A 54,162-nucleotide genomic window follows, 5' to 3' on the forward strand; every position below is an offset into this window, starting at 1 on the left:
AAATTGACCCCGATCTGTTGATCCCTGATGATGAACGCTCGCTGTGCGATGGAGCCATTGTGGCGTTGGAGTGGAATGGCCCGCGAGAACAGGGAGGTTACTACTGGCAGACCATCGAAGCGGTCGCTGAGAGGTATGGCATTGACCTGGATGCCCCGGTGAAAAGTATTCCGCCGGAAAAGCTGGAGAAGATCCTCTATGGGACGGCTGGCGAAGAGGTTGATGTGAGGATTGAGGGACGCAATGGACGCGAAACGAGCTTCAGGACTCCCTTTGAAGGGGTGATCCCGAACCTTATGCGGCGATACCGCGAGACCAACTCGGAATATATTCGCGGGAAGATCGCCGAGTTTATGACCGATAAACCCTGCCCAACCTGCGGTGGGGCTCGTTTGCGTAAGGAGGCTCTGGCTGTCACGGTAAACGGTGCGAATATCATCGAGGTGACGAGCTGGCCAGTGTTGAAAACCCTGGCATGGGTGAATGAGCTGGCAGAAGGGGGGGCCCTTTCTCCGCGTCAGCTTGCTATTGCAGATCGGATACTCAAAGAGATTCGTGCGCGGCTGGGGTTCCTTGTCAATGTTGGGCTGGACTATCTGACTCTGGGGCGTTCGGCGGGTTCGCTTTCGGGTGGAGAGGCTCAGCGTATTCGACTGGCTACGCAGATCGGCGCCCGTTTAATGGGGGTGCTGTATGTTCTGGATGAGCCATCCATCGGGTTGCACCCGCGAGATAACTCCCGGTTACTGGCTACCCTGAAAGAGTTGCGGGATCTGGGGAATACTGTGCTGGTGGTGGAGCACGATGAAGAGACCATCCATGCTGCGGATTGGGTGATCGACCTGGGGCCGGGGGCAGGTGAGCATGGTGGAAAGGTGATTGCTGAAGGGCCTGTGGAAAAAATCCTCGAGAATCCAGAATCCCTGACGGGGGCTTATCTTTCCAAACGGCTCAAGGTTCCTTTGCCACCTCAACGCCGAAGGGGAAACGGAAAGCACCTGACGATCATCGGAGCGCGTGCCAATAATCTGAAGAATCTGACGGTAGAAATCCCCCTGGGGAAACTGGTGTGCATTACAGGGGTTTCAGGATCGGGAAAATCGACCCTGCTCGTAGATGTTCTATACAATGCACTGGCAAGAGAGTTACACGGTGCTCATACTCAACCAGGTGATTATGACCGCATTGAAGGCCTGGAGTATATTGATAAGGTGATTAATATTGACCAGTCACCCATCGGGAGAACTCCGCGCTCGAATCCGGGAACGTATACCGGTGTGTTCGATGAGATCAGGGCGTTGTTCGCTGAAATGCCCGAAAGTAAAATGCGGGGGTACAAATCGGGGCGGTTTTCTTTCAATGTCCATGGTGGGCGGTGTGAGGCGTGTCAGGGACAGGGGCAGTTGCGAATTGAAATGCAGTTCCTGCCCGATATTTATGTTCCCTGTGATGTCTGTCATGGAGCGCGTTTCAACCGTGAAACGCTACAGGTGCGTTTTAAGGGGAAAAATATCGCTGAAGTACTGGATACGACTGTCGAAGAGGGGCTTGAACTCTTTTCGGCTTTCCCTTCCATTGTCAATAAATTGCGCACTCTCATGGATGTAGGCCTGGGGTATGTGCGGATTGGACAACCGGCTCCCACATTATCGGGAGGCGAAGCGCAACGTGTCAAACTGGCACGGGAGCTATCGCGCCGTGCAACCGGGAAGACCCTGTATGTGCTGGACGAGCCCTCGGTGGGATTACATGCTGCTGATGTGCATAAGCTAATTGAGGTGTTGCAACGGCTGGTAGATGCAGGAAACTCGGTCTTGATCATTGAGCATAATCTGGATATTATCAAAGTGGCTGATTACCTGATCGATCTGGGACCGGAGGGGGGCGATCGAGGCGGAGAACTTATCGCTGCCGGAACTCCTGAAGAAGTATGCCAGGTGTCGGATTCTTACACAGGTCAGTTCCTCAAGCGATATCTTGAAGAGGAGCAACAATTGGAGAGCCTATCGCGATCCAAAGTTCTTTAGTACAATGAAAAATGGCAGAAATTTGAACGCCTGCCATAACTTTTCAGGAGAATTTCAAAACAGGAACCCTTATGATTGGAAAAGACTCACCGCAAAGCGTGATTGATTCCTACCGAAAGCGCCAGCAGATGTTGCCCTTTATGATCTGGGGGTTGGTGGTTTTGCTTGTTGTGGTAGGGTTAATCATTCTCATCACCTGGTTTGTTGGCCCTGGCAAGGGCAGTATTGCGCTCTTTGCATCGCCCACTCCAACGGCGACGAGCACCAACACCCCGACTCCCACAGTGCCCAGCGCGACTCCGACTCTGACGCCAACCGAAACTTTAACGCCGACGGTTACCGAAACTCCTACCCCGAGCGGGCCGTTTGAATACACCGTGCAGGAGGGAGATACCTGCTGGGATATCGCTGTGAAATATGAGGTCTCTCTGGATGTGCTTCTGGCGTTGAACAGCTTCGGGAATGCATGCCCGATTAAACCGGGAGATAAGATCCTCGTGCCGGTTAAAGGACAGGAGTTGCCCACTGAAACCCCGTTACCCAGTGATTTCCCGCGGGGGCAGAAGATTGAATATACGGTGAAGACGGGTGAGCGGCTGGCTGATATTGCGGCCCGGTTCAACAGCACCGTGGATGCAATCCTGAAAGAAAATAAGCTTACCGACGCAAACAATATTTTTGCCGGGCAAAAACTGGTGATTCCGGTGAATATTGTCACGGCTACCCCCACGCGGGTTCCAACACGCACGGTTACACCCGGCGGGCCCACCTTTACGCCGGTTCCACCGACTGCTACTGGCACCCCTTCTCCAACGCCCTGATTACTCTCAGATTCTCTGTCTGATCTGACTTTTAACATTCCCGCCGTCCTCACCAGAGGACGGCGGGGGTACTCTTGATTAATGGCAATGAAATCTGGAACTGGCAGACGGTTGATTTTCTTCCTGGGCGGGGGGCTGTTCCTGCTTCTGGCTGTTTTTTGGTTTGGTGTGCATTTACTCCAGCCTGCAGGGATTGTGCCCGGGAATGGAGATGGGACGATCGGTGTTTTTGGACCATTCGTCGTCATATTCTCATCCACGGCGGATAAAGAGGCCGCTGAGGCATCGATTGGGTTTGAACCACCGCTGACAGGGGAGTTTCGATGGGATGGAAGTCGAGTTTCTTTCTGGCCTTCGCAACCGTTGAACGTGGGGGAAGAATATACAGTGAAAGTAGCGGGGAAAAGCCCCCTGGCAGGAGGACAACCTTTCGGTAAGGGGAGTACCAGAACTTTCCTTGTGCGTTCCCCCCAACTTCTTTACCTTTCACCAAGTGACCGTCCAGAAATATGGCGTCTTGTGCTGGATGGTACCCCGGCGGTTCAAATGACGCATACGCAGGGAAAAATATATGATTACGCCGTAGATCGAAGCGGCGAAAAGATTCTATATTCGGCGAAGAATGATCAGGGGGGAATCAGTTTATGGATTACGGACAGAGAAGGAGGTTCAGCTCGAAGCCTCTTACCCTGCGGCGAAGATATATGTATCCAACCGAGTTTTTCTCCGTTTGGAGATCAGCTGGCCTATGTGCGTCGGAATGCAAACGGGGTGCCGGGGAGTTCGCCGGGTTTACCACGGGTGTGGCTGATGAATCTTAACGATGGTTCAACACAACCCCTGCCGATGAGCCCGGAGCATTCTGGAAGCAACCCGGCATATTCTCCCGATGGTAAATGGTTGAGCTATTATGATGAGCTGGCGGCCCAGATTCATCTGGTGAAATTATCGACCGGAGAAGAGGTCGTGCTGGAAAGGGCGGCAAACATTCCGGCCACCTGGACTGCGGACAGTCAGTGGTTATATTTTGTTCAGGTTCAACAGGAAGAAACAGTTACTTTCAACATTCTGGTTCAATGGAATGCCGATACCCGTAAAATCAGCCGGGTGTTTCCGGGCGAAGGGGAGTCTGGGATTGATGAAGGGCCTGCTTTGTTTTCTCCGAATGGTCAGTGGCTGGCAGTACGGCGGGCTGAGATTGGTCACCCCGAATCGCGAATTTTTGAGGTCATGTCAAACCCAGGAGGAACCGCAACCACGATTGCGATTAACGCCCCCGATATTCTGGGGATGGCTTCCTGGAGCCCGGACAGTGCTCATCTGGCGTTTCAGGTTTTTCGATCGGGAGGCTCTTCTGCAACACCAGCAGTCAGGGTCTGGTCACAGGAGGAGCACCGTACGATAGAGGTTGCCAGCGACGCGATGCTACCCCAGTGGCTTCCGTGAGTTCGGTCAGCCGGACTGGGCAGATTGGATCGCAGCGCGAATTTCATCCAGCACTGCAGGGTCACGCTCCTGTTGCAGGGCTTCATGGAGACCCTTAAGAGCCAGGGGAGTGCCTATCTGTCCAAGAGCCCAGGCAACATGGGCGCGAACAAGGGGTTCTTCTTCATGATTCAGGCAGGTTAAAAGGGCAGGGATGCTTTGTGGGTCACGGGTATTTCCCAGGGCGACTGCCAGGTTACGTAAAAAGCCACGGCGTTTGGATCGCAACAAGGGGGTTGCTTGATATTTTTCTTTGAATTGTTGAGGGGTGAGGAGGAGTTCCGTGGGCAGGTGGGGAAATGGTTGTTCAGGGTGCGGTGCAAGGTGCGGGCTTCCATCTAATTTTCCAAAACACAGGTTCCATGGGCAAACCTGCTGACAGATGTCACAGCCAAAAACCTGGTTTCCAAGGGCGGGACGCAAATCAGCAGGGATAGAGCCTTTGTTTTCAATGGTCAGATACGAGATACAGCGTGATGAATCGATGGTGCGGTCGGGTAAGATACAGTGGGTGGGGCAGGCTTCAATACATCTCCGGCATTTGCCGCACTGGTCGGTCGTAAAAGGCGGATCTGGATCGATTTTGAGATCGACGAATAACACACCCAGCAGAAAGTAAGAGCCATGGCGGGGAGAAATGAGACAGGTGTTTTTCCCGATCCATCCCAGTCCGGCCTGCATGGTGATATCCCGTTCCAGAATGGGGCCGGTATCAGTATAGGCGCGGTAGGTGAGGGGGGCGCCATTCAGAGTTTTAATGCGGTGAGCTATCTGTTCGAGCCGCTCGAGGATAATTTCGTGGTAGTCCTTTCCCCACGCATAGGCAGCCACTTTGCCATGCAGGGGGGTGGGAGGGGTGGAGTGACGGGCAGGGTTAAAGTAACGCATTCCAACCACGAGGATCGACTGCACCCCTGGGAGAATGCGTGCCGGATCAGCCCTCAACTCCTGGGCGCGGGAAGTAGCCAGATAAGCCATTCCGGCATGCCTTCCCTGGGCTACCCAGTTAAGATAGGTTTCCAGGTGTGGAGGTGGAGATGGATGGGTAAAACCAACCAGCTCGAAACCGACTTCGTGAGCCAGCTGGCGAATAAGCTCTTTGAGGTTCATCTTCTGTGGTAAGTATAACAAAAAGGCCACAGGATGGCATTCCTGTGGCCTTTTCTGTGGACTGAACGGTTTATTTAACTACCAATTTGAGGTAAACCGAGAAGAAATTCACCCCATCAGCATTGGTGAGCACCCAGATGGTATTGGTCTCTCCGGCTTTATCCGGGGCGGTCAACTGGAACAAGATTTCAACCGTTTCATTGGGTTTGACCTCTTTGGTGAGGTTGAGGTCATTGGGGGAGCCCATTTTATCTCCCGCGTAATATCGGAAGGTATATTTGGGTGTCCAGGTGGTCTTTCCCACGTTCTTAAGGACGTACTTGACGGTAACGACGTCCTTTTTACCCACTTCGGTACCATCCACCGGGCTTTGAGAAACCCACTCGGCTTTATCTGCGACGCTGGGTTGGGCGACTGCCGGGGTATTTGTGGGAATGGGAGTAAGCACCACTGCCTGGGTAGCAGTCGGTGTTTCATTACCAGGGCCAGGTTGGTTAAGGGTGGCAGTCGGATTGACGATCATCGTGACGGTTGGGGTGGGAGGCAAGGGCGTGGGGGTTGGGGATGGCAAAGCCTGTTGAGTCTGTGCCAGCCCGGCCGCGACGGTAGCAGCAGCCTGGGTGTAGATCGCGTTGGCATCGATGGTGGGAGCCACCGGTGTGCTTTGCTGGCAGGCTGCCAGAATGATGGTTGCCGCCACAAGAAGAACCAGGCTGGCGGTGATTTTCGTTTTTGACATGCGAATTCCTCCTGACGTAATAGACGAGGTGTATTCTCTTTCGGGATGGCCGAATTGTCAAGGGTAAATGAAAAATTAAGGATTGAAAGGTCTCAACAGGTCATCCACCGGGGGAGGGGAGGGCATTCCAAGCTTAAAGCCATTCTTCCCGCGGAAGGTAAAGTAGGTGATGGCACCCGGGCGGATCTGGCAGTCGAGGGTGAATTCATCTTCCAGATACTGAAGCGTGATCTGATAATCTCCGGCGGGCAAATCACTCAGTACGAGGTTTTCACGGTAATAAGGGTCACTGTTGACGGCGGTTTTCCCATACGAACGCACCGTCCATTTCTGGTTCGTTTGGAGGTTGCGTACTATCACATCCTGTTCGGTGAGGAATGAGCCATTCGTGTTGCGTAGCTGCCCCACCAGAACCCCCCAGCCAACCGGCGGGGCGAGCCATAATTCGGGGTTGAGAGTGGTGAAGTAGCTGTTTCTGTCGGTTCGTACCTCAAAATGGAGGTGAGGTCCTGTGGTGAGACCTGTGGTACCTACCAGGCCAATTTGTTCTCCAGACTGTACGATCTGACCGGTCACCACGAGAATGCGCTCCAGATGGGCATATACGGTGTAAAGCCGTTGGCCGTGAAAACCAAAATCATGCCGGATAGTGACGGCGAGGCCGTACGGATCTTTCGGATCGTTGTTGCCGTAATACAGGCCATAACCGGCCCAGACCACACGCCCGGATGCCGCAGCAAGCACAGGGGTATTGCGCGGAACGGGGATGTCTACCCCGGTATGAACAATATCGGAGCTGAAGAAAATACCTCCGTATCGATAATCTGCCACAGGCCAGTTCACTTCATTGGCGGCGATGGGGCGAGAAAAGTAAAAATGATCAAACGGTCCCAGCGCCCAGGGCACCTCGTAGAGTGCGGGTCGCCAGAGAGATTTTGGCGGGGGAATGGGTGTTGGAAAGGTAAAGCGGAGAGGCGCAGAGTTGTTTTCCGGGGGTTGGCTGGTTTCAAGGGCTTCTTCAGTCTGAGCAACCTGGCTCTCAATGAGGATCATCGGGGGAAGTGTGGCAGAGGGTTCAAGATTGGCGGGCACTGGTTGAGGCCGACTGCAAGCCTGAAGGCTGATAAGTAACCAGGTCAGGGGCAGGGAAAACAGGAACAGACGACGCATTACCGGGTGAATCCAGAAGGAAGGGTCAGGGTTGGACGGAAGGTTGGGGTAGGAGTGGAAGTGAACGTGGGGGTTGGAGTGGAAAGTGCCACACGGGTTCGGGTCGGGGGGAGGGTGAAAGTTGGGGTATTCGTATAGGTTGGCATGGAGGTGGGGGTTGCAAGAGCTTCAGGGGGGTAAATTTCTGCCATTGCCTGGTTCCAGTCCAGTCCATTCCTGATGACGAATTGATTAAAGCGAATGCCGGGGAAGAATGCTCGCCAGTTTGGCCTGGCCGGGAGTCTTTCCCAGCCAAAGCGAGATGCCAGTTCGGTCAGATCAAGCCAGTATCCTTCGGGAACGCCGTCAGTCTCACCACCCTGCTCGTAAGCGTACGGGTTGCCGCTAAACCGGGCGTTGAGGTTCCACACTGGCTCCATGAGGGGGGCGCCTGAAGACCCATCCTGAAAGCGCGTTTTCAGATATAACCGCCAGTAGGTTTGCCCGTTGAAGTCTTCTCTAACCACGGCAAGCCAACCTGCGGAATAAATCACCGGATTTATGGCAAACGCCCGACCTGTATAAAGCCAGTCATCATATAGGGTTGGCTCAGGCGGAGAGGTAAGGGGAATGAAGGCGTTTTCCAGGCTGGAAAGCACATCCCAACCTGAGAGCCTGGCGGCTTCGAGCCTTAACGCCTGAAATGCTTCATCCATGGCATCGTGGAGCATTGGTTGGGGGGCTGAAACATCTTCCAGGGGCACCATGCTCAGGCGACCGGTTGGAGGGCCAGCCTGCTGGGTGAGGACAGGGTAGGTCAGGGGTGGGTGGGGAGCGGTGTCTGCACGATTGATTTGATCCAGAAGCCAGCCAGAGAGAGGGCCCCGCACCCAGACCAGCCCATAGACCTGACCCGGCAGGTTGAGTGGTGGCATGCGCTGCATGCCACTTCCTACCAGATAGGCCGCCAGGGTGTTCTGATTGGGTGCTGATACTGCTGAGAAGAGAATACGATCATCCGGGGTCCAGGCAGGCCGATCACCCGTTCCACCAGAGCTGTCAAACACCTTTTTTGTGCGATTATCCCATATACGCAGGAGATGATCCCCTGCCTGAGCTGAAGCCCAGGCAAGCTGTTGTCCGTCATGCGACCAGATGGGGAATAGATCTCGAGCAGTCGTTTTCTGGCTGATGTTCGTGAACCGCCCTTCTGTACGGTCAAGGTCGGCAACCCAAATTTCCGCATCGCCGGTGCGTGTGGATACAAAAGCGATCTTCCGTCCCTCGGGCGACCAGGATGGCTGGGTATCGGCAGCAGGGTCATCGGTGAGACGGATAGGGTTCAGCGATGAATCCGTTAAGGAACGAAGGTAAATGTCGAGGTTATTATTGATGTATGCGCTGTAGGCCAACCATTGCCCATCGGGCGACCAGGATGGTGTGCCTTCGTATTCAGGAGTATCGGTGATCCGGGTAACCTCACCGGAACGAAGGTCAAGGAGGTAGAGATCCCAGTAGCCGTTTTGACGTGAACTGAAGGCCAGCTGCGTGCCATCCGGGCTTAATGCGGGATCAATGGTATCCCATGGGGTGTTTGTCAGGCGGGTGAGTGGAAGGAGGTCTGGATGGTATGCAAAGAAATGCACCTGATTCCCATCTCGTAAGGCCAGTAAAAGCATCCCCTGTTCTTTAAGGCTGGCAGCAACCTGTGGATCACCAAGATGAAGGGGGAAGGGGGTGAAGGTGGGGGTAGCCGGGAGAGGAGTGGGAGAGGCTGTCTGAGTGGGTTCGGGCTGGTTGGTTGCCGGAAGGGGATGCGCCGGGCTACCTGGATCGGACTGCAGAGGTGCGGGCTGGTTGCTCTGAAAAACTGGCCATCCCAGCCAGGCCAGCGCAAGGCCGTTCAGAACGATGAGCAGGAGCAGAATGAGGACGACCAGTCCGGGGGTAAGACGCGCGGTTTGTTTCATCCGATTTGTCTGATTCTAGCATCTTTTAACAACAAGGGATGACCTTACAGTTTACAACTACCAGACAAATCAGGGGGATGGGAGCGAAAGGAGGAGCAAGGGATCAAAGGGTTGGAACTCTCCACTCAGACGCCAGAGACAATAGGTGAGCATTTCGTCTTCAGTTGCGGTGTTATCGTAGTGCGCCATGGAACGAAAAGATATTCCTGCTGGGCCGATTCGCGTCTCCAGATGAAGATGAGGGTTGACCGATTTTCCGCTGGTGCCCACCTTCCCGATCGTTTGGCCACATGACACAACCTCTCCCGTGGTCAGGGTGGGGGCTTCCTGAAGATGGGCATACAGGAGATAGAGAGAGGCGCTTCTGGCAGCAGGAGGGTCGGGGTATTTTGGGCAGGTGAGACTGATGGGAGGAATTAGCGGGGAATTGGAATGGAATGACGAAAAGGGAAGAGCCTGCTGCCAGGCAGGTGGAATAAGCTCCAGCGGGGTTTCGATCAAAATGGCATTCCCATAAGGCGGGCGGTTGTTGATGACGCCGGCAACAAAGCCATCAACAACTGACTGAACGGGTAAGCCGAGCATGGAAGAACCATCAGGGCGAGACCAGTAAGCCAGATCAATGCCGTGATGTCCTCCATCGTCACCAGGCCGGGGTGCCTGGAAAGGATTCTTAAGCAGATCAGGCCGGTTTAGAGTGGCAAGAGGTTCTCCTTCTAAAGGGGAGCAGAGGTTCGTGAATCCTGGGGGCGTGGGTGAGGCTGAAGGGGTCGGCAATATGGGAGTCGGGGTGAAGCCCGGCTTACGGGTAGCTATGGGGAGAGATGTTGAAATACCTGGAGTGGGAGAGTATTGGGGTGCATTTGAGGCGGGAGCCTGACCGGTCTGACAGGCAACCAGGAACCCGATAACCAGGATAATAAAAGGGAAGAAAAGCTTTTGCCGCATTCAGGCTGATCATATCACGCATTTATGGGTGCGGGTTGCGATATAATCGGGTGAACTTTGGTCAGGATTGAGGTAACGATGGGGATTCGAGCAGTCATTTTGGATATCGATGGGCTGATGATCGATTCGGAGAGAGTCTCACAGCGTTCATGGAGTGAGGTCATGCGCCGGGCCGGGTACGAGTTAACCGAAGAAGTCTATTTACAGATGATCGGGCGTACCGAGAAGGATGTGAAACAGATTCTGACCAGTGTGTATGGAGAGGCGTTCCCTTTCGAACGGATGTACCATGAGCGGGAAGAAACCTTCCTTCGAATCCTTGAAATGGAAGGCATTCCGGTAAAAGCCGGTTTGTTTGAACTGCTGGACTGGGTGGAATCCAGAAAATTAAAAATGGCCGTGGCTACGTCAACCTATGGCAAGCTGGCAGAACGTAAATTGATGGCTGCGGGTATCCGTGAACGTTTTCAGGTGATTGTGTCGGGTGATGAGGTGGACCACGGGAAACCTGCGCCAGATCTTTTCCTGGGTGCTGCCAGGCGGATTGGGGTTAACGCACCTGAATGTGTGGTGTTGGAAGATTCACAGGCCGGGATTCAGGCGGCTTACGCGGCAGGGATGAAGGCGATCCTGGTGCCGGATATGCAACCCTTGGATGAACAGATTGCCAGGCTGGCGTACCGGGTGGTGCCTTCTCTCAGGGAGGCCATTCCAATCCTGGAAGAATTGAGTTAGACAATGTAATTTGCGGCAAAAGCTCGAAAGCAGCCAACGGACTTCTCCCGTTGGCTGCCATTTTTATTCTCGGGAGCGGTGTAGAATTAACTTATGACCAGATTCTTCAACATTTTACAGGCATGGTGGAGAGCCCCACGAAGAGTGTGGCGTAGATCATTCCCCGGAAGACTGGTCAGCATTGAGGTGCAACAGGGAGGGGTTTTTCTGCTACTGGCGGGGTTGCTGGTCTGGTATCTGGCAGCCCCTTCAGAAACCATTGCATTTTTACTGGCGACGGTAGCTGGAATGGTGGGAGTGGCTTATATTTGGGCGAGGCGATTGGCTTCAGGGTTGCATTCCAGGCGGATACTTCAATCGGTGGCCATGCAGGTGGGGGATGAACTTGAGGAACAGGTATATCTTACGAACCAATCTGTCTTCCCGGCGTTATGGGTGGAGTTTATGGACAGGTCGAATTTACCCGGGTACACCCTCAGCGGTGTGCGGGGGGTTGGAGGGGGTGGCAGTCTTTCATGGAGAGCCCACACCATCTGCAGCAGGCGGGGAGTCTTTATCCTTGGGCCATGGGAGGTGCGGACGGGAGACCCTTTTGGCCTCTTTTTGGTGCGGCATCAAATGCTCGATAGGCAGGAAATCTTAGTGTATCCGCCTCTGGCTGTTTTACCGGAGACTCTGGTTCCCCGGCGTGGAAAGCTGGGAGATCACCGGCCCCTCCGTCTTCCTTTACAGGCTGACACTGTCGATGGAATAAGCGTAAGAGAATACACTTATGGCGATTCATTACGCCGTATTCACTGGCCGACCACGGCCAGGAAAGAGGCACCATACGTTAAGGTTTTCGAACCTGAGTCCGTTTCCCGAATATGGATACTGCCCGACCTTGACCCTGAAGCTCAACTTGGGGAAGGGGAGGACTCAACGGAAGAAACGATCATTCTTCTGGCGGCGTCCCTCGCTGCGCGTTTATTGAGAGATCGTTTCCACGTGGGAGTGTTTCTTGGGGGTGAGGAACCCGTGGCGGCTTTGCCTGATCGAGGACTCTCTACCCTGTGGAAACTGCTGGAGCTTCTCGCCCCATGTCACCCGGTAGCCGGGAATAACCTCAGCCGTCAACTGGCGCAACTCCGGCCGCTGCTTTCTCCGCGGGATATGGTGTTGATCGTCACGGCGGCGATGGACGAGGGATGGGTGCAGAGTCTGCAACGCCTGATTCCCTTTTATGATCGTGGCGGAGCCTGGGTTTTGTTGCTGGACCCTCATTCTTTTGGGGGGAAGCTCCAGGCGGAGGATTTTCGGATGGTTCTGGCCAATCTCGGGGTGGAATCTCAGATTGTCCGGCGGGGGGAGATTCGTTCGATGCCCGGGGTGTATGGCGAGCTTAGCCGCTGGGAGTTCATGACTCTGGGAACCGGGCGTGCCATTGCCCGCCAGACGCCCAGGCGGGCGGCGGCTCTCTTTGCCAGTCGGGATGGGTTACGATGAGCGCACTGGGAGAAAAACTCCGGGCGTGGATTGTTAGAACCTGGCCTGATCTGTGTCTTCTGGGCGGTCTGGCATTAAGCCTTTCGTTTTCGATCGAGAAGGCCGGCTGGGTGGCTAACGCCGGACCGATTCACGGAGGTATCTTTCTGGGAGCTTTGATGGGAGCACTTCTGGCAACCACTCGCTGGAAGGGTTGGCAGGCAGGTGCTTATGCGTGGGTGCTCTCTCTGGTTGCCGGTGCTCAATGGGTGGGGCAAATTCTGCCTTCTTCTTCAGAAGCGGCTGCATTGTCTCTCATGCAGTGGGCTGAGGGGGTTCGCCTGCGAGGACTGGTATTTGGCCTCAGATTGGCCGGTTGGGTGTCATCCATCCAGCAGGGGGAAAAAATCCAGGATACGGGGTTATTTTTGTTGTTATTTTCTATCGTTTGCTGGAACGGGATGGTTTTCCTGGTGTGGTGGGCCGTGCGACGCCGTCATCCTTTACCGGGGCTGATTCCAGTGGGTTTCTTAATGGCTGTCAATGTTCATCTTGCACGGTTGGAACGAGTTCACCTGTTCTATTTTCTGGTCCTGGCCGTCTGCCTGGTGGCGCGGGGTGGGTATATGGCTCAGAAAGCCGAATGGCGTCACCGGAAGGTGGATTACGCAGAAGATCTGGGGTTGGATTGGGGGACGAGCGGCGTTTTGACAGCTGTGATGATTGGAGTGGTAGCCCTGGTGTTTTCGCTGGTAGGATCCCCTGAAGGCTGGAGGGTTCTCAGTGAATGGGTCCAGCGCAGCCGGGCTGAGGTCTCTGAAACAGCAGAGCAGTGGTTTGGCGGAGTCAGGCCGCCTCCGCCTGCCGAAGATCATTTCTCTGGAAAGGAGCGAATCCGCCTGCCTGACTTGGGTGAAATTGGTGCGCCCTTGCCCCAGGGGAATGAAACGATTTTCACAGTAAAAATTTCTGACCCACCTCCTCTGCCGGATTCAATACGCGGTATGAGTCCAACCATGGATGTTCCCCGGCATTACTGGCGCAGTCAGATTTTTACAGCTTATACCGGGCGGGGGTGGGAGGCAGCCAGCGCCCGAGCCATTCAAACACCTGTTGAGCCGCAAGAGATACCAGCAGGACGGTATCGACTGCAACAGGACTATCGCTTCCTGGCGAGGCCCCAGGGAGATTTGTTTGCAGTCAACGAACCCGTTGGCGGTGAAGATGGGATCGCCTTTTGGGCCGTAGAACCGGAAGGCAGTTTACTGGTGAAAGGGGAGGTGGAAGGCTATACTGTTGTTTCGTGGGCTTCTCGGGTGACGATATCCCAGATGGAAAATGCACCCGTTGAGTATCCCCCGGCAGTGGTTGAGTATCTTCAGCTGCCGGAAAATATTCCCCAGCGGGTACGATGGTTAACTTCAGAAGTGGTCGGGGAGGGAACACCTTACCAGAAAGCCACGAAGATTCAGGAATATCTACGGCAGAATTATCGTTACGATCTTGCAGTTTCTGCTGCTCCGCCCGGATGGGATGTGGTGGATTATTTTCTCTTTGAAGCACGAGCTGGTTTTTGCAGCCACTTTGCCAGCGCTATGGCAGTAATGTTGCGCCTGGAGGGGATTCCGGCGAGGGTGGTTTCGGGGTATGCGATGGGATGGTATGATAGCCGGACGGGGGCTTATCAAGTTCCGGCGTCAGCATCTCATGCATGGGTAGAGGTGTTTTTCCCCGGGCTGGGGTGGGTCGAATTTGAGCCAACCCCGGCCTACGAACCGTTTCGATATTCCACGGGGCAAACGGAGGCCTTACCGCCATCGAGCGCCGTTGAGCAAACGGAGACAGGCGAGAGAAAAGAAGTTTCTCCGTTGATCTGGCTGGGAGGCGTTTTCTTGCTGCTCGCAGGGGCATGGGGGCTTTTTTTCTGGATGCATGTGCAAAATCTCCATGGGAAGAAGGGGGAAGCCCGTGCCGTCCAGTTGTACTGGCGGGTACGCAGGGAATTGAGCCGGGCAGGGCTGGCAGCAAGTGACCAGCTGACCCCTCTGGAATTCTTCTCCAATTCCAGGGGACGATTGGAGGCTTATCCCACTTTACAGAATGCTTTCCATCTGGTGACGATGCTCTATATCCGTGCTATTTACAGTGGTCATCCGCCATCCATTCAGGAGGTACGGATGGGCGCCTGGCACTGGAAAAATGCCCGGAGGGAGAGGGTGACCTTTCTCTTCCGGTCGTGGTTTAAAGTTGACTGAGTGTGTGATGAATATCGCGCAATGAGTGATAAAGAGGGGTGTAGACCTGATGATAAAGATGGTCGTACCATGCACTGCGGGTGGGGTCGGGTTCGAGGATCCTTCTCCGGCCCAGTACGGGCGCTAAGGCGTCTTCTGGAGTGCGAAAAAGGCCACATCCCAACCCGGCGAGTAGAGCGGCACCAGTTGCTGACGCTTCAGGGATTTCTGGAAGGAAAACTGGCCGATTGAGAACATCTGCCTTGAGCTGGCAGAAAAGGCCAAGTCGGGTAGTACCTCCAATGAGGACAACCTTTTCCACAGAAATTCCGGCAATCTCCTGCATTTTTTCCAGATTTTCACGCAGCCAGAAAGACAGCGATTCCAGTAAGCCGCGAAAAAAATCTCCGCGAGTATGCCCAAGGTGCGTGCCAACCAGCGCGGCACGGCTGAAGGGGTCGGCCTCTGGTGAGCCAGATTCCAGGAAATGAGGTAGCCAGAGTGGGCCGGGAGTTTTTCCGACACCTTGCCACGCTTCGGCTTCCAGGGCGGCATAATCCGGATCTTCTGACTCGGGCATGAGAATGCGCGCGAGCCACTCAATGGCACTTCCGGCAGCCTTCAGACCCCCTTTGAGGACATATTTGCCAGGGAGCACATGGGCGTAGCAGGCCAATCCGAGAGAGGCAGAAGCCGGATTGGGTAGAAAGCCCGGAATCACGAGGAGAACGGCCTCGGCGGTGCCGGTCGAGTCCACCACGGTACCCGGGAGGTGCCCGCCTGCAGCGAAGGAAGCGCATAAATGGTCGTGCCCGCCTAAAACACAAAGCACACCGTCAGGAAGCCCGGTTTCCCGAGCAGCTTTCGGGGTCAGGGTAGCCACAGGAGTTCCGGCATGAGCAAGGGTGGGAAGGTGGTTCTCGCTCAGTCCGGCCAGGTCGAGCAATGTGGATGACCAGGCGAGGGAATTTTGATCCAGAAGCAGAGCACGTGATGCAATACTATAATCCACTGCCTGGTGACCACAGAGACGGAAAAGAATGTAAGAGGGTAAAGGTAGCCATGTGGCAGTCTGGGGGACAGCACCGGGAAGATTTTCGCGTAGCCATAACCATTTGGTGAGGCCGAAAGAAGCGCTGGAACGTTGCCCGGTGATGGTATAAAGATTCTCTCTCCCAACCGCTCTTTCAACCTGCTCAGCCTGGGGAGATGAACGGCGATCATACCAGGTGATGATCGGATAAAGGGGATTTCCATGGGCATCGACCGGTAAACCGGCTTCGGCCATACTGGCAATGGCCAGTGCTTTTACCGGATGCCCTCCTGCGCATTCTCTCAGACATGAAACGCAGACCTGCCAGATGGCCTCGGGATCGTGTTCGCTCCAACCTGGACGAGGATGAAAGACCGGTGTGGGGCGGCTGGCAGAGGCCAGGATCTCTCCGCTCTCGCTCTCCAGGAGAATAGCTTTGATTGAGGTGGTGCCAAGATCAAGACCGACCAGAAGCGCCATGAGGTTTTTACTACTTACGGCGATCGTTCTGCAGGAAGGCAGTAATTTCTTCGCGCAGAGGAAGCGAAGGTTGCGCACCTGGGCGCATGACGGTGATGGCACCGGCAGCATTTCCCCATTCTACAGCCTCAAGCAGGTCTTTTCCTTCCGCAAGGGCGACAGCAAAAGCTCCAACAAACGCATCGCCTGCGGCTACCGTGTCAACCACTGGAACGGTATGTCCCTGTATGTGAACTTTTTGTTCTGGTGTAGAAACAAAGGCGCCGTTTCCTCCCAGAGTAACAATTACAGCTGGCGTTCCCAACCCGTGAAGCGCATCTGTTGCCAGGGATACTACCTCGATGCCGGTGGCCAGGGCAAGCTCATACTGGTTGGGGATTAAATAATCTACCTGTGCCAGCAGATTGGGTGGAAGCGGCTGTGCTGGAGCCGGGTTCAAGATAACCCTAACTCCGTATAGCTTGGCCAGGGCTATGGCACGCGCCACCGTAGCCAGGGGAATTTCCAGCTGGAGCAGGAGGATCGATGCCCCTTCGAATACAGGAGCGAAGTCACGTAAATCTTGAGGTGAGAGAAGCGCGTTGGCACCGGAAGCAACGACGATGGTGTTCTGGCCCTGTGCGTCCAGGGTAATGAGTGCAACACCACTGGAGGTATCTGGGGTTGTTAGGACACAGGTTGTATCGACCTGGTTTTCCTGTAAACCTTTTCGAAGAGTTTCTCCGAACGGGTCATTGCCAACCCGACCAATCATTTTTACCTTCCCGCCAGACCGGGCGGCAGCCACAGCCTGGTTGGCTCCCTTGCCGCCAGGAAAGGTCTGAAACTGAGTTCCCAGCACGGTTTCTCCGGGTTTTGGATGGCGTTCGGTACGTACAACGAGATCCATGTTGATACTGCCTACGACAAGAATATGCCCGCTCATACAGCTGTCTCCTGTCCAATGAACCTTGACCAGAGGGTTTGGGGATGCTTCAAGGATTGTAGAAGGTGGATGTCATGCCTTGGCCATCATACTTCTGGCCATTCCTGGAGGAACCCATTTCTTGAATTATAGCAGGGAGATGATGAAGACGTTATAATCCGGGGAAGGAGGAAGACAATCCATGCAAGAAGCTATCTTAAGGCAAATTCTGGAAAATGTTCAAAGCGGCGGCCTTCCCATCGAAGAAGCCTTACAGCGCATGCGCTCCCTGCCATTCGAAGAAGTGGGAGAGTTTGCCCGGGTAGACCATCATCGTGCGATACGGACAGGATTTCCGGAGGTGGTGTTTGGTCAGGGGAAGACATCTTCTCAGGTAATCCAGATTGTGCGGCGTTTAATGGCACAGAACGATCGAGTACTGGTCACCCGGGTGACCCCTGAAATGGCGGCAGAGGTATTGGCGAGCGTTCCCGAGCTGACCTATTATGAAACAGCCCGTCTGTTAATTCTGGATCATTCTGACCCTGAAAAGCGCGTGCCGGGTGTTGTGGTGGCGACGGGTGGTACTGCGGATATACCGGTGGCAGAAGAAGCCGCCCTGACTGCGGAATTAATGGGGAACCAGGTGGAGCGAGTTTATGATGTGGGTGTAGCCGGATTGCACCGCCTGTTAAACCAGCTGGATAAAATTCAAAAGGCGCATGTTATTGTAGTGGCTGCGGGCATGGAAGGCGCTCTGGCCAGCGTGGTGGGCGGCCTGGCGTCGGCCCCGGTAATTGCAGTCCCTACCAGTGTGGGATATGGGGCCAGTTTTGGCGGGTTGGCTGCCCTGCTCACCATGTTGAACAGCTGTGCGACCGGGGTGGCTGTGGTCAACATCGATAATGGGTTCGGGGCTGGTTATCTGGCCGGGTTAATCAATCGCCAGGTTTATACAGGTATTCGAGAAAAGAACTAGGAGGGATGGATGGAACAGGCATTACACCAGAAATATCAGACCCTTCTGGAAAAAATCAAAGGTCTGGGGTCTGTGGTAGTGGCATTTTCCGGCGGGGTCGATAGTGGTTTACTGGCAGCGGTGGCTTATCAGGCTCTGGGAGATCGGATGCTGGCCGTCACGGTACGATCGCCAGTGGAACTACCGGAAGGGGTCGAGGCGGCGGCGGATCTGGCGCGTGCGATGGGGTTCCGACATCAGATTGTTGATTATGACGACCTGGCCAACCCGCAATTTATCAATAATCCGCCGGATCGTTGTTACTATTGTAAACTGCAACGGTTGGGAATGCTGGTGGATCTGGCTCGTGAGCAGGGGTACGCAGCGGTACTGGAAGGTTCCAATGCAGATGACCGGGGCGATTACCGCCCCGGAAAACGCGCTGTAGAAGAGCTGGGTGTGCTTTCTCCTCTGGCAGAAGTGGGTTTCACCAAAACAGACGTTCGAAACCTGGCCAGAGAACTGGGGCTGGCTTTGTGGAATCGGCCAAGTGCCCCCTGTCTGGCAACCCGTTTCCCCTATGGAACACCTGTGACTCGTGAGGGAATTGAACAGGTGGCGCGGGGAGAGGAGTTTTTACGCAACCTGGGATTTGAACCGGTGCGCCTGCGACATTACGGCAATCTGGCGCGTCTGGAGGTGGCACCCGAAAAGATTTCTGCCCTGGTAGAGCGAAGGGCCGAAATCACCCAATTTTTTAAATCCTTGGGGTTTATCCATGTGGCGGTTGATTTGCTTGGATACCGGTCGGGTAGTTTAAACGAGGCAATCCAAAACAAGGGAGTTGAGAAATGAAGCTTGCTTACGTGGATGCATTCTCTGGAGTGAGTGGGGATATGTTCCTGGCCGCATTACTGGATGCGGGGCTCTCCCTTCAAATTTTAAACGAACAACTGGCATTCCTCGACCTTCCGGAAGCAGTGACGGTTCAGGTGGAAGAAACCCATAAGGGGGCGCTGCGAGCAAGCCTGGTGACCGTGGTTGCGTCGGATAGTCATCATCACCGGCATCTTGAGGATATCCAGAGAATCATTACTGAAAGCCGCCTGGAAGATGAAGTGAAGGCGACCAGCCTGAAAGTCTTTCAGGTTCTGGCTGAGGCCGAAGCCCGGGTGCATGGTGTGCCTCTCGAGCATGTTCACTTTCATGAGGTAGGAGCACTGGATTCCATCGTTGATGTGGTGGGCACGGCGATTGGATTACATGTTCTGGGAATTGAGCGTCTGTATGCATCGGCTTTACCGTATGGTACAGGGCAAATCAACACCGAGCATGGCCCTTTGCCTTTACCGGCTCCTGCTACCCTGCAAATTCTTAGCCAGGCGCATGTTCCTCTGGTGGCTTCGCCCGCACAGGTTGAGCTGGTGACTCCAACCGGGGCGGCCATTCTTGCGGCTCTGGCAACGTTTGAGCGGCCCGATCTGACTCTGGAACGCATAGGCGTTGGGGCCGGTCGAAGAGACCTGCCCTGGCCGAATGTTCTGCGGTTGTGGGTAGGATGTACGAAAGCTGAACAGGATTTGCCGATGGTTCTCCTGGAAACCAATATTGACGACATGAACCCGCAGCTTCTCGGTGCAGTGATGTCAAGGTTGTTTGAAGCCGGGGCGCGAGATGTGTTCTTTACCCCGATCTTTATGAAGAAAAATCGGCCGGCGACCATGCTTTCGGTCATTGCCCGGCGCGCTGAAGAAGCCACCCTGACAAAAATCATTCTGGAACAGACAACCACACTGGGTTTGCGGGCGCAACCTATCTCGCGGGTGGAAGCTGAGCGTGAATTTACAACTGTAGATACCCCTTACGGAGCAATTCCGGTGAAACTAAAGATTCTGGATGGAACTCGCCTTCAGGCTCAGCCTGAGTATGATGCCTGCGTGAAGGTTGCCGAGGCAATGGGTGTTCCGATTGGAGATGTGTACATGGAAGCTCTGCTGGCAGGTCGAACGCTGGTAAAGTGAAGAGAGATACGGCTTTCTTTCACTGGCATAAAATTCAGCGTCTTTCTGTTTCACGGAGATGACAGCTTCATGAGTGATTTTGAAGTGCGACTGGTGAGCGAGTCGGCTGTGCTGGTTGTTATGGGCCAGACGATCGACCCGCAAACCAATCTGCGGGTGCATTCTGCTGCAAAACTTCTGATGGAACAGGGATGGCCTGGTGTGGAGGAATTCGTCCCCGGGTACGCAACTCTTCTTGTGTATTTCGATCCTCTTCTTTGGGAGGGAGAAGTACTGGCGACGAGAATCAGGAAGGTGCTTCGAGAACTCAGGGAAATTTCTTTCTGGCGCCCCCGTAAGGTGGTGATTCCTGTGCGATATGGTGGAGTGTGGGGGCCGGACCTGGATTTCGTTGCCGAAGCCACTGGTTTGAGTTGTGACGAGGTTATTCGGTTGCACAGCCAATCGGAATATGTGGTTTTTATGATGGGTTTTACCCCCGGCTTTGCTTATCTGGGAGGGATGAATTTAAAATTGTCGGTACCCCGGTTAGAAACGCCGCGTAGCCAGGTTCCGGCTGGATCAGTTGGAATTGCCGGGGCACAGACCGGGATTTACCCGATCGATTCACCGGGAGGGTGGAGAATCATTGGCCGAACCCCTCTCCGGTTATTTGACCCACAGAGCGAGCGACCTTTTCTGCTTTCACCGGGAGACAGGGTGTGTTTTGAAGCTCTGGAGGGCGAAGCCCCATGAGGCTGAGAATTCTGGATGTTGGATCACTCTCAACCATTCAGGATGCCGGGCGTTATGGCTTTCGACGGTATGGAATGCCGGTGTCGGGACCGATGGACTGGTTTGCATTTCAGGTGGCGAATCGATTGGTTGGAAATTCTCCAGCAGATGCAGTGATTGAGTTTTCTCCGGGTGGATTAACCTTCACCCTGGACGCGGATGGATTGATTGCAGTTACCGGCAGTGTGCAAGTCTGGGTGGATCAAATGCCTCTGCCGGGCTGGATGGCTATTCGGGTGCGGCGTAGGCAAGAAGTACGTGTGATGACTGCCCCGTACGGGTGCTGGGGTTATCTTGCCGTTGCCGGAGGAATATTGACCCCACCGGTGCTCGGTTCACGGGCTACTTTTTTACGCGGCAGACTGGGCGGAATGGAAGGACGCCCCCTGGAGCCCGGTGATTGTATTCTCTGTGGAGAAGGTGGTAAAAATTCTCAGAACCGCGCGGGGTACAGGCTTATGGCGGAGAGCATTCCGGCTTATTCACAGCGGGTGACAGTAAGGGTAATGCCTGGCCCGCAATACGATTGGTTCGAGGAGGCAAGAGTTGAAACCTTTTTCCGAACGGAGTTTCGCGTCGATGAGAAATCCGATCGTATGGGCTTCCGGTTGATTGGTACTGAGGTACAACCCCGAGCACGAGATTTGCTTTCAGAAGGGATGCTTCCCGGATCCATTCAGGTGCCACCGGATGGGCAACCTATCGTTTTGATGGCTGATAGCCCAACAACAGGTGGTTATCCAAAAATTGCTACCCTGATCCGGGCTGATCTGCCTGTGTTTGCCCAGTTAAGACCTGGCGAAGGACGGGTTCGCTTTAAAGTTGTGACACCTGCCCAGGCTCGAAAGGCTTATCTGGAGCTTCTTGAAACAATAGACTTCGATTGGGAAGAGGATCATAGTCTATGGATGACCGCTTGATGGTGGATTTGAACTGTGATATGGGAGAGAGCTTTGGCAGGTACACCCTGGGAGCCGATGCAGAGCTTTTGAACTGGGTGACCTCAGCCAATATTGCCTGTGGCTTGCATGCAGGTGATCCTCTTGTGATGCAGGAGGTGGTGGAAAGGGCACTAAAAAAGGGGTTGCCGTTGGTGCGCACCCGGGCTTCCCTGATCTGCAAGGTTTCGGGAGACGAGAGATGGCTCTGACTCCCGATGAGGTGGAGGCGTATTTGCTTTACCAGCTTGGAGCTCTTTGGGGGTTCGCGCATGCGGCTGGAGTCGATTTAACTCATGTAAAACCGCATGGGGCGCTTTACAACCAGGCAGCCAGAGACCCCTCCATCGCCCGAGCCATTGCCCGGGGGATAGTTCGTTTTCGGCAACCGTTGATTCTGGTTGGTTTGGCTGGCTCGGAGTTGATCCGCGCGGGACTGGAGATGGGATTGCCGGTTGCCAACGAGGGATTTCCTGACCGCGGGTATCGTGAGGATGGAAGCCTTAAGCCCCGGAGGGAACCAGGTGCGGTGCTGGAGTCAGTTGAAGCAGTCTGCAAACAGGCGCTGGCGTTGGTTCAGCAGGGGATCAAAGTGGATGGAAAATGGATTCCTGTCGATACCTTATGCATTCATGGGGACCATCCTCAGGCTGTAGCCTTTGCGCGGGCGGTTCGTCAATCCCTTGAGGCTGAAGGGGTTCGTGTCTCTCCGCTGCCTGTGGTCATCCACGGGAACCACCCGGCCTGATTTCGCCGGTTGTTTGGGTTATAATCGTTTTATGAAGCGGTTGAAACGCCTCGGGATTCTTCTTGTAGTTCTGGCGGTCATGAGCTGTGCGGTACTCGCGATCCCCGGTGTGAGAGAACGGGTTTTATGGCACCTTCAACAGTGGAGTATACAGGCGCGATATACCTTCCGGCCTCCCGAAAAACAGGTCTTTGTTCCTCAATCTACGGTGGATACAATCATCCGGGCCACTCAGACTGCCCTTGCCATGGCCAATACCCCGACCATTGAGCCGACTCTAACGTTTACCCTTCCCCCAGAATCTCCCACACTTACCCCTACTCCCTTACCCACCCCTTTACCTGCTCAGGTAACCCTGAGCGGGGTTAAGTATTTTGATCAGCATGGGCTGTGGAATTATTGCGCTCCGGCCAATCTGGCGATGGCGCTTTCTTTCTGGGGGTGGAACGGCGACCGTACCGATGTGGGAAAATGGGTAAAACCGTTTGAAAAAGATAAAAACGTGATGCCCTATGAATTGGCTGACTACGTTCAAGAACAGACCAATCTTTCGGTGGTGTTGCGTTCAGGTGGAACACTGGATCTTTTGAAAAGGTTGATTGCGGGAGGGTTCCCGGTGTTGGTGGAAAAGGGAGCCTACATGCAGGATATTTCGGGCAAGGTATCCTGGATGGGGCATTATGCCGTGGTCACCGGGTATGATGATTCTCAACAGCGATTTATCACACAGGATTCCTTTTATCAGGCGAATTACCCCGTCTCATACGCTGATCTTGAACAGGGTTGGCGGGCGTTTAATTTTGTCTTCCTGGTGGTGTATCCTCCGGAGCGTGAGGTAGAGGTAATGGCACTCCTCGGCCCTTACACCGATGCAACTCAGGCATTAACCATTGCTCTCAATCGGGCCACGTCCGAAACCGCACAGCTTGAGGGGGCAAGCCGTTTTTTTGCCTGGTACAATCGCGGTACCAGCCTGGTGGGATTGCAGGATTATCTGGGTGCGGCTGGAGCTTACGACGAAGCCTTTCGGGTGTACGCGGAACTGCCTGAAAAGGAACGTCCATGGCGGATGTTGTGGTATCAGACAGGGCCGTACTTTGCATATTTCTACAGTGGACGCTATGCCGATGTGAATAACCTGGCCACTCAGACCATAGAAGCTGCCAGCGAACCTTACATCGAAGAAAGTTTTTACTGGCGAGCCAAAGCGCGACAGGCGATGGGTGACTGGGACGGTGCGGTGAATGATTTACGAACCAGCCTGGAGTACCACCCCGGTTTTCAACCCAGCCTTGCCGCTTTGAGCGATATGGGAGTCAGTCCCTGACGGGGAGGTTTCTGGTCGAAGATGAGAATTCTGCATTTTGCCGATGCGCATATTGATATTGCCACACATGGTCGGCATGACCCGGTTACGGGGCTTGCTATTCGCACGCTCGATTTTCTCAAAGCTCTGGATACGATCGTGGATACCGCGATCCAGGAAAAGGTTGATCTGATTATTTTTGCCGGTGATGCTTATAAAGATCGCACTCCTGTACCGACGTTTCAGCGAGAATGGGGAAAGCGCATGATGCGTCTTTCGGAAGCCGGCATTCCTACCCTGCTCCTGGTGGGAAATCACGATCTCTCACCGGCCAGTGGAAGAGCTCATGCCTTGCAAGAATATGAGACGCTTGCTGTTCCTCATTTACATGTGGCCTCGAAACCACAGTTTCTTTCTTCCGCAGACCTGGAGGGGTTACCGTTGCAGGTCATTGCTCTGCCCTGGATTGCCCGATCCAATTTTATGGCAAGCCAGGAATTAAGCGGCGCTGATGTTGCCAGGGTGTATGAACGATTAGAGGATCGCCTTACCCAGCTGGTTTCGATGTGGTTAGAAAAAGCCGATCCATCGCTACCCATTGTTTTAACGGCTCATGCGTCAGTTCAGGGGGCAATGTATGGCGGGGAACGCAGTGTCATGCTCGGTAATGATCTGGTGCTACCGGGGTCGCTGGTGCGTGACCCTCGCCTGGATTATGTGGCTTTGGGTCATATCCACAAGGCGCAAAATTTGAATGAAGGTGGGCACCATCCGGTGATCTACCCCGGATCCATTGAGCGTGTGGACTTTGGTGAGGCTGCTGACGATAAGTTTTTTGTCATTGCGGATGTGCAAAAAGAGGGTCAAACCAGGGTGGCGTGGAGAAAATTAGAGGGAAGGCGTTTTATTGATTGCTTTGTTCGCCTTACGTCTGGGAAGGATTTCTCCGAAAAACTTCCTGCCGCTCTTCCCGGGGAGGAAGTGTTAAAGGATGCGGTGGTTCGCCTGGTGATTGAGTATCCTTATGAACTGGAAAGCCTTCTGGATGAACCCCACATTCGTCAGAAGACATCCGAGTGTCTGGAGTTCCACCTGGTCCGGCGCCCTCAACGAGAAACCCGGTTACGCCTTCCCGGTGACCAGGCAGTCAGCAGCCTGTCTCCGCTGGATCTGCTTGAAAAGTACTGGTATGTTGTGCGAAGTGAATGGGAAGACGGAGAGGTGGCGCGATTACAGGAGCTGGCCAGTGAGGTCATGCGGTCGGTGGGTGAAGGAGAGATAGCTGACCCATCTGCCGAATGACCTTTTTCTCGAAGAGATTTTTTCATTCTCAAAGAAGGTAATATCATCGATGATTCCATCTCGGTTGTACCTTTCTGGATTTTTATCCTATCAGGATCCGGTGGAAGTGGATTTTACGCCCCTGGAGCTGGCGTGTATTTCCGGGTCGAACGGAGCGGGAAAATCGTCGTTGCTTGATGCAATTACCTGGGCGTTGTTTGGCGAGGCCCGCGGTCGGGACGCTGATGCGTTAATCAACAATCAGGTAAACTCCGCGGAGGTGATTCTGGATTTTGATTACGAAAACAATCGCTATCGGATTCAACGGAGTAAATCGCGCGGAAAGACAACATTGCTGGAGCTGTATGTGTTGTCTCCAGAAGGTCAGTGGCGGGCAATGACGGAAAAATCGGTACGTGAAACCGAGAACCGCTTACGATCCATCCTCAGGATGAATTACGAGACGTTCATCAATGCATCCTTTTTCCTTCAAGGGAAAGCTGATCAATTCACCCAGCAACAGCCTGCTAACCGCAAAAAGGTTCTGACAAATGTACTTGGCCTGGAAGTCTGGGAGTCCTATCGCATGACGGCAGCTGAAAAACGCCGCGGTGTAGAATACGAGCTACAGGTGTTGGAAAATCAACAGGCGGAAATCTCCGCTGAGTTGAGTCAGGAAAAGGAAAGAAAGGCCCGACTGGCAGAGCTTGAAGAACAACTCGATCAGCTGGTCAATCTGCGCCAGGCGAAAGAGTCCGAGCTGATCAGCCTTCAGCGATTGGCGGCTTCTCTGGAAGAACAACGTCGTCTGGTGGGTGTTTTAAAGGGGCGACTGGATGAAACACGAGGACGGCTTACCCAATACAGGGAGCAGAAAGAAAAACTTGAAGAACAACGTATACAGTTGATGGAGAAGATCAGGCTTGCTAAAGATGTAGAGGCTGCCTATCAACAGTGGATAAAAGACCGCGAGACACTCGCTGATTTCGAAAAAACTGCCGAAAAATTCCGTGAAATTGTTGCCCGCCGTAATGCTCCGCTGAGTGCTATTCAGGCGGCACGTTCGGCGCTGGAGCAGGAACTGCGCACCCTCAGGGAAAACGCGGAGGCGATGGAGCGCAGTGAAGCAAAGCTGGCAACTCAAAATCAAGAACTCCCACTTCTACAGGGCGAAATACAGGCTCTTGAGGAACAGATTGCTCAGCGGAAAGCATACGAAGCCGAAGTGCAATCGCTTCAGGAAATGGCTGCTACGATGAAGGCGGAGAACGAGCGCTTGAAGGCTGAAATGCATGAATTACGTGGACGGATTGATCAATTACAGGAAATGGAAGGAGCTATCTGTCCGTTGTGTGGCCAACCTCTCAGCCCGGAAGAGCGGCGGAATCTCATCGAGGCTCTCGAAGCAGAGGGCAGGCAAAAGGGAGATGCGTACCGCGGTAACCAGGCGCGGTTGAAGGAAAATGAGGAAAAACGTCTTGAGTTGGGTCGGAAGCTTCAAGCTCTGGAGAAGGCCGAGGGGGCACTGCGCATAGCTACTCGTGAATATGATCAGGTTGAAGCCGAGATTCAACGGTTGCAGGCAGAGATTACAAACTGGAAGAATAGCGGGGCCAAACGTCTCGAAGAAGTCCAGCGCATCCTTAAAGAAGAGGATTTTGCGCTTGAGGCCAGAGAAGCCCTAGCAGAAATAGATCGAGAAGCCTTGAATCTGGGATACGATGCGGCAGCCCATGAGGCTTTACGCCAGGCCGAAGAATTGGGGCGGAGGAGTGAGCAGGCTTTGCGCGAGATAGAGGCCGCCAGGGCTACTTTGGAGCCATTGGAGCGGCAAATAGCCGATCTGGAAGAAAAAATAAGCCGAGAGGCTGACCTTCTCTCTTCCCAGGAAAAAGAATACCAGGAGGCAGAGCAGAAATTCATCGAAGATTCTGCCGAATTGCCAGATCCAGAGAGCGCTGAAGCCGAGTTACAGGCATTGAAAGCGAAGGAGAACCGTTTGCGCATGGATGTGGGAATGGTCAGGCAGTCGGTGGCGGTTTTGGATGTGCTCCGCGAGCGGCAGGGAAGGTTGAGTCAGAAACGTGCGGAGCTGGCCATACAGATCAATCGCCTTAAGATCCTGGAACGCGCCTTTAGCAAAGATGGTGTGCCGGCTTTATTAATTGAACAGGCCTTGCCAGAAATTGAAGATCAGGCCAATGCGATTCTTGACCGATTAAGCAACGGCAGGATGTCGGTGCGGTTTGAAACTTTACGGGGTTTAAAATCGAAAAAAGATGAAAAGCGTGAAACCCTGGATATTGTCATCAGTGATGCGATGGGTGAGCGGGCATACGAAATGTTTTCGGGCGGAGAGGCATTTCGAGTCAATTTTGCCATTCGGCTGGCTTTATCCAGGGTACTGGCACATCGGGCGGGAGCCCGTTTGCAAACTCTGTTTATCGATGAGGGGTTTGGCAGTCAGGACGCTGAGGGTCGGCAACGATTGCTGGAAGCCATCAATCTGGTGCGTTCAGATTTCGCCAAAATTATCGTAATCACTCATTTGGAAGACTTAAAAGAAGCTTTTCCGTCCCGGATTGAAGTGGAAAAAACTGTTCGAGGTTCTCGGTTGAGGGTAGTGGCGTGAGTGAAATCATCCCGGTGCGCCTGGCGGTTCAACAACGCGTATTGCCTGCGTATCGGGCGGCATTCTTTGACTTGCTGGCACAGTCATGCGCCAATGGAATGAGTGTTTTCTACGGGGATCCACGACCGGACGAAGCACTTGGGGCTCAGGGTGAGTTAAAGGTCGCTGAAAGAGGGTATGCGGAGAACCTTTACCTTGGCAGTGGACGGCTTTATGCCTGTTTTCAACGGGGAATGATAAACTGGCTGGAGGCGTGGCAGCCTGATGTGCTTATTGTGGAAGCCAATCCAAGGTATTTGAGTACGCCACGCGCTGTCCTCTGGATGAAGGCACACGGAAGGCCGGTAATTGGCTGGGGACTTGGTGCACCGCCCGCGGGAAGCTTCTGGCGAAGGATATTGCGCGAGCGTTTTCTGAGGCAATTTGATGCATTGATTACTTACAGCAAGGCTGGTTTTGAGCAATATCAGAGAGCTGGTTTCAGGGGAGACAGGATTTTCATCGCCCCCAATGCTGTTGCTCCACGGCCAGCGGGTTCATGCCCGGAACGCCCTGATTCATTTCGCGGCCGCCCGATGGTTCTTTATGTTGGCCGGTTGCAACCCCGCAAACGGGTAGATATGCTCATTCGGGCCTGCGCTCGGTTACCCGAGTCCATTCGCCCTCGCCTGGTGGTGGTGGGAGATGGTCCTGAGAGGGCGGCGCTCGAGGCTCTGGCCAAAGAAGTATATCCTGAGACGGAGTTTCCTGGAGAGAAAAGGGGGGGCGACCTTGCTCCCATCTGGGCTGAGGCAGATCTATTTGTCCTGCCGGGGACAGGGGGGCTGGCCGTGCAGGAGGCGATGGCCGCGGGGTTACCGGTGATCGTCGCGGAGGCCGATGGTACCCAGGTGGACCTGGTCCGAGAAGAAAATGGTTGGCGTTTACGACCCGGAGATGAAGAGCATCTGGTAGTTACCCTTCAGGAGGCACTCGCCGATCCTGCTCGTTTACGCAGAATGGGCAGGGCGAGTTATCGCATTGTGGATCAGGAGATTAACCTGGAGGCTATGGTGAATGGATTTTTTCAGGCAATGAAAAGTGTCTGGTTAGGGAATGATTCGGAGAACCCCAGGGCCTGATGTTTTCTCAAACAGGTGGATGATTTTATGACCAACCATGTGGTAATCGTAGCTGATGGCCGTAGCCCGACAACTCGACGCTACCTGGCGTCTATCCGTCCGTTGGGATACCGCGTAACGCTTGTGTCTACCTTCCCTTGCGCACCTGTGGACGGGGTTGAGGCGCTTTATGTGTTGCCAGTGGCGTTTGCCAGAACGGCTGGAACTCAGTCCGGGTCCGGGTCTTTAAACCCGGCGATGGCTAACCGTGGATCGAAAAAATTGGTTGCCCGGTTTCGTTCTGTTTTGCTCTCTGCACGGTATTTCCTGGGGCCGATTACGCTTTGGGCCTATCAAAAAAAATTGGTGCGGCTCATTCATAACCTGAAGCCCGATTTAATCCACGCGATGCGCATTCCTTTTGAGGGAATGTTAAGCCGGGTAGTTCCGGAAGAGGTTCCACTGGTGGTGTCTGTTTGGGGGAATGATCTGACCCTTCATGCGAGGGGATCGCCCTGGATGGGCAATCTCACCCGACAGACGCTTGAAAGGGCAAATGCGCTGGTTGCAGATACCAGCCGCGACATTCGTTTGGGACGTGCCTGGGGATTTGCGGCCGAGAAACCCGCGATGGTTATTCCGGGGTCGGGCGGGGTGGATCTGGATGAAATTGCACGTATTCGGTATAACCGGATTGACCCTTTAACCGATTTCTTACCGGCGGGTGTTCCTCTGGTGGTAAACCCGCGCGGGTTTCGCCCGGGATCGGTGCGGAATGACACTTTCTTTGAGGCAATTCCACTGGTGTTACAGCGAAACCCTCAGGTTGCTTTCATCTGTCCGGCGATGGCCGGGCAACCAGAGGCACTTCAGGCCATTCAAAAGTACCAGCTGAAACATAAATTGTATCTATTACCCCATCTGCCCCAGCCGCATTTGTGGGATTTATTTGTTCGTTCCAGTGTGGTGGTTTCGATCAGTCAGCACGATGGCACCCCTAATTCTTTGCTCGAAGCACTTGCCTGTGAATGCTTCCCGGTGGCTGGGGATATTGAATCTCTACGAGAATGGATTATTCCCGGAGTAAATGGCCTGCTTGTAGAACCAGGAAAGCCCGATGCAACAGCCGAAGCGATTCTGATTGCTCTGGAGGAATCGGGATTACGGCAACGGGCAGCAGAAATGAACAAACGGCTCATTCGAGAAAGAGCCGATGTTCAGATCGTTCGTGAAAAAGTCCGAACTTTTTACGATGAAATTCTCAAATAGGGGTGTGGTATCCCCGATTATTGCCAATCTTACTTGAGGAAGAAAGACAGGACAATCAGGATGATGAAGAATGAACCGGCAAGCGTTCCGATCCTCTTCAGATCCTTAATCACGTAAGTATAATCGGGGTTGAACTCTGCCTGCGCTACCCGGCGCCCAGGTGTAGCTGTAGAAGGGGCAGGTGAAGGCGAGGAGGCATTTTCGGTTGCCGGACGTGCTGAGCGAGAGACATTGCGTTTATATTTTTTTGCCATAGATATACTCCTGTAATCGGGTGGATGATTATTTCGTTCCCTGTAATTCTGCGGTCACAACAATGCGTTGATTGTCTACCATGTATGGGTAACAGGAAATTAAGGTGAGGATGGCCTCCTGGGTAGGGTTCATGACATCTACCCTTGTGGGTTCTACAATTTGGGTTTGTTTGACAATATATACATAGACCTGTTGCGAGGTAGAAAGAAGAATCTCGTCTCCCGGGTTGAGGCGGTCAAGATCGCGAAAGATTTCACCAAAGACATCGTTATGAGCCGAAAGGACGATGTTCCCTTTTTGCCCGGGATTGGGGGTTCCAATGTGTTGGCCTACCCCTTTTTTTAATTGTTCCCAACCATCTCCCTGAACGACCGGCGCATCAACACCAATGGCCTGAATTTGAATGCGGGTGGCATGAGCCGGGCCAGGGGTAGGCAGGGGAATGCTGGCCAGAGATTGCACCAGAGGCCGAAGATGTTCAGGGATTTCTTCTTCGTTGAACCGTGTCCCGCCTGGCTCGGTTGGTGGAGTATGCCCCGACGGCAGGATGACTGCGCTGATGAGCGGTGTGGGTGAAGGGGTGGGCTGGGTGAGAGCTGAGGCTACTTCGCGATTAAGATTACGGAGGAGCGTCATCCCATTGAATAATACGAAAGCCAACCCGAGGACCGCGGCCAGCTCAATAAAGAGAAGTGCCCGGTCAAACCAGACCCTTACCCGGGGTTTTGACTCTGCCGGGTTTTCATCTTCGAGCAACAGGGGTTCAGAATGGCTATCCACCGGTGAGGTCAGGGGTGGAGGTTCAACCATAATGACTCGTCCGGTACGGCGATAATGCTCCAGGCGTTTGTGGCGTTCGCTGCGGCGTTTTTCAATGAGCAGCTGGCGAAGCTCATCCACTGTCAGGTCTTCAAGTGACCGGTTTCGAGCCACGGATCTCTTCCCTCATCATCAACAAAAGTCTTCGGCAAAGATTATACCGCAGAACCAGTGAGAACCAGCCTTCCTGTTTTATGGCTATACCTGGAACTCCATTTCACTCCCAGCGTCATAACAGTGAAGGAGCCTGAAAGGATATCGGGAAGGAGAAGAAGAGATGAAGGTGCTCAAGGCGCTTTTTTTGTTGTTCCTGGTGCTGCTGTTCCTGATGGCGGCGATCCCAACCAATGATGCAGGAGCCGACCATAACCGAATACCTGCCCCGACGCCGACCAGGGGTGAAGCCTCGATGTTGCATCTCCATTCTGTTAATCCTGGCTGGCTGTGGACGGAATCCAAGGGAGACTGTTTTCTGAAGGATAGTGTTTCTCGATGGAGTGAAATTGGCCTTATGGCATGAATTGACAAATTCGGGTAAACTTCCCTTCGATGAACTCGCAGTCTCTCCGTTTTTCTCCACACTGGTTGGTCTGGTTGGCCGGAATAATCTTTGGGCTTTCGGCATGTTCGCCGTTTGGCCTACAACCAAAGCTGGTGCATCCGAACGAAGACCAACTCCAGGCCAAGAGTACACCGACCCCTGTCGAAACCCGCCCTCATCCTTTTCTATCAGCAACCCCCAGCCCAACACCAGTCATTGATCTGAATATAATCCGGGGCGAGGAGGTCACCCTATGGCATCCCTTCGCTGGTAAGGTTGCCGAGGTGCTGAACCAGTTGGCAGACGAATTTACCCGGCAAAATTCATACGGGATTCGGGTAAGTGCTGTGTCAGTGGGAAGTGAGGATATATTAGCGAGCAGCCCTGGAATTTCTGCCGGGGAAAATCCACCTCATCTGGTGCTCGCCCCGTCGGTTTTGCTTACCCGCTGGGGAAAGGACGGAGTGGTGATTCCGCTTGATGATTGGATGAGGGCTCCGGAGATGGGCCTTTCACAAGAGGTGATAGGATCGATCCGTCAGGTTTTCTGGGAACAGGATCGGGTAGATCAAAAGCAGGTAGGTATACCGGCCCTGCGAACAGCGTATGGGCTGATCTACAATCAGTCATGGGCGCAGGAACTTGGTTATAACGCTCCCCCATCGACGGTTGACCAGTTCCGTGAGCAGATGTGTGCAGCGGCCCAGGCCAATAACCGCAGTCCTTACCTGGAAAAACGTGGCACAGGAGGGTGGCTGGCGGATTTTTCTTCGACGACGGCGATCAGCTGGTTGAGTGCATTTGGAACACGATTCGAAAAGGAAAATGCGCCTGTGAGTTTCCAATTCGATCAACCTGGAGCGCTCAGGGCATTACAATTTTTACGCAAGATGCAACTGGATGGGTGTATATGGGTCGGGCGCAATCCTGTTCCTCAGCAGTATTTTGCCGAACGTTATACCCTGGCCTATTCGGGCACTTTACAGATGCTTGCTTCTCAGCAACGCATGCTGAGTAATGTGGGTTCTGAAGATCAATGGCTTTTCATACCCTATCCCTCTGTGGATGGAGTTCCCATTGCATTATCAGATGGGTATTCTTATGGTATTTTCCATTCCTCTTCGACGAAGGAAAGCGCTGCCTGGATTTTCATTGCCTGGCTGAGTCGTCCTGAGCAGCAGATACGCCTGAATGAAGCGTATTCAGGGTTGCTTTTGGGAGAAGGACAGCCGGTTAAAACTTCCATTTCAAAGCAGATCGGGGAGATTTACTCAACCCTTCGGCCAGCCCCTGCTTCTCCAGATTGGTTGATTGTCCGCCGCCCCCTGGAAGATGCCTTCTGGCAGGTCTTTAACCTGGCTTCTGAGGAACAACTGGTTTCAATTCTGCCCCAGTTGGACGAGATGATCGCAGAATTATCTCAGAAACCCTGAGGTTCTGCGTATGGAATGGGTTTGCCCGGATGAGTCTTTGGAGCAAAGGTTGAGTAAGACAACAGACCGTAAAAAGGGGGGCAGGTGAACGATCAATACCACGAAAAGCGCGAAGCGTTTCTTTTACATTATCATGAGCAAGTGATTCCAGTATACCGCTATCACTTAATTCGATGTGGCGACTGGCAGGAGGCCCTGGTCTGGACAGCGGAAACGTTCCGGCTGGCCAGACAGTGGTTCTCTAAAATTTCCGGGGCAGAGTTTAAAATCTGGTTGTTTCGTATTGCGGTTTCAATACATTCACAATTTCGGACGATGCCTGTCGTTTCCGAGAGTTTTTTCTATCCACCCCAGGATCAACTCGCGAGGCTGGCACAAGTAGCAGAAATCCATGAGAGATGGCGAAAATTACCCGTAAAACAACAAGACGCCATGGCTCTTTACCTCTTTGCCGGTCTGGAAACGACTGAGGTTGCTGATGTGATCGGCTGGAAACTGGATGTGACGCTGGAAAGGCTCTCGTATACCGCAGCCAGAGATAATGATCTACGTCTCCTGGCCGCTGATCTTTATCCAGAGGGATATTTAATCAATCAACTTGAAGCAGAACTCAAACAGGAGCAATCATTCTCCCGGGTAAGATGGCTCTCCTGGGAGCCTGGATGGTTATGGATGCAATACCGGGTTGGGCAAGCCATCATGCTTCTGTTGCAAATAACGATTACCCTGATTCTGTTCCTGTTATTTATTCTGGGAATAGGGGCTTTTTCGCATGGCAATTAGGCTCTTATTCCAAACAACCTCGTTGGCGTGGGCTATTGTTGAAGTAACAGGTCACAGGTCCAGGTAAAAAGCAACGATTCTTCAACGTTTGATTCCAGTAATTTTCTTATAATTGAGTGCGAAGCGGTACCGGATGCTTTCCACTGCGGGTGGTATCAAAGGTAATTCCATTTTCTCTATCTCCCTTCATAATCTATGTCAACTCCTGGAGATATCAAAGCACAAGGGGCTATCCCGCAAAGCTGGGCGAATGAGATCACCTGTCCGGTGTGTGGTGGAAGTTCGCTGATGATCAAGCGCTTCCTCAGTACTGCAGACCAGCTCTTTTGCGATTATTGCAATGCTTCTTTTGAAGTTTCTCAAGACAGGAATTATCTGCGTTTGGTTGCGTACCCTCCGGGGACCCCGGAGACCCTGATTCGGGGATGGATACCTTGCGATCATCGTCAGATAGAACAACCTGCTGGAGGACCGATAACCTCGAGCAAAAGCCTGAGCCATGAGGAGTTGGTCAAGCGAGCCCTCCAGTTGCGGAGGCTGGGGAATACCTCCGGGAAGACCCGGCTTGCCCTGAGTATGCTCCCAGAGGTTACTGAGGAACAGGTGGATGCTGCCATGGCTGAAGTGCAGGAAATATTACCAGAAAAATCCAGACTGTTTACCTTTGGGATTCTCGTCGTGACTCTTCTGGTAGTGGCAATTATTGTGGTTGTGGCGGTGGGTTTTTCGCGCCAATTTGCAAATGCATCCACGGAAGGTTTACCGGCACCTGTACAGGCCTGGATCGCTTCAGGTAGTGAGGTTCTCAACCTCCCTCCCGTCAAAGTCACCGCTTACCGTTCATCTGGAAAACGAACTCTTTGCCCGGTACAGAAAGAACAGGCCGCACGAACCTTTGGTGGAGATGAATCGATGTGGAATGGAACGTTCTCTGGCTGGACGTTCATCACTTTGCATCCGCAATCGATTTATATTCCTGAGGGGATGAGCGGCCGTTACCCCTTACTGGTTGACAACCCTCGAATGGTGAAGGTTCAAGGACCAGTTTTACTGGAGAATGCCATTTATGTGGAAGTTCGATGTGGAAAGTGATGAAGCACCGAATTCATTCCTCTGAAGCGGTTTTGTAAAGAGTCAGGATGTTTTCCAGAGGGGTAATGGCTTGAATATTATGACACGGGGCAATGATCAGACCGGTTTGATCAGAGCCCAGTGTTTCTTTTAACCGGCGAACCTCTCGCGCCACATCCTCCGGGGAGCCAAAAGGCAGGGTATTCTGATTGTCGACCCCGCCGTGGAAACAAATGCTTGCTCCGTATCTTTCTTTAAGCTCTGAAAGGTCCCAATTTCCACACCGCCATTGAATGGGGTTTAATATGTTGATTCCCATTTCAATCAGGCGGGGGAGGAGCCTGCGGCAGTCTCCGTCATCGTGGTGGAAAACCTGAATCCCGAAGGAGTGAGCAAGATCGATGGCTCGTTGCATGTGTGGGCGATAAAATTCATCAAATAATTTTGGACTGATGAGCAACCCATTTTGAGAACCGAAATCGTCTGTAACCTGGGTAATATCAATCAAGCCTGGAGCAGCTTCAAAACAACGGCGATGATATTCAAAAAATATATCTGAGATTTTCTGGAGAAGCACACGGGTAAATTCAGGCCGCAGGATTGGATCCATCAGGGAGCACTCCAGCCCTCGCAGATTGTTGTGGTAGTAAAAAATGGCTGAATAGCCGCACATCCTTGCCCGATCGGGGAATTTTTGAGCTTTTTCTGCAATCACACTGTAATCGTAATCTTCCGGATCAGGCCATGGAAAGCGCTCCAGGTCTTCGATGGTTTCGGCTGTAGCCAGCGGAAAATACACCTGTTCCTCATAAATACCCCCCTGGTATTCGGTTTTCCGCATACCCCATCCCCATTCATTGTACGTCAATGAGGGATCAGGCCCATGAAAGGCTGGCCCATGATATTCAGGACTCAGGCCAATGATGCCATCGATTCCAAGGTGTTCGTAAATTTCCAGGGTGTCATTGGTGCGGAAGTAATCTTTCAGTTTTTGCCACACCTCAGGTACAGCCCATATATCGGTTGGAAAACGATCTACCGGTTTATGGTTAATGGCATTCAGGATTCGTTCTCGTGGGCTCATTGGAGAGGTCATGGCTGGGTTCCTGGATGAACTGTTGAACTAAATCAGAAAAATTAACGGAATTCGGAATAGAAGTCGACATGGTTTTTCCTCCGTAATGAAGTGGTTATTTTTTGCTTGGTATTCTGCCACCTCAAAACGGATTTGAAAGTTAAAATTTCCTGCTATACTAATACCCAGAGATAAATCAGCCTCACCGCGGACATCGGCGAGGCTGAGATGGCAACGCGGTCGCGGCGCGTTGCGGCAAACAGAGCATAACAAACTTTTGCCGCCCGCGCAAGCGAACCAAAATGCGTGCGTGGGCGGATTGATTCACTCCATTTTGTGATGAATTCTTCACCTGACTTTTGAATTGTTCTGAAAACAAACGATTTCACCAAACTTCAAGCATTCTCGGGAAAAAGTTTGATATGGCCACAAACAACGTCCAAAGACTCATCACATCCTTTTCTCCTCAGCAATTGACAACATTTTTACGACAAAAAGCCCCAAGTTTTCGGCCAATTTCCGAGAACCTTGCCAATTACCTCAATCGGGATGATGCTTTCGATCAAGCCATGAAAATGGGTGTGATCGAATTACCCCACTCGCAAACCGTTTTGGTGGGGGCTGTTCACGTCTCAGACGAACTCACTGCCCGCTCCAGCAAACGCAAGCAGTATGAACTGGTCAAACGCATTCTCAAGGATAGCAACCATAATGCTGCCATCTTCGCCTTTTATGATCGTGCGGGGCGCTTCCGGCTCTCTCTGGTAACTGTTTCCTATCACGGCACGCGCCGCCAGTTCAGTACTTTCCGCCGATACACCTTCTTTGTTGACCCGGCTCTGCCCAACAAGACTTTTGTTCAACAGATGAGCAGGGCAAGCTTCGACAAACTCGAAAGCATTCTGCAAACCTTCTCCCTCGAAGCGGTATCCGACGAATTTTATAAAGAATTTGAGATCAAATTCAGTGAGATTGCGGCAAAAGTGCAAGGGACTGAGGACAAAGACCTCGCAAAGGACTTTGCCCTTCTTTTCACCATTCGCACCATCTTCATAGGATTTGTACAAAAGAAAGGCTGGTTGGGGGACAATCCGCGTTTTCTGCAGGATTTCTGGGCGGAATATCAAAGTACCGGTGCAAGCAATACTTTCTACAAAGAATGGCTGGAGCCGCTCTTCTTCGAGGCGCTGAACTCTTCTCCAGGACAAAAGGTCTCTTATGGACATGTACCGTTTTCTCAGAAGACGCAGGATATTCTGCAAATGGCGCCCTATCTGAACGGTGAACTGTTCAAGCGTAAGCGGGGAGTAGATGATCAGGGATTGTGGCTTCCGGATGACGTGATTGGGGCGTTCTTTGATTTTCTCTTTGAGTACAACTTTACCGTCGAAGAAAACGAACTTTACGACGAAGAACTCGAACTCAATCCCGAATTCCTGGGCATCATCTTCGAGCGCATTACCAACAAAGAACAGGGTGCGGTCTACACACCACGGGTTGAAGTGGACCTGATGTGCCGCCTGGCGCTGGTCAAATGGCTGGAACAAACCACCTCTATCCAAAAGGAGGATCTCTATCACCTCTTCTTCCGCGAAGCCGGAACCGGGCAGGAATTCGATGAGTACCAGCGGCAGGGCGATTTCTCCCCTGCAGAAATCCGCACCCTGATCAAACAATTGGAATCAGTCACCGTTTGTGATCCAGCCGCCGGTTCTGGAGCGTTTGAGGTTGGCATGTTACAGGTGCTCGACCAGGTACTCGAAAACCTGTACAGCCGTAACAACACTCCCGCCGACCTGAAAGCCCAAGCCCCATCTGCTTTCAATCGCAAGAAAGCCATCATTGCCAATTCGCTGTACGGCGTGGAAGTCAAACGCTGGGCAGTCTGGATTAACCACCTGCGTCTCTGGCTGACGCTGTTTGTGGATATGCCGGATGGACTCAAGGAATCCCGAGACCCCTTACTGCCTAACCTGACCTTTAAGGTGCGCACCGGTGACTCGCTGGTACAGCGCATTGGCAGTAAAACCTTCCCGGTCCACGGGCACGCCAGCCTGCCGCCCGCCATCAAACGTCAGATTACCGAGTTGAAGAAAAAGAAGCGTGACTTCTTCTATAACCAGAGCAACGATTACCGTCCCATTGAGCAGGAAGAACTGAGCGTCTTTCGCGCCATCCTGGACGCGGAAATCGAGTCCCGAAAGGCAGAAATCCGCAAACTCCTGGCTCCTAAACCTCAACAGAATGCTTTATTTGAGATCAAGCCCACGCAGCAAGAACTGGACCTGGCACAAGCCGCCAAAGCACAGCGGGAAGCGCTGGAAGCCGAGATCGCTGAGCTGGAAGACCAAAAACGCAACTTAAAAGACGAACGCCCGTTCATCTGGGCCATTGAATTTGCCGAGATTTTCTTTGACCAGGGCGGTTTTGATATCATCATCGGCAATCCGCCCTATGTGCGCCAAGAAAGCATCAGCGATCCGAATGGGCGGCTGAATCCCAAGGACTACAAAGCGGCGCTGGAAGAAATGGTGCGCCTGGATTTTCCGGAGTACTTTGCCAAATCGAAAGTGCAGTTGAACGAGTTCAAGAAGAACCGCAAACCCGACGGGCGTTCCGACCTGTACACCTGCTTTTATATTCGCTCTCTGCGTTTGCTCAATCCGCAGGGGGTGCACGTCTTCATCTGTTCCAATTCCTGGCTGGATGTAGGCTATGGAGGATGGCTGCAAGAATTCTTCCTGCGCAGAGCGCCGCTCTACCTGGTGATTGACAACCACGCCAAACGTTCGTTTGAGCGCGCCGATGTGAACACCATCATCAGCGTAGCCGGGGCGCCGGAGCGCGAGGTACCCACTGAGCATGTGGTGCACTTCGTGGCGTTCAAACGCCCCTTTGAAGAAGCGGCGCTCTCAGACAACTTCATCGCAATTGAGCGCGCCGTTGAAATTACCCGCACCGAAGACTACCGCGTGGTGCCGCTCAGCGCGGCGGAACTTCTGCGCGAAGGCTCGGAGGGTGGGGAAAAGGAATTGCAAACCACCGGGCAGTATGAAGGCGATAAATGGGGTGGCAAATACCTGCGCGCGCCGGAAATCTATTTCACCATTCTGGAGAAAGGCAAGGGGAAACTTGTTCGTTTGGGGGATATTGCCGAAGTTCGACGAGGCTTCACAACTGGCGCAAATGAGTTTTTCTATCTGACCCCCTTAGGACCGGGTTCCCGTCCGGGGTTATTGCGCGTACGGAATGATGCCGGTTGGGAAGGGGAAATTGAAGAAGAATTTTTGAAGCCGGTTATAAAGAGTCCGAGAGAGTGCCGCACGATTATCATCAAGCCAGAGGATTTGAAGTACCGTATTTTTATGTGTCATCAAAGTAAAGAGGAATTGAAAGGGACTAAGGCACTGGAGTATATACAGTGGGGAGAAGAGAAGAAATATCATCTCGGTTCTACACTGCATTCTCGTAAAAATTGGTGGAGTTTAGGATACCGAATTCCTGGTTTATATTTATGGCCAATGATTCATAATGATAGACTAGCAATATTTGTAAATACAAGTGGTGTCTATGTTGATCACAACCTATTTGAAATAACACCCATTCAAAATAATAAATATATTGTTTCATTTTTTTCAGTACTATCAATACTTATTAGAGAACTTTACGGCCGCGCCAATTTAGGAGAAGGTGCTCTCAAAACTGAAGGAATTGATATTGTTAAATTTCCGTGCTTGGCCTTAGACATAGTAAGTTTAGATTCTTTGTCCACTTATGAGACAAAAAGTATTTTTACCGAATGCGGTATTGATCCCAACTCTGAAATCCCCATCGCCGAGCAAGACCCCCAACCGCTTCCTGACCGCAAAGCGCTGGACGATATTGTCTTTGATGCCTTAGGGCTGACCGAAAACGAACGTAAGGAAGTGTACCGCGCTGTCTGCCAACTGGTTTGGGAGCGCATCAGCAAAGCCAAGAGTGTGTAACCACCAACTGGAGAACCCGCCATGAATCCCATTGCCCGTCTCACCCGTATTCCCCTACGCGACGTCTGGCATCACGAAGCCCTGAACTTCACCCGCTGGCTGGCAGAAAACCTCGACCTGCTTTCCGATCCCACCGGTTTGCGCCTTTCGCTGGTGGAAGCCGAAGCTGCCGCCGGAGATTTTGCCGTGGACATCCTGGCAGAAGATGCGGATGGCAACCTAGTGGTCATCGAAAATCAACTGGAGCGCACCGATCACGACCACTTGGGCAAACTCATCACTTACATGAGCAACCACGATGCCAAAACAGCGATCTGGATCACCAGCCAGCCGCGCCCTGAACACGAAAAAGCGGTGCACTGGCTCAACGAAACCCTGCCCGACGATACCTCTTTTTACCTGCTTCAGATCGAAGCGGTGCGCATTGATAACTCCCCGCCTGCGCCGCTCTTCACGGTCATTGCCGGTCCAAGCGCGGAGAGCCGCCAAATCGGCGAACAGCGCAAAGAACTGGCACGCCGTCACATCCTGCTAATGGAGTTTTGGGATGGTTTGCTGAAGAAAGCCAGGCAAAAATCCACCTTATTTGCCAACATCTCCCCCGGCAAAGATCACTGGATCAGCACGAGTGCCGGGAAGAGCGGATTTACCTGGGCATATGTCGTTTTGAAGGATCATGCCCGGGTAGAACTGTATATTGATACAGGGGACAGTGAAAAGAACAAACACTATTTCGATGCTCTGCTCCAGCACAAAGAGCAAATCGAAGCCAGTTTTGGCGCGCCTCTGGAATGGCAGCGTCTGGATGATAAGCGTGCAGCGCGCATTGCTTACCTGATTCGTGGGCATGGCGGACTTCCCAACCAGGAAAACTGGGATGCGCTTCAAGATGCCATGATTGATGCGATGGTGCGCCTGGAAGATGCCCTCAAACCGCGCCTTGCCCACCTTCACTGAATCGAGGAAAGTGCATGGCTCACAACTTCATCACCAACGCCAAACAGCAAAACCTGAAAGAGCGCATCCAAACCCTCATTCGACACAGCCAGGAACTGAAATTCCTGGTGGGATACTTCTACTTCTCCGGCTTGCGGGAACTCTACAAGGCGTTACAGACGCGCTGGACGAACGCACGTTCGGCCAATACCCCTTTTTCCATCAAAATTCTGGTCGGGCTGGATACCGACCTGCACATGGGACAGGTCATTGAAGTTGCTGACCCGGAAGCGTCCCAATGCAATCGAGATGAACTGGTAGGACGATATTTTGCTTCTCTGCGCTCCGCCCTGCGTGATGAAGATTTCGACACCCAAGAGTTCTACGAACAGGTCTCTTTCTTCCTGGAATTACTGGAAAGCGGCTCCCTGCAGATTCGCAAGACTCTCGACCCCAACCATGCCAAACTTTATCTCTTCTGTTTAAATGAAGATGGGCGCTCGCTGGTCAACGCCCCCGGACGTTTTATTACCGGTTCGAGCAACCTGACCCGCGCCGGGCTTACAGATCAGCAGGAATTCAATGTGGAAATCGGGGATTACGGTTGGGAAGATGCCGAAAAATATTTCGACGATCTTTGGGAACAAGCCATCCCCATCAGTGAAGTGCCGGAACACAAGGAGAAAATCGTCCGCGTGATCCGCCGCCAAACGCAAGTTGCTGAGATTACCCCCTTCGAAGCCTATGCGCTGGTACTGAAAACGTATCTGGATTTGATGGAACTCAAGTCTCTCAGCCCTCATATCAAACGGATCATGCAGGCACGGGGCTATAAGGTTTACCGTTATCAGGAAGAAGCCGTTCAACAAGCCCTGACAGTTCTCAATCAATATGGGGGCGTCATCCTGGCTGACGTGGTGGGATTGGGAAAATCCATCATTGCCAGCTGGCTGGCACGAGAGCGCAACGGGCGCGGATTGGTGATCTGTCCCCCGGCTTTAATGGGCGACCCCAAAACCCGCGACAGCGGCTGGTACAAATACCTGAGCGATTTCGGGCTGCACGACTGGGATGTGTACTCGCTGGGATCGCTGGACAAGGTGCAGGAATATTTATCCACCTACGGTGATGATGTGACCACCATCATTGTGGATGAAGCCCATCGTTTCCGCAACGAAGACACCGAAGCCTATGAACGCCTCAGCCAGATATGCGCAAATCGGGGTGTGATCCTGCTCACTGCCACACCTTTTAACAACACCCCCCTGGATATCTTCGCCTTGCTCAAACTATTCATTCCGCCGGGCAAGTCCACTTTGACACTGGATGAGAGGCTTGCCGCACGCTTCGCCCGTTATAACAGCGAGTTTCGCAAACTTTCCTATATCCTGCGCTACTATAACGCAGGTGGCGAAAAACAAAAACGCGCTGAAAACTACTACACGGATATTTTTGAGGACCTTCCGCCCATTCAGGTCAGCCGGGTACAACAGGAAGTACGGCGTATCGCCGATGAAATCCGTGCGGTCATCGAACCGGTAATCATTCGCCGCAACCGCCTTGACCTCAAGAAAGACCCTGTTTACTCACAGGAACTCACAGAACTCTCAGAAGTCGCCGATCCTGTCCAACTCTTCTACGAACTGAGTCCTGAACAATCCCATTTCTACGATCAGGTCATCCACGATTTCTTTGGGGAAGAAGGACAGTTCTGTGGTGCAATTTACCAGCCTTTCGCCTATGAAAAGCAGTCTCAGGGTGAAAAACTGGAAGAGGAATTTACTTACCAGCAACAGCGCAACCTGTACGATTTCATGCGGCGCTTGCTGGTCAAACGCTTCGAGAGTTCGTTCGGGGCTTTTGCCCAAAGTATCGAGAATTTCATCCGTATTCACGAAATTGTGCTGACTTTTATCGAGAATACCGGTAAATACATCCTGGATCGCACTCTGATTGAAAAGATTTGGGAAGAAGACGAAGAAACCATCGAAGAAGCACTGGTGGCATTCGCCAACAGGTTGGCAGAGAAGCCCAACCTGAACCCGCGTCATGACCGCATTTATGAAATTGCCAAGTTCGACGAGTCCGAGAAGTTCATCGAGGATATTCGGGCTGACCTGACACTGCTTAAGAACATCAAGCAACGGGTTGAAACGCTGAACCTGGTCCATCAGGACCCAAAGAGCCAGTGCCTGGTCGAGGCAGTTCAGGAAATCCTGGCATCAAAGCCAAAACCAGGGCAACCGCGCTGCAAGGTGGTGATCTTCAGCGAGTACCAGGATACCGTTGCCCATATTGCTCCTCAAATCCAAACCGCATTTCCAGGGCGTGTACTGGTCGCGCAAGGTGCGCTGAGTAAGAGTTTCTTCGACGATTTGCTAGCCAATTTTGACGCCAGTTATTCCCAAGGCAAACAAAGGGATGATTACGATATCATTCTGGCAACGGACAAATTATCCGAAGGCGTTAACCTCAACCGCGCTGGAGCCTGTATCAACTACGATATCCCATGGAATCCAACGCGCGTCATTCAACGCCTTGGGCGTATCAACCGTATTGGCGCAAAAGTTTTTGATACGCTCCATATTTACAATTTCTTCCCCACAGAGCAGGGCGCTGAAGTGGTCAAAAGCCGTGAGATTGCCGCCCAAAAGATGTTCCTGATCCATAACACCCTTGGGGAAGACGCCAAAATCTTTGCCCCGGATGAAACTCCATCCCCTGCTGAACTTTTCAAACGCCTCAACACGAACCCGGAAGAAACAGAAGAAGAAAGTCTGCTCACCGCCATTCGCCGGGAATTCTTCGACATTCAAGAACAATTCCCGGAGATGGTGAAAGGACTGACGGACTTCCCGCCGCGGGTGAAAACCGCCAAACGCGACAAAAACAACGAATTGCTGGTGTTCCGACGAAAGGGACTGCAACTTTTCATTCACGCCGTACCCAACACAGGGGATGATAAACCAGAAGTACAGGCTCTCTCCCTGGAGGAAGCCATTGTGCACATTCGATGTCAGCCCGGTACCCCACGGGAAGCGCTCAGCGCCAATTTCTGGCCCGCGTATGAAGCCATCAAGGAACATCGCGAGCATATTCCCATGCCCCAAAGCGAGCAGTCCTTGAGCGTTAAAGCCGAAAATAACCTTAGAAGTGCTTTGGCAAATCATGCGGCTGATTTACAGGAATATCTGCCATTTATCCAAACCCTGCTGCGAGACTTGAAAGAATTCCAGACCCTGCCCAAATACACCCTGCGCCGTCTTGCCAGTGTGGAAATGAACGGAAAGGTTTCCCAAAATGACCTGCAGCGCTTCTGTTCCGAACTGGAAATGCTGCGCCGCACACTCGGCGAGGATTATCTTGAACTCATCGAGCGTCGTGCGAGAGAGTTCCGCAGTGAAATCGTGATTGCGGTGGAAAATATTGCTGACACTGCTCGGGAAGGAGGGGCTGTCTCAGAAAGCGAAATGGAAGATAAGGTGAGCGAGACTTTCAGCCAGATGGGCGTAGATGCAGAAATTGACCCGGAGTAAGAGACTAGAGTCGATTTGGGAGGATCGCTTATGAATACAATGTCTAAAGAATGGCGTTTCAAAGCCATTACCAATATCTGGACAGGAAATGCAGAACGTCAAAATCAGCAGTTGATCCTCCCCGGGTTGCTCGGATCGATTCGCTGGTGGTTTGAAGTTGTGGTGAGAGGATTAGGTGGCTATGCCTGTGACCCCACAGCCAAATCTCGATGTCCAGTAGAAAATAAAAATAATCAGAATGAAAAATGCCATTGTGTGGTTTGTGAATTGTTTGGTTGCACTGGTTGGGCGCGTAAGTTTCGCTTCGAGGTTGTAGATGAAAGCGGGCAACCAATTCAAAATGCAATCAGTGCCAATACAATATTCATTCTGCGGTTTACCCCCCTACGCATGATTTGCGATGAAGAATGGGCTTTGCTCGACCTGACATTGAGAATTATCTCAGAATATACCGCCCTCGGTGGGAAAACGGTGTTCAAACCCTCAGACGAAAAAGGCCGGGAAATGATGATACATCATAGAGATTATGGGTTAATAACTCTGGAAGGAAATCCAGAGTTATTCACGATCGGGAAAGACAACCTCCAAAAATACATAAAACGGCCAAACTGGTGTAAATCCAGTCATGATGCTGATGACTTTAACTGGGCCTCTCTAAGCCATTTCTGGGTTGTCAAGGGACGTTACCTTGCCCGCCAAAGCGACTATCACAGTACCTTTAACCGCCTCCTTGGGCGCCCTGAAGAGAAAGGACGATCGAGTTGGGGAAAGAGTTGGCTGGCTGGAAGCCAAAGGGAAAGCAAGAAAGTATTTAGTTTTAAAACGCGTGGTTATGAGCGCACATATGGATTTGTGCTTAAAAATAGTGATTTTAGTGAGATAGAAAATACTCTGAGAGAAGTCTGGAATATACAGGGGAACCAAGAATTCCGTTTTCTTACAGGCGAATCAATTCTTGAGACATTGGTCAATCATCAGGGAGGTTAAACAAAATATGTCCTACGAGTATTGGACTTATCTTTCAAAACATGAGACTTATCTTTCAAAACATGATCAGGAGAACAGCGAAGATTCAATATTATTAAGACACTTTCATGCTGATATTTCGGGAGACAAAGACACTAAAAACAGTACGCGTGCTGACTTTTTAAAAAAGAGAAAAGAGAAAAAGCCATTGTCTTCCATTAAGGCTACTGACATTTTTAGGTATCCCGAAAAGCCTTTACTTCCTTCCTGGTTAGCGATTAAGGTAGACTTCGAACTCAAACGCCCCTGGTATTCCAAAGATGATCGCGTTTTCCATATCCTTGAGAACCCACTTCGAAAAGAACATCTTTTTGATGTGCCTTACATTCCAGCCACTACCTGGAAAGGGTTGCTACGCTGGTCATGTCGCATGCAATCCGGCCTGCGCCAACACCTGGAGAAATACAATGGAAAATTGGAGGGCTGGAAAGACCCCGACTGGATCGTGGATCTATTCGGTAACGAGAAGGGAGAAGAAGAGCATTTCAATCAGGGCGTATTGGCGTTCTATCCCACCTGGTTTGATCAAATTGGGTATGAGGTGATTAATCCTCATGACCGTTCCAAACGGGCAGGTACCCAGCCTGTTTATTACGAAGTTGTACCCGCTGGCGCATCGGGCACATTGTTTCTCCTTTACGCACCCTTCCCGGGTATGACGGTCAAGAGTGAACAGAAAACCGCGCTGAGAAATTTGTTTTTAGCCATTGAAGTCCTGCTCACCCATTATGGCATCTCGGCGAAACGAACTTCCGGATGGGGTACGGCACAAATTAAGCAATGGTACATTTCTACTAAATCTCGAATGTCTTCCGGTGATCTTACCAATGCGTTATCCCAACTCGAAACCTTGCTCAGTGGAGAGAAATGATCATGACGAGTAATGGTCTAAACCCGGTAGAACTTCTCAGAAACCATCGTCCTTTCTTGTTGCTTTGTGAAGCCATTGGTTTGTTTCATATGGCTGGTAAAGCAAAAATAGATTTCTTGAAATACCAGGCGGGTGAGATACCTTCTTATGATTACAAAGGGTGGGCTGAAACCGAGAACATTGAACCCGACCTCCTATCCAAAATTCTTGGCTCTAGTTCGCTACCCGCACATTTGAGCCAGGGCTTTTTACCGGGGTTATGGCGCGACTTAGTCACGAAACACGCCGATCAAAATGGCACGGGTTTATTAGGTTTACTCCAGGCCGCCCATGGGATGGCTTCAGGTATTGAGAAACAAAGTTATGCTTCCAAAACCGTGGAATACCTTGCTCAAACCAAACCTGACCTTTGGCTATCCTCAGCTTTTGGCACCCCCGAGCGTAATCTTCTTAGTGATCCTCCTTCTGTCCTTACATCTGACGGATGGAATAATCTAATTGGCGAGATTAAAGGGAAACTCAAGGAAGCCAATAATCTGAAAAATAATAATGCCAGGGTAGATGAGTGGTTCCAATGGCGAAATCATTTGGTTGGCCCAGACGCGTTTGTCCGCAAAGCCTTCCTCTCCACGTTAGCCGAAACGCGCCTTCCCAATAACGATGTCACTTTGTGGGATCAATCCTACATTGCAGCGGCGCTCTTCAAAAGTGCCATTGCAGGTGCTTTGTTAGATTCACAATTTTCCACTTCTGATAAAGGGATTAAGAGCAAGGTTCGATGGCGTCTGCTTACCATTGGAATCGGTAGTGAGTACTACGAAGCTCGGGCGGTGAAGATTGGCGACTGGACGGGAACGGCCCGTATCCTGGAAGAATTCTTTGAAGGTGTCCAGCGCTTGATCGAGGTAGACCTTGCCCTTGGGTCACTTATTTATCGTGATACTGAGGTGTGCATCTTTACATTTCCCGGTGAGTCCAAGGACCAACAGTCACCGGCATCGTGGATTGAAAGCCAGGATTTTTCATGGCAGAAGTGGTTGGAAAACCAAACCGATGATCTTGCCCATCAATACGATTTAGAAACTCCGCCTTATTGCTTCTTGAGTGCGCCTACTCGCTCTCTCGTTCCGATTGTTAAAGCCCGACATGATGCCGATCATGCTCTCTCCGTCCCGGTTCACCGCTATTGGCTTCCCCGCACGAATGATCAAAACTCCGGGCATGTATGTCCGGTCTGTGGTGTACGGCAAAATAGTGATCCCACCAATAAAGATCGTCCGTGTGAAGTATGTCTTAAACGACGCTCTCATCGTTTGCAGGATTGGTTGAATGGGGAATCGGGCTCAGAGACCATCTGGCTCGATGAAGTTGCTGATTCCAACGATCGTATCGCGCTCATCACTTTACAATTGGATGTAGAACCCTGGCTGGAGGGGGAACGCATAGACAGTCTGCGCGCTCAAGCCATTCCTGATTGGCTTCGTCATAATGCAAATCTTGGCAATGTACTAGGTCAAGCAAATACAGCGGCCTTTATGCGACTGCATGGTTACATTCAGGGTAAACTCTCTCAATTCAACCAAAATGACAATATCCTTGCGGCACTCAATCAAGGTTTCAAGTCCTATCAAAACTGGCAAACTTTTTTTGAAGATATAGTAGAAGATCGCACCAAAGAAGCGCCTAAATGGGCTTCATTAACGAACCATGAACGCGCTATCTGGTTATCTCATCAATTGTTCAGGAAATTACCCTCACCAGGCCGCACCTATCGTTTTTGGCGGCAAAGCGAGGATTTCTTTAAACACCTTTACAAAAAATTTTCTGAAATATCTTCCAAGCACCCTAACCGTTGGCGCCTGAGACGATTGGCTTTCATTCCAGAAAACACACAGAAACTCCAAAAAAATCATCTCTATGAAGGCCTTATCGGAAACCAAACTTGCTCTTTTCTTTTTGATGGTGAAGCCTTAATCACCGCATCAAATTTAGCCCGCTTTCTTTTGCTTCACCAAACATCCCCCGACAAATTCCAGAATACTCTTACGCTTAAGGATGCGGAAAAGCCTCAAGATCCCTCCATCCAGGTTAAGATAAAGAAAGTTAGCCAAGATTCCCCCCTTCTACAAGAATATCTTCCAATCATTACTCTGGAACTCAGTCCATTGCGATTCCGGATTCTGGTTTCCCTTGAGACTGCATCCAAGTGTGTGGATGTTGCGATCCGAGAATGGCGTCAACAATTTGCCTGTGTTCAGGATCGCCTGCCTCTCAACATCGGTGTGGTGGTGTTTCCAAGCAAAATGTCTTTTCAAGCCGTGATTGAGATGGCGCGAACGATTGAGCATAAATTAACATCACGAAGTGCACCAGAGAAGTGGACAGTTAAGGAAAAATCCAACGAAAATGGGCAAGTAAGAGTCCATTTACACCATCCCGATAACGGAATAGAAAAATGGGAAATCCCTACAGATTTGCCTGATGGAAGAAAGGATGTGTTTTATCCCTATCTTGCAATGGTCAATTCTGCTGTGCAAAAGGATAGAGATTTCCAAACCCCCAATGGCACTGTATATCGCCATGCGGAAGATGTATCCCCTGAGGAGGAAATTCGGGTTTATCCTTCTAAAATCACTACAGTGTTCCTGGATACGACCGTTCGACGATTTGAGAGCCCTACTATTTTTTACCTCAGAGACTGGGAAACCATGCGAGATAACTGGGAACTCTTGTCCTGTTCAATGGTTACTTCCCAGTTACAAATGTTAAGAGCAGAACTTCTGCGCCTAACCCACCAATGGAGAATAGAGCAAACAGGATCTGCTAAAAAGGCTGCCGAAGAATTGTTACGCGTTTATCTAAGAGAGAGATTACCGTCAACATCTGGAGAAGACATCGAAAAATTGCTAGAGAGTTTTCAAAGGGGTGTTTTACTCTGGACAATCGATTGGCACCTCAGCATTGCGAAAGAAAAATAAAACTCTATGAACCGGGAGGCATAAATGAATAATCCAAATAACTCTTATACAAAGTTCTCTCATTTGGGGATGGCAATTGATCCCATTCATGTTGGTACAGGAGGAAATCGTTTGGGGCGCGTTGATTCGACAATTGTACGTGACCCTGCTACTCAAATTCCTAAAATTCCTGGCTCCAGTCTGGCTGGCACTTACCGTTCCTACTCAGCAATGGCAGAAGGAAAATATCCCCAATGTGCAGGGGTTGGTTTACCTCAGTCTGATGGAACTGGCGGGCATTGTGGTAAGCCTGATTGTCCCATTTGTACCGTATATGGGTTTGCACGTGGGCAGGAGGGTGGTTTTGCCGGATTAGCAGCATTTAGCGATGCACATGTTCTGCTCTTCCCGGTCCCAACTCGAAAAGGGGTATATTGGATCACCAGTCCAAATACAATGCGTTTCTTCTCCATTGAAATTGAATTATCTCAATCCGCAGGATTGTATCTCCTTGATCCTACAAATTCAAATTCTCCCCTTAATTTAGGTTGGCTTATGCTTCCAATTATGGGGTTGAAAAAAGAAGTAGTAAATAAAATACAGGAGAAATTGCAAGACTTAAAAGTGCCTGACTACGTAATCGAAAAAGTGGGTGTTGTATCCGATGACCTGTTCGCTCATGTGGTGAACAGCAATTTAGAGGTTCGCACCTCAGTGTCGATTAATCCAGAAACGGGTGCCGCTGAAGATGGGGCTTTATTTACCTATGAAGCCCTGCCACGTACCACATTCCTGTATTGGGAAATCGTTTGTAAGAACCCCAACCATTACCGCATAAACAGCAAACCGGTCTCATTCAAGCAAAATCCACAAATGGAAGATGTACATTACATCACCCAAAAAGCCCATCCTTTCTTTGAACATTTAGGGATCGGAGGTATGGGAACACGTGGAATGGGAAGGATAAAAGTTCTGGTTTAATTCGGAGGTTATGCCATGAACCAACAAATTCAAAATCTAGATGTCGAATGCGCACTCCTTGGTGAAGAGATTGCCAAAATAGATAAAATGACAGAGAAAATTATCAATGCTGCATTGGCAATCCTGGAAACCCAAGGCCTTTATGCCATGTTCCTTTACCTGAAAGCCCGCGAGAAAGATGTTTTTGGAAAGTTTTCGAAGAAAAGCATGTCTTTCCTGAATAAAGTGGAAACCAGATCATCCTATAGCGACAGCGATATCTTACAAAGGGTTGCGCAAATCTCCAATGACTTGGATCAATTGTTGTTCGTAAGAAGTTTATTTATCCAGGCCCTCTCCTATGCCCGTTACCACCTTAAAGCCAGGGGATAACAAATATGTCTGATTGGAAACTGTACCGCTGGACATGGATTCTTGACTCGCCGCTTCACATAGGTACAACCCCAGCAGGGATTCTGGATCGAACACGATTATATGTGCCTGCACGAACTCTCTGGGGAGCAATCACAGCCGAACTTGCCCGCAAACAAAGCGAGCAATTTCCGGACTATGAAAGAGTTGGTGAGGAATTGCGTAAGAAAGTCCGATTCAGTTATTTATTCCCTGCACAGAAAATGGATGGCAACTGGTATCCATGGTTACCTAAATACATTCACGATCCAAGGAATTCTGAAGTAAAGGGATTGGCGTGGTGCTTAAGAAGGGATGAAAAGGACGAGAAGATAATCGAGGATAGAGAGTTCCGAATGTGGCTTTTGTATACTCGCCCTGCAACAGCCATATCTCCAGACAACGAAGTGGCGGAAGAGAGCACTCTCCGGGAGCATGAAATCCTCCTGCCCTTCTCACGCTGGGGAAATGCAGTCTTAGAAAAAGTGGGACTAACCGGGTATATATTTATAAATGGGGATAATGAAGTCTTAGATGCCCTTGCTCAGTTACCGCAACTCTTTGTAGGTGGTGATATACGCCATGGACAGGGATGGCTCAGCCGGGAGAGAACCCTTGTTGAGGAAAATCAATTTTTTGGGTATGAAGTGCATACGCAAAATGTTGATTACCCAGAAATTTATACCTCTCACCTTTTAGCCCATACCCTCATAAATGAGTGCATTCAAATTAGTGGAAATATCGAATCATTTAGCGGACGCGATATGGTTCAAGGATGGAATGCTTTATCAAGTATCGGGCACGGATGGGTTCCCGGGTCAGTATTAACAGAACCGCGAAAATTTTCTTTACACGACCAGGGCTTCTGGACACTATAAAATTAATCCTTTGCCTTCGTAATTTTCTTTATAAAGACACATTCACCCATACAGGGTGAATGTGTCTTAAAAGTTAATCCATCGTCAACTTTTCATATCTTGGGGTGGATTGAGGGGGTGCAACAGATTCAACGAAAAAAGAACAACTTGTAGATTTCATAATTTTAATATCCTCAGAGCGGATCGAGGGGTTGCAACGGAAGCCATCCGAAACATGGCTTCAAACCTTTTTCAAGTTTCAATATCCTCAGAGCGGATCGAGGGGTTGCAACATCATCCATTTGGCCTGCCCGCCATACGTGACTGAAGTTTCAATATCCTCAGAGCGGATCGAGGGGTTGCAACAATATTCGGATAATTTTTACAGCATTAGAAAAATTTAGTTTCAATATCCTCAGAGCGGATCGAGGGGTTGCAACCTTCTGTATGGAGACATGCTGGTTGAACTCAACCGGGTTTCAATATCCTCAGAGCGGATCGAGGGGTTGCAACGCAGAATTCTTATTAAGTATATACCATATATAAGGGACAAAATAAATAATCAGAACCATATCTTGTGCTGTGAAATGGAATAATCATTTTTCGCTTCGAAAATCGTTTTTTGCATTAAAACAATGCCGATTTGCGAAAGATGGGTATAAAAGCCCATGTGCTTATAGAGTCAATAAACACCATAATAGAAAGCTCTATATGCCTCTGGGGAGTGGATTCAAGGCTTTCTTAAAATCGAGTTAGGTACTGTGATGCGGCATGCTTCTCCTCTTCAACTTTATCCATTCCACCAGCATCTCTGTGCGATGTTTGGCCCATTCGGCAATCCCGCTGGGACGATCTTCTCCGCAGATCTTCGCCAGTACGATCAGCAGCAGTACCAGTGCCAGCGGATACCGTACCTCCCTGAGCTTCCTGGTGTCCTGCAGGCATTGAAAATGCGCGTACAGGCTCCCTACATCAAACACCATCCTGGTTTCTGTGGTATGGTTTTTGTTTGGTCAACTCAAAGCATAACCGAAGAAGGTCTCTTTTGTCACCTGATTCCTGCTTTATAAAAAGCCCCGGCAAAGATGTTCAACGTATCCAGAAAATTTATCTCGTACAGTCCACAGCACGGTATTGATACTAAAAGATCATTATCAAAGGGTTGGCCTATAATCTATATTGACCACTTTTCTACCCAGGTTTTCTTAATTCTTTGCAGCCAACCATAGATAAATCATTATGCACGAACATCAAGAGATTAGCGTTTCTCTTCCATACTCTTCCATCTTGCCTGTTAGTTCGCTGGCATCAATTTTCGATCAGGTTACCAATTCCTACAAGTTTTACTGGTTCCTGGCAATTTTAGAGGCCGTTCGCGATGGGGAGGGACGGATCTTACCCATGCAAAAGTTACTCGCACGTATGACAGCGAGGGTGTGGTATCCAATCAATTATTAACAAGTTGTCGTTTGGAAAACAGGATCAACTTGGCAATATCGTCGCCTTTATCATGGAACGAACAGGCATTTCTATTGAGAGCTCTTCTGAAATGATTGTAAAAACTGCTCTTGATCACTTTCAAAAAAGAGACGAGATCGGTCAACAGGTTGCCTCTCTAGCCAATTATGTTCCTTACCGTTTTCTGCGGCAATTTTTTGCGGAAAACCTGAGAAGTGAACAAGACTGGAAGATAAACCGTCACATTCGAGAGATGGCAGAGCAAGCCTTTCACTCTCGTCAACCCTGCTTGTATCGGTTCGTCAATTCGCCCGATCCCGCTATCGAAATTCACCCTGAGTGGTTCAAGTATTTTCAACAACATCTGACCATTCTCACCGGTTTCTGTTTGTGGCATCTGATCAATTATCTGCAAAAGCATAATCCAAATGTCCCCAACATTGCAGGAAAGCTATTCGAACCCCAAACCCGCGACCTGAAAACGGCGCGATTGTTCTGGAATCTCGTATTGAGAAAGAGCAGCCCGCTAATCTGCATCTATTCCAGCAAGCCGATCTTACCGGGTAATTTTTCTATTGATCACTTCCTGCCTTGGCGCTTTGTAGGACATGATTTGCTTTGGAACTTGATCCCCACGCCTAAAGAAGTAAACGCATCTAAAAGTGACAACCTTCCAGATCCTTCGTATCTCGAACCATTTGCTAAAATGCAATACCAAGCAGTGCAAAGCATTGCTACACTTACTCGAGCTGAAAGAATGCTTGAAGACTACGTGATTTTATTCAAAATCAGCAGTATCGATGAATTTCGGCGAATGAGCCTTTGCCAATTTACCAATACAATTCAGGCAACTATAGCTCCGCAGTTGCAAATTGCTGCAAACATGGGATTCTCTCAACGTTGGAAGTACAATCCATGATTGGTGCCATAAAATGCCTGTTAAGAAAATTCGCCGGGCTTTGGTAAGCCCGGCTTGTGGAACCCTGCACTATGCCGGATGCCTGGCAAGGTACGCCCGCGCTGCAATCTGGAAGGCTTTCGCCGCCTCTGAAGTAGCCTCC

The 54,162-nt window shown here is 51.4% G+C and carries 41 protein-coding genes and 1 pseudogene (1 of these 42 only partly in view); 31 read left to right on the forward strand and 11 right to left on the reverse strand.

Annotated features, from left to right (window positions below):
• From uvrA to ATHL_RS04535, 3 genes are all read left to right on the forward strand, one after another.
• Window positions 1-2,027 carry the 3' portion of an excinuclease ABC subunit UvrA gene (gene uvrA / locus ATHL_RS04525; protein WP_062190235.1) on the forward strand. 892 nt of this gene lie to the left of the window's left edge, so 2,027 of the gene's 2,919 nt are visible here — the last part of the coding sequence; its start codon lies beyond the left edge, outside the window; the stop codon is at window positions 2,025-2,027.
• A 71-nt stretch (window positions 2,028-2,098) separates the two neighbouring features.
• On the forward strand, window positions 2,099-2,848 hold the full coding sequence (locus ATHL_RS04530; RefSeq protein ID WP_062190237.1) for a LysM peptidoglycan-binding domain-containing protein: 750 nt from the start codon (window positions 2,099-2,101) through the stop codon (window positions 2,846-2,848).
• Window positions 2,849-2,935: 87 nt separating this feature from the next.
• Window positions 2,936-4,294, forward strand: a complete 1,359-nt coding sequence (locus tag ATHL_RS04535; RefSeq protein ID WP_062190238.1) for a PD40 domain-containing protein — start codon at window positions 2,936-2,938, stop codon at window positions 4,292-4,294.
• Window positions 4,295-4,300: 6 nt separating this feature from the next.
• Here ATHL_RS04535 and queG read toward each other — a convergent pair whose 3' ends face one another.
• The 5 genes from queG to ATHL_RS04560 form a co-directional block, all read right to left on the reverse strand.
• The gene (gene queG / locus ATHL_RS04540) at window positions 4,301-5,443 is read right to left on the reverse strand and encodes a tRNA epoxyqueuosine(34) reductase QueG (RefSeq protein ID WP_162787574.1); all 1,143 of its coding nucleotides are present in this window, start codon (window positions 5,441-5,443) and stop codon (window positions 4,301-4,303) included.
• Window positions 5,444-5,513: 70 nt separating this feature from the next.
• Window positions 5,514-6,182: an NBR1-Ig-like domain-containing protein gene (locus ATHL_RS04545; protein ID WP_062190240.1), complete on the reverse strand. Its 669-nt coding sequence runs from the start codon at window positions 6,180-6,182 to the stop codon at window positions 5,514-5,516.
• A 75-nt stretch (window positions 6,183-6,257) separates the two neighbouring features.
• A complete protein-coding gene (locus ATHL_RS04550; protein ID WP_062190241.1) occupies window positions 6,258-7,352 on the reverse strand; it encodes a M23 family metallopeptidase in 1,095 nt (364 codons plus the stop codon).
• Window positions 7,352-9,301, reverse strand: a complete 1,950-nt coding sequence (locus ATHL_RS04555; RefSeq protein WP_062190243.1) for a TolB family protein — start codon at window positions 9,299-9,301, stop codon at window positions 7,352-7,354. Before ATHL_RS04555 ends, ATHL_RS04550 begins: the two co-directional genes overlap by 1 nt.
• Before the next feature lie 69 nt (window positions 9,302-9,370).
• A complete protein-coding gene (locus tag ATHL_RS04560; RefSeq protein WP_062190245.1) occupies window positions 9,371-10,249 on the reverse strand; it encodes a M23 family metallopeptidase in 879 nt (292 codons plus the stop codon).
• Window positions 10,250-10,327: 78 nt separating this feature from the next.
• On the opposite strand from ATHL_RS04560, the gene ATHL_RS04565 reads away from it, so the two are divergent.
• From ATHL_RS04565 to ATHL_RS04575, 3 genes are all read left to right on the forward strand, one after another.
• A complete protein-coding gene (locus ATHL_RS04565; RefSeq protein ID WP_062190248.1) occupies window positions 10,328-10,984 on the forward strand; it encodes an HAD family hydrolase in 657 nt (218 codons plus the stop codon).
• 93 nt (window positions 10,985-11,077) lie between these two features.
• A complete protein-coding gene (locus tag ATHL_RS04570; protein WP_084001174.1) occupies window positions 11,078-12,469 on the forward strand; it encodes a DUF58 domain-containing protein in 1,392 nt (463 codons plus the stop codon).
• Window positions 12,466-14,703 carry a transglutaminase TgpA family protein gene (locus ATHL_RS04575; protein WP_062190252.1) on the forward strand — a complete coding sequence of 746 codons (2,238 nt, stop codon included), beginning with the start codon at window positions 12,466-12,468 and terminating at the stop codon, window positions 14,701-14,703. Before ATHL_RS04570 ends, ATHL_RS04575 begins: the two co-directional genes overlap by 4 nt.
• Here ATHL_RS04575 and ATHL_RS04580 read toward each other — a convergent pair.
• Window positions 14,690-16,195: an FGGY-family carbohydrate kinase gene (locus ATHL_RS04580; RefSeq protein ID WP_062190255.1), complete on the reverse strand. Its 1,506-nt coding sequence runs from the start codon at window positions 16,193-16,195 to the stop codon at window positions 14,690-14,692. The genes ATHL_RS04575 and ATHL_RS04580 overlap by 14 nt on opposite strands.
• Window positions 16,196-16,205: 10 nt before the next feature.
• Window positions 16,206-17,120, reverse strand: coding sequence for a ribokinase (gene rbsK, locus ATHL_RS04585; RefSeq protein WP_062190257.1), 915 nt, complete (start codon window positions 17,118-17,120; stop codon window positions 16,206-16,208).
• A gap of 181 nt (window positions 17,121-17,301) precedes the next feature.
• On the opposite strand from rbsK, the gene larB reads away from it, so the two are divergent.
• The 11 genes and pseudogenes from larB to ATHL_RS04640 all read left to right on the forward strand — a co-directional run bounded on the left by larB (window position 17,302) and on the right by ATHL_RS04640 (window position 30,126).
• The gene (gene larB, locus ATHL_RS04590; RefSeq protein WP_062190259.1) at window positions 17,302-18,078 is read left to right on the forward strand and encodes a nickel pincer cofactor biosynthesis protein LarB; all 777 of its coding nucleotides are present in this window, start codon (window positions 17,302-17,304) and stop codon (window positions 18,076-18,078) included.
• A 9-nt stretch (window positions 18,079-18,087) separates the two neighbouring features.
• Complete coding sequence (larE, locus tag ATHL_RS04595; protein ID WP_062190261.1) at window positions 18,088-18,912, forward strand: ATP-dependent sacrificial sulfur transferase LarE; 825 nt, start codon at window positions 18,088-18,090, stop codon at window positions 18,910-18,912.
• Window positions 18,909-20,078, forward strand: a complete 1,170-nt coding sequence (gene larC, locus ATHL_RS04600; protein ID WP_062190263.1) for a nickel pincer cofactor biosynthesis protein LarC — start codon at window positions 18,909-18,911, stop codon at window positions 20,076-20,078. Before larE ends, larC begins: the two co-directional genes overlap by 4 nt.
• Before the next feature lie 69 nt (window positions 20,079-20,147).
• Entirely contained in the window at window positions 20,148-20,813 is a 666-nt protein-coding gene (gene pxpB / locus ATHL_RS04605) for a 5-oxoprolinase subunit PxpB (RefSeq protein ID WP_062190265.1), read from the forward strand.
• Window positions 20,810-21,772, forward strand: a complete 963-nt coding sequence (locus tag ATHL_RS04610) for a 5-oxoprolinase subunit C family protein (protein WP_062190268.1) — start codon at window positions 20,810-20,812, stop codon at window positions 21,770-21,772. Before pxpB ends, ATHL_RS04610 begins: the two co-directional genes overlap by 4 nt.
• A pseudogene (locus tag ATHL_RS04615) lies at window positions 21,769-22,538 on the forward strand (LamB/YcsF family protein). Before ATHL_RS04610 ends, ATHL_RS04615 begins: the two are co-directional and overlap by 4 nt.
• A gap of 31 nt (window positions 22,539-22,569) precedes the next feature.
• Entirely contained in the window at window positions 22,570-23,865 is a 1,296-nt protein-coding gene (locus ATHL_RS04620) for a C39 family peptidase (protein WP_162787575.1), read from the forward strand.
• 21 nt (window positions 23,866-23,886) lie between these two features.
• Window positions 23,887-25,146 (forward strand): metallophosphoesterase family protein, encoded by a 1,260-nt coding sequence (locus tag ATHL_RS04625; protein ID WP_062190272.1) that lies wholly within the window; start codon window positions 23,887-23,889, stop codon window positions 25,144-25,146.
• A gap of 49 nt (window positions 25,147-25,195) precedes the next feature.
• Entirely contained in the window at window positions 25,196-27,757 is a 2,562-nt protein-coding gene (locus tag ATHL_RS04630; protein ID WP_062190274.1) for an AAA family ATPase, read from the forward strand.
• Window positions 27,754-28,878, forward strand: a complete 1,125-nt coding sequence (locus tag ATHL_RS04635; RefSeq protein WP_062190275.1) for a glycosyltransferase family 4 protein — start codon at window positions 27,754-27,756, stop codon at window positions 28,876-28,878. Before ATHL_RS04630 ends, ATHL_RS04635 begins: the two co-directional genes overlap by 4 nt.
• 27 nt (window positions 28,879-28,905) lie before the next feature.
• Complete coding sequence (locus ATHL_RS04640; protein ID WP_084001177.1) at window positions 28,906-30,126, forward strand: glycosyltransferase; 1,221 nt, start codon at window positions 28,906-28,908, stop codon at window positions 30,124-30,126.
• Window positions 30,127-30,155: 29 nt separating this feature from the next.
• Here ATHL_RS04640 and ATHL_RS04645 read toward each other — a convergent pair whose 3' ends face one another.
• Both ATHL_RS04645 and ATHL_RS04650 read right to left on the reverse strand, forming a co-directional pair.
• Entirely contained in the window at window positions 30,156-30,380 is a 225-nt protein-coding gene (locus tag ATHL_RS04645) for a hypothetical protein (RefSeq protein WP_062190279.1), read from the reverse strand.
• 28 nt (window positions 30,381-30,408) lie between these two features.
• Window positions 30,409-31,314, reverse strand: coding sequence for a sortase (locus ATHL_RS04650; protein ID WP_062190281.1), 906 nt, complete (start codon window positions 31,312-31,314; stop codon window positions 30,409-30,411).
• Window positions 31,315-31,477: 163 nt separating this feature from the next.
• On the opposite strand from ATHL_RS04650, the gene ATHL_RS04655 reads away from it, so the two are divergent.
• The 4 genes from ATHL_RS04655 to ATHL_RS04670 all read left to right on the forward strand — a co-directional run bounded on the left by ATHL_RS04655 (window position 31,478) and on the right by ATHL_RS04670 (window position 35,049).
• A complete protein-coding gene (locus ATHL_RS04655; RefSeq protein ID WP_062190283.1) occupies window positions 31,478-31,720 on the forward strand; it encodes a hypothetical protein in 243 nt (80 codons plus the stop codon).
• A gap of 29 nt (window positions 31,721-31,749) precedes the next feature.
• Window positions 31,750-33,174 carry an ABC transporter substrate-binding protein gene (locus ATHL_RS04660; RefSeq protein WP_062190285.1) on the forward strand — a complete coding sequence of 475 codons (1,425 nt, stop codon included), beginning with the start codon at window positions 31,750-31,752 and terminating at the stop codon, window positions 33,172-33,174.
• An 84-nt stretch (window positions 33,175-33,258) separates the two neighbouring features.
• Window positions 33,259-33,957 carry an RNA polymerase sigma factor gene (locus ATHL_RS04665; protein WP_062190287.1) on the forward strand — a complete coding sequence of 233 codons (699 nt, stop codon included), beginning with the start codon at window positions 33,259-33,261 and terminating at the stop codon, window positions 33,955-33,957.
• A gap of 195 nt (window positions 33,958-34,152) precedes the next feature.
• Window positions 34,153-35,049 (forward strand): hypothetical protein, encoded by an 897-nt coding sequence (locus tag ATHL_RS04670; protein ID WP_162787576.1) that lies wholly within the window; start codon window positions 34,153-34,155, stop codon window positions 35,047-35,049.
• A gap of 13 nt (window positions 35,050-35,062) precedes the next feature.
• On the opposite strand, the gene ATHL_RS04675 is transcribed toward ATHL_RS04670, so the two are convergent.
• On the reverse strand, window positions 35,063-36,124 hold the full coding sequence (locus tag ATHL_RS04675) for a uroporphyrinogen decarboxylase family protein (RefSeq protein WP_062190290.1): 1,062 nt from the start codon (window positions 36,122-36,124) through the stop codon (window positions 35,063-35,065).
• Between the two features lie 401 nt (window positions 36,125-36,525).
• On the opposite strand from ATHL_RS04675, the gene ATHL_RS04685 reads away from it, so the two are divergent.
• The 9 genes from ATHL_RS04685 to ATHL_RS18760 are packed head-to-tail and all read left to right on the forward strand — an operon-like array spanning window position 36,526 to window position 51,664.
• Window positions 36,526-40,089, forward strand: a complete 3,564-nt coding sequence (locus tag ATHL_RS04685; RefSeq protein WP_062190294.1) for an Eco57I restriction-modification methylase domain-containing protein — start codon at window positions 36,526-36,528, stop codon at window positions 40,087-40,089.
• A gap of 21 nt (window positions 40,090-40,110) precedes the next feature.
• Window positions 40,111-41,046, forward strand: a complete 936-nt coding sequence (locus tag ATHL_RS04690; protein WP_062190296.1) for a DUF4268 domain-containing protein — start codon at window positions 40,111-40,113, stop codon at window positions 41,044-41,046.
• A 14-nt stretch (window positions 41,047-41,060) separates the two neighbouring features.
• A complete protein-coding gene (locus tag ATHL_RS04695) occupies window positions 41,061-44,561 on the forward strand; it encodes a helicase-related protein (RefSeq protein WP_062190298.1) in 3,501 nt (1,166 codons plus the stop codon).
• A 30-nt stretch (window positions 44,562-44,591) separates the two neighbouring features.
• A complete protein-coding gene (gene cmr1 / locus ATHL_RS04700; protein ID WP_062190300.1) occupies window positions 44,592-45,548 on the forward strand; it encodes a type III-B CRISPR module RAMP protein Cmr1 in 957 nt (318 codons plus the stop codon).
• A 7-nt stretch (window positions 45,549-45,555) separates the two neighbouring features.
• Window positions 45,556-46,458 (forward strand): RAMP superfamily CRISPR-associated protein, encoded by a 903-nt coding sequence (locus ATHL_RS04705; RefSeq protein WP_062190302.1) that lies wholly within the window; start codon window positions 45,556-45,558, stop codon window positions 46,456-46,458.
• The gene (locus ATHL_RS04710) at window positions 46,455-49,436 is read left to right on the forward strand and encodes a CRISPR-associated protein Csx11 (RefSeq protein WP_062190304.1); all 2,982 of its coding nucleotides are present in this window, start codon (window positions 46,455-46,457) and stop codon (window positions 49,434-49,436) included. Before ATHL_RS04705 ends, ATHL_RS04710 begins: the two co-directional genes overlap by 4 nt.
• 24 nt (window positions 49,437-49,460) lie before the next feature.
• Window positions 49,461-50,396, forward strand: coding sequence for a type III-B CRISPR module RAMP protein Cmr4 (gene cmr4, locus ATHL_RS04715; protein ID WP_084001178.1), 936 nt, complete (start codon window positions 49,461-49,463; stop codon window positions 50,394-50,396).
• Window positions 50,397-50,411: 15 nt separating this feature from the next.
• Window positions 50,412-50,768: a hypothetical protein gene (locus ATHL_RS04720; RefSeq protein ID WP_062190306.1), complete on the forward strand. Its 357-nt coding sequence runs from the start codon at window positions 50,412-50,414 to the stop codon at window positions 50,766-50,768.
• A 5-nt stretch (window positions 50,769-50,773) separates the two neighbouring features.
• A complete protein-coding gene (locus ATHL_RS18760; protein ID WP_162787577.1) occupies window positions 50,774-51,664 on the forward strand; it encodes a hypothetical protein in 891 nt (296 codons plus the stop codon).
• A gap of 731 nt (window positions 51,665-52,395) precedes the next feature.
• On the opposite strand, the gene ATHL_RS19625 is transcribed toward ATHL_RS18760, so the two are convergent.
• Entirely contained in the window at window positions 52,396-52,626 is a 231-nt protein-coding gene (locus tag ATHL_RS19625) for a transposase family protein (protein ID WP_062190310.1), read from the reverse strand.
• A gap of 527 nt (window positions 52,627-53,153) precedes the next feature.
• On the opposite strand from ATHL_RS19625, the gene ATHL_RS04735 reads away from it, so the two are divergent.
• Window positions 53,154-54,020 (forward strand): HNH endonuclease domain-containing protein, encoded by an 867-nt coding sequence (locus ATHL_RS04735; protein ID WP_201797935.1) that lies wholly within the window; start codon window positions 53,154-53,156, stop codon window positions 54,018-54,020.
• The last annotated feature ends 142 nt before the right edge of the window (window positions 54,021-54,162 follow it).

It is taken from the genome of Anaerolinea thermolimosa (genome assembly GCF_001050195.2).
Taxonomy (GTDB): Bacteria; Chloroflexota; Anaerolineae; order Anaerolineales; family Anaerolineaceae; genus Anaerolinea; species Anaerolinea thermolimosa.

Excerpts from the sequence above, each read along its gene's own strand:
- ATHL_RS04530 (WP_062190237.1), top strand. The coding sequence starts at position 2,099 with ATGATTGGAAAAGACTCACCGCAAAGCGTGATTGATTCCTACCGAAAG.
- ATHL_RS04535 (WP_062190238.1), top strand. The coding sequence starts at position 2,936 with ATGAAATCTGGAACTGGCAGACGGTTGATTTTCTTCCTGGGCGGGGGG.
- queG (WP_162787574.1), bottom strand. The coding sequence starts at position 5,443 with ATGAACCTCAAAGAGCTTATTCGCCAGCTGGCTCACGAAGTCGGTTTC.
- ATHL_RS04545 (WP_062190240.1), bottom strand. The coding sequence starts at position 6,182 with ATGTCAAAAACGAAAATCACCGCCAGCCTGGTTCTTCTTGTGGCGGCA.
- ATHL_RS04550 (WP_062190241.1), bottom strand. The coding sequence starts at position 7,352 with ATGCGTCGTCTGTTCCTGTTTTCCCTGCCCCTGACCTGGTTACTTATC.
- ATHL_RS04555 (WP_062190243.1), bottom strand. The coding sequence starts at position 9,301 with ATGAAACAAACCGCGCGTCTTACCCCCGGACTGGTCGTCCTCATTCTG.
- ATHL_RS04560 (WP_062190245.1), bottom strand. The coding sequence starts at position 10,249 with ATGCGGCAAAAGCTTTTCTTCCCTTTTATTATCCTGGTTATCGGGTTC.
- ATHL_RS04565 (WP_062190248.1), top strand. The coding sequence starts at position 10,328 with ATGGGGATTCGAGCAGTCATTTTGGATATCGATGGGCTGATGATCGAT.
- ATHL_RS04570 (WP_084001174.1), top strand. The coding sequence starts at position 11,078 with ATGACCAGATTCTTCAACATTTTACAGGCATGGTGGAGAGCCCCACGA.
- ATHL_RS04575 (WP_062190252.1), top strand. The coding sequence starts at position 12,466 with ATGAGCGCACTGGGAGAAAAACTCCGGGCGTGGATTGTTAGAACCTGG.
- ATHL_RS04580 (WP_062190255.1), bottom strand. The coding sequence starts at position 16,195 with ATGGCGCTTCTGGTCGGTCTTGATCTTGGCACCACCTCAATCAAAGCT.
- rbsK (WP_062190257.1), bottom strand. The coding sequence starts at position 17,120 with ATGAGCGGGCATATTCTTGTCGTAGGCAGTATCAACATGGATCTCGTT.
- larB (WP_062190259.1), top strand. The coding sequence starts at position 17,302 with ATGCAAGAAGCTATCTTAAGGCAAATTCTGGAAAATGTTCAAAGCGGC.
- larE (WP_062190261.1), top strand. The coding sequence starts at position 18,088 with ATGGAACAGGCATTACACCAGAAATATCAGACCCTTCTGGAAAAAATC.
- larC (WP_062190263.1), top strand. The coding sequence starts at position 18,909 with ATGAAGCTTGCTTACGTGGATGCATTCTCTGGAGTGAGTGGGGATATG.
- pxpB (WP_062190265.1), top strand. The coding sequence starts at position 20,148 with ATGAGTGATTTTGAAGTGCGACTGGTGAGCGAGTCGGCTGTGCTGGTT.
- ATHL_RS04610 (WP_062190268.1), top strand. The coding sequence starts at position 20,810 with ATGAGGCTGAGAATTCTGGATGTTGGATCACTCTCAACCATTCAGGAT.
- ATHL_RS04620 (WP_162787575.1), top strand. The coding sequence starts at position 22,570 with ATGAAGCGGTTGAAACGCCTCGGGATTCTTCTTGTAGTTCTGGCGGTC.
- ATHL_RS04625 (WP_062190272.1), top strand. The coding sequence starts at position 23,887 with ATGAGAATTCTGCATTTTGCCGATGCGCATATTGATATTGCCACACAT.
- ATHL_RS04630 (WP_062190274.1), top strand. The coding sequence starts at position 25,196 with ATGATTCCATCTCGGTTGTACCTTTCTGGATTTTTATCCTATCAGGAT.
- ATHL_RS04640 (WP_084001177.1), top strand. The coding sequence starts at position 28,906 with ATGACCAACCATGTGGTAATCGTAGCTGATGGCCGTAGCCCGACAACT.
- ATHL_RS04645 (WP_062190279.1), bottom strand. The coding sequence starts at position 30,380 with ATGGCAAAAAAATATAAACGCAATGTCTCTCGCTCAGCACGTCCGGCA.
- ATHL_RS04655 (WP_062190283.1), top strand. The coding sequence starts at position 31,478 with ATGAAGGTGCTCAAGGCGCTTTTTTTGTTGTTCCTGGTGCTGCTGTTC.
- ATHL_RS04660 (WP_062190285.1), top strand. The coding sequence starts at position 31,750 with ATGAACTCGCAGTCTCTCCGTTTTTCTCCACACTGGTTGGTCTGGTTG.
- ATHL_RS04670 (WP_162787576.1), top strand. The coding sequence starts at position 34,153 with ATGTCAACTCCTGGAGATATCAAAGCACAAGGGGCTATCCCGCAAAGC.
- ATHL_RS04675 (WP_062190290.1), bottom strand. The coding sequence starts at position 36,124 with ATGACCTCTCCAATGAGCCCACGAGAACGAATCCTGAATGCCATTAAC.
- ATHL_RS04685 (WP_062190294.1), top strand. The coding sequence starts at position 36,526 with ATGGCCACAAACAACGTCCAAAGACTCATCACATCCTTTTCTCCTCAG.
- ATHL_RS04690 (WP_062190296.1), top strand. The coding sequence starts at position 40,111 with ATGAATCCCATTGCCCGTCTCACCCGTATTCCCCTACGCGACGTCTGG.
- ATHL_RS04695 (WP_062190298.1), top strand. The coding sequence starts at position 41,061 with ATGGCTCACAACTTCATCACCAACGCCAAACAGCAAAACCTGAAAGAG.
- cmr1 (WP_062190300.1), top strand. The coding sequence starts at position 44,592 with ATGAATACAATGTCTAAAGAATGGCGTTTCAAAGCCATTACCAATATC.
- ATHL_RS04705 (WP_062190302.1), top strand. The coding sequence starts at position 45,556 with ATGTCCTACGAGTATTGGACTTATCTTTCAAAACATGAGACTTATCTT.
- ATHL_RS04710 (WP_062190304.1), top strand. The coding sequence starts at position 46,455 with ATGATCATGACGAGTAATGGTCTAAACCCGGTAGAACTTCTCAGAAAC.
- cmr4 (WP_084001178.1), top strand. The coding sequence starts at position 49,461 with ATGAATAATCCAAATAACTCTTATACAAAGTTCTCTCATTTGGGGATG.
- ATHL_RS04720 (WP_062190306.1), top strand. The coding sequence starts at position 50,412 with ATGAACCAACAAATTCAAAATCTAGATGTCGAATGCGCACTCCTTGGT.
- ATHL_RS18760 (WP_162787577.1), top strand. The coding sequence starts at position 50,774 with ATGTCTGATTGGAAACTGTACCGCTGGACATGGATTCTTGACTCGCCG.
- ATHL_RS19625 (WP_062190310.1), bottom strand. The coding sequence starts at position 52,626 with ATGGTGTTTGATGTAGGGAGCCTGTACGCGCATTTTCAATGCCTGCAG.
- ATHL_RS04735 (WP_201797935.1), top strand. The coding sequence starts at position 53,154 with ATGGAACGAACAGGCATTTCTATTGAGAGCTCTTCTGAAATGATTGTA.